50 protein-coding genes and 1 other RNA gene (1 of these 51 running past the window's edge) are annotated in these 57,671 nt (G+C 52.0%); 20 read left to right on the top strand and 31 right to left on the bottom strand.

Features of this window, described 5'->3' with window-relative positions; translation table 11 throughout:
• The 6 genes from NDA02_RS10750 to NDA02_RS10725 all read right to left on the bottom strand — a co-directional run.
• Positions 1-106, bottom strand: partial view of a hypothetical protein gene (locus NDA02_RS10750; RefSeq protein ID WP_190789886.1) — the beginning only. It extends 374 nt beyond the left edge of the window; 106 of the gene's 480 nt are visible here — the first part of the coding sequence; it begins with the start codon at positions 104-106; its stop codon lies beyond the left edge, outside the window.
• A gap of 44 nt (positions 107-150) precedes the next feature.
• Positions 151-546 (bottom strand): hypothetical protein, encoded by a 396-nt coding sequence (locus NDA02_RS10745; RefSeq protein ID WP_190789887.1) that lies wholly within the window; start codon positions 544-546, stop codon positions 151-153.
• Between the two features lie 170 nt (positions 547-716).
• An RNA gene (ffs, locus tag NDA02_RS10740) (signal recognition particle sRNA small type) lies at positions 717-813 on the bottom strand.
• 72 nt (positions 814-885) lie between these two features.
• Positions 886-2,469 carry an HlyD family type I secretion periplasmic adaptor subunit gene (locus NDA02_RS10735; protein WP_190789888.1) on the bottom strand — a complete coding sequence of 528 codons (1,584 nt, stop codon included), beginning with the start codon at positions 2,467-2,469 and terminating at the stop codon, positions 886-888.
• Positions 2,470-2,613: 144 nt separating this feature from the next.
• Positions 2,614-5,595 (bottom strand): peptidase domain-containing ABC transporter, encoded by a 2,982-nt coding sequence (locus NDA02_RS10730; RefSeq protein ID WP_190792069.1) that lies wholly within the window; start codon positions 5,593-5,595, stop codon positions 2,614-2,616.
• Positions 5,592-6,353: a peptidylprolyl isomerase gene (locus NDA02_RS10725; protein WP_190792070.1), complete on the bottom strand. Its 762-nt coding sequence runs from the start codon at positions 6,351-6,353 to the stop codon at positions 5,592-5,594. Before NDA02_RS10725 ends, NDA02_RS10730 begins: the two co-directional genes overlap by 4 nt.
• Positions 6,354-6,951: 598 nt before the next feature.
• On the opposite strand from NDA02_RS10725, the gene NDA02_RS10720 reads away from it, so the two are divergent.
• The gene (locus tag NDA02_RS10720) at positions 6,952-7,779 is read left to right on the top strand and encodes a metallophosphoesterase (RefSeq protein WP_190792071.1); all 828 of its coding nucleotides are present in this window, start codon (positions 6,952-6,954) and stop codon (positions 7,777-7,779) included.
• Between the two features lie 12 nt (positions 7,780-7,791).
• Here NDA02_RS10720 and NDA02_RS10715 read toward each other — a convergent pair whose 3' ends face one another.
• Positions 7,792-8,376 carry a pyridoxamine 5'-phosphate oxidase family protein gene (locus NDA02_RS10715; protein WP_348254939.1) on the bottom strand — a complete coding sequence of 195 codons (585 nt, stop codon included), beginning with the start codon at positions 8,374-8,376 and terminating at the stop codon, positions 7,792-7,794.
• A 136-nt stretch (positions 8,377-8,512) separates the two neighbouring features.
• On the opposite strand from NDA02_RS10715, the gene NDA02_RS10710 reads away from it, so the two are divergent.
• Positions 8,513-11,020, top strand: a complete 2,508-nt coding sequence (locus NDA02_RS10710; protein ID WP_348254937.1) for an exonuclease domain-containing protein — start codon at positions 8,513-8,515, stop codon at positions 11,018-11,020.
• 2 nt (positions 11,021-11,022) lie between these two features.
• Here the strand turns inward: NDA02_RS10710 and NDA02_RS10705 are convergent, their stop codons facing one another.
• The 8 genes from NDA02_RS10705 to rsmA all read right to left on the bottom strand — a co-directional run bounded on the left by NDA02_RS10705 (position 11,023) and on the right by rsmA (position 18,208).
• Entirely contained in the window at positions 11,023-11,766 is a 744-nt protein-coding gene (locus NDA02_RS10705; protein WP_190790895.1) for a phytochelatin synthase family protein, read from the bottom strand.
• 18 nt (positions 11,767-11,784) lie between these two features.
• Positions 11,785-12,417 carry a Vat family streptogramin A O-acetyltransferase gene (locus tag NDA02_RS10700; RefSeq protein ID WP_190790894.1) on the bottom strand — a complete coding sequence of 211 codons (633 nt, stop codon included), beginning with the start codon at positions 12,415-12,417 and terminating at the stop codon, positions 11,785-11,787.
• Between the two features lie 107 nt (positions 12,418-12,524).
• Positions 12,525-13,604, bottom strand: coding sequence for a class II fructose-bisphosphate aldolase (fba, locus tag NDA02_RS10695; RefSeq protein WP_190790893.1), 1,080 nt, complete (start codon positions 13,602-13,604; stop codon positions 12,525-12,527).
• 319 nt (positions 13,605-13,923) lie between these two features.
• Positions 13,924-14,130 carry a hypothetical protein gene (locus NDA02_RS10690; protein ID WP_190790892.1) on the bottom strand — a complete coding sequence of 69 codons (207 nt, stop codon included), beginning with the start codon at positions 14,128-14,130 and terminating at the stop codon, positions 13,924-13,926.
• Positions 14,118-14,312: a hypothetical protein gene (locus NDA02_RS10685; RefSeq protein WP_190790891.1), complete on the bottom strand. Its 195-nt coding sequence runs from the start codon at positions 14,310-14,312 to the stop codon at positions 14,118-14,120. The genes NDA02_RS10690 and NDA02_RS10685 overlap by 13 nt, the downstream gene beginning before the upstream one ends.
• A gap of 421 nt (positions 14,313-14,733) precedes the next feature.
• A complete protein-coding gene (locus NDA02_RS10680) occupies positions 14,734-16,653 on the bottom strand; it encodes a tetratricopeptide repeat protein (RefSeq protein WP_190790890.1) in 1,920 nt (639 codons plus the stop codon).
• 46 nt (positions 16,654-16,699) lie between these two features.
• Complete coding sequence (locus tag NDA02_RS10675) at positions 16,700-17,131, bottom strand: hypothetical protein (protein ID WP_190790889.1); 432 nt, start codon at positions 17,129-17,131, stop codon at positions 16,700-16,702.
• Positions 17,132-17,326: 195 nt separating this feature from the next.
• Positions 17,327-18,208 carry a 16S rRNA (adenine(1518)-N(6)/adenine(1519)-N(6))-dimethyltransferase RsmA gene (rsmA, locus tag NDA02_RS10670; RefSeq protein ID WP_190790888.1) on the bottom strand — a complete coding sequence of 294 codons (882 nt, stop codon included), beginning with the start codon at positions 18,206-18,208 and terminating at the stop codon, positions 17,327-17,329.
• 185 nt (positions 18,209-18,393) lie between these two features.
• Between rsmA and NDA02_RS10665 the strand changes: the two genes are divergently transcribed.
• Positions 18,394-19,137, top strand: coding sequence for an SIMPL domain-containing protein (locus NDA02_RS10665; RefSeq protein ID WP_190790887.1), 744 nt, complete (start codon positions 18,394-18,396; stop codon positions 19,135-19,137).
• Between the two features lie 53 nt (positions 19,138-19,190).
• On the opposite strand, the gene NDA02_RS10660 is transcribed toward NDA02_RS10665, so the two are convergent.
• The 4 genes from NDA02_RS10660 to NDA02_RS10645 form a co-directional block, all read right to left on the bottom strand.
• Positions 19,191-20,297: a Gfo/Idh/MocA family oxidoreductase gene (locus NDA02_RS10660; protein WP_190790886.1), complete on the bottom strand. Its 1,107-nt coding sequence runs from the start codon at positions 20,295-20,297 to the stop codon at positions 19,191-19,193.
• Between the two features lie 142 nt (positions 20,298-20,439).
• The gene (gene sds, locus NDA02_RS10655; protein ID WP_348246079.1) at positions 20,440-21,411 is read right to left on the bottom strand and encodes a solanesyl diphosphate synthase; all 972 of its coding nucleotides are present in this window, start codon (positions 21,409-21,411) and stop codon (positions 20,440-20,442) included.
• 107 nt (positions 21,412-21,518) lie between these two features.
• Positions 21,519-22,430 carry a pentapeptide repeat-containing protein gene (locus tag NDA02_RS10650; protein ID WP_348254935.1) on the bottom strand — a complete coding sequence of 304 codons (912 nt, stop codon included), beginning with the start codon at positions 22,428-22,430 and terminating at the stop codon, positions 21,519-21,521.
• 63 nt (positions 22,431-22,493) lie between these two features.
• Positions 22,494-23,135 carry a hypothetical protein gene (locus tag NDA02_RS10645; RefSeq protein ID WP_190792190.1) on the bottom strand — a complete coding sequence of 214 codons (642 nt, stop codon included), beginning with the start codon at positions 23,133-23,135 and terminating at the stop codon, positions 22,494-22,496.
• 352 nt (positions 23,136-23,487) lie between these two features.
• Between NDA02_RS10645 and NDA02_RS10640 the strand changes: the two genes are divergently transcribed.
• Both NDA02_RS10640 and NDA02_RS10635 read left to right on the top strand, forming a co-directional pair.
• Positions 23,488-23,862, top strand: coding sequence for a hypothetical protein (locus tag NDA02_RS10640; RefSeq protein WP_190792191.1), 375 nt, complete (start codon positions 23,488-23,490; stop codon positions 23,860-23,862).
• 73 nt (positions 23,863-23,935) lie between these two features.
• Positions 23,936-24,448 (top strand): Mov34/MPN/PAD-1 family protein, encoded by a 513-nt coding sequence (locus NDA02_RS10635; RefSeq protein WP_190792192.1) that lies wholly within the window; start codon positions 23,936-23,938, stop codon positions 24,446-24,448.
• Here the strand turns inward: NDA02_RS10635 and NDA02_RS10630 are convergent.
• Positions 24,417-25,445 carry a hypothetical protein gene (locus NDA02_RS10630; RefSeq protein WP_190792193.1) on the bottom strand — a complete coding sequence of 343 codons (1,029 nt, stop codon included), beginning with the start codon at positions 25,443-25,445 and terminating at the stop codon, positions 24,417-24,419. The genes NDA02_RS10635 and NDA02_RS10630 overlap by 32 nt on opposite strands.
• A gap of 246 nt (positions 25,446-25,691) precedes the next feature.
• Here NDA02_RS10630 and NDA02_RS10625 point away from each other — a divergent pair, with 246 nt between their 5' ends.
• Positions 25,692-25,838, top strand: a complete 147-nt coding sequence (locus NDA02_RS10625) for a hypothetical protein (RefSeq protein ID WP_190792194.1) — start codon at positions 25,692-25,694, stop codon at positions 25,836-25,838.
• Positions 25,839-26,057: 219 nt separating this feature from the next.
• Positions 26,058-27,230, top strand: a complete 1,173-nt coding sequence (moeB, locus tag NDA02_RS10620) for a molybdopterin-synthase adenylyltransferase MoeB (protein WP_190792195.1) — start codon at positions 26,058-26,060, stop codon at positions 27,228-27,230.
• 151 nt (positions 27,231-27,381) lie between these two features.
• Here the strand turns inward: moeB and NDA02_RS10615 are convergent, their stop codons facing one another.
• On the bottom strand, positions 27,382-29,064 hold the full coding sequence (locus tag NDA02_RS10615; protein ID WP_347277881.1) for an MBL fold metallo-hydrolase: 1,683 nt from the start codon (positions 29,062-29,064) through the stop codon (positions 27,382-27,384).
• 681 nt (positions 29,065-29,745) lie between these two features.
• On the opposite strand from NDA02_RS10615, the gene NDA02_RS10610 reads away from it, so the two are divergent.
• The 4 genes from NDA02_RS10610 (at position 29,746) to NDA02_RS10595 (ending at position 34,850) form a co-directional block, all read left to right on the top strand.
• Positions 29,746-30,372, top strand: a complete 627-nt coding sequence (locus NDA02_RS10610) for a DNA-3-methyladenine glycosylase (RefSeq protein ID WP_347277882.1) — start codon at positions 29,746-29,748, stop codon at positions 30,370-30,372.
• A 305-nt stretch (positions 30,373-30,677) separates the two neighbouring features.
• A complete protein-coding gene (gene sir, locus NDA02_RS10605; protein ID WP_348254934.1) occupies positions 30,678-32,606 on the top strand; it encodes a sulfite reductase, ferredoxin dependent in 1,929 nt (642 codons plus the stop codon).
• A 169-nt stretch (positions 32,607-32,775) separates the two neighbouring features.
• A complete protein-coding gene (locus tag NDA02_RS10600; RefSeq protein ID WP_348254932.1) occupies positions 32,776-33,624 on the top strand; it encodes an AraC family transcriptional regulator in 849 nt (282 codons plus the stop codon).
• Between the two features lie 50 nt (positions 33,625-33,674).
• Positions 33,675-34,850, top strand: coding sequence for a benzoate/H(+) symporter BenE family transporter (locus tag NDA02_RS10595; protein WP_190792197.1), 1,176 nt, complete (start codon positions 33,675-33,677; stop codon positions 34,848-34,850).
• Positions 34,851-34,872: 22 nt separating this feature from the next.
• Here the strand turns inward: NDA02_RS10595 and NDA02_RS10590 are convergent, their stop codons facing one another.
• The 3 genes from NDA02_RS10590 to NDA02_RS10580 all read right to left on the bottom strand — a co-directional run bounded on the left by NDA02_RS10590 (position 34,873) and on the right by NDA02_RS10580 (position 37,510).
• On the bottom strand, positions 34,873-35,868 hold the full coding sequence (locus NDA02_RS10590; protein WP_348255004.1) for an AAA family ATPase: 996 nt from the start codon (positions 35,866-35,868) through the stop codon (positions 34,873-34,875).
• A gap of 756 nt (positions 35,869-36,624) precedes the next feature.
• On the bottom strand, positions 36,625-36,882 hold the full coding sequence (locus NDA02_RS10585; RefSeq protein WP_190794520.1) for a hypothetical protein: 258 nt from the start codon (positions 36,880-36,882) through the stop codon (positions 36,625-36,627).
• Positions 36,869-37,510: a DUF1802 family protein gene (locus tag NDA02_RS10580; RefSeq protein WP_190794521.1), complete on the bottom strand. Its 642-nt coding sequence runs from the start codon at positions 37,508-37,510 to the stop codon at positions 36,869-36,871. The genes NDA02_RS10585 and NDA02_RS10580 overlap by 14 nt, the downstream gene beginning before the upstream one ends.
• Positions 37,511-37,770: 260 nt before the next feature.
• Here NDA02_RS10580 and NDA02_RS10575 point away from each other — a divergent pair, with 260 nt between their 5' ends.
• The 4 genes from NDA02_RS10575 to NDA02_RS10560 all read left to right on the top strand — a co-directional run bounded on the left by NDA02_RS10575 (position 37,771) and on the right by NDA02_RS10560 (position 42,469).
• Complete coding sequence (locus NDA02_RS10575) at positions 37,771-38,004, top strand: hypothetical protein (protein ID WP_190794522.1); 234 nt, start codon at positions 37,771-37,773, stop codon at positions 38,002-38,004.
• Between the two features lie 88 nt (positions 38,005-38,092).
• Positions 38,093-38,824, top strand: coding sequence for a COP23 domain-containing protein (locus NDA02_RS10570; RefSeq protein ID WP_190794523.1), 732 nt, complete (start codon positions 38,093-38,095; stop codon positions 38,822-38,824).
• 224 nt (positions 38,825-39,048) lie between these two features.
• A complete protein-coding gene (gene pyk / locus NDA02_RS10565) occupies positions 39,049-40,836 on the top strand; it encodes a pyruvate kinase (protein ID WP_190794524.1) in 1,788 nt (595 codons plus the stop codon).
• Between the two features lie 322 nt (positions 40,837-41,158).
• Complete coding sequence (locus NDA02_RS10560) at positions 41,159-42,469, top strand: hypothetical protein (protein ID WP_190794525.1); 1,311 nt, start codon at positions 41,159-41,161, stop codon at positions 42,467-42,469.
• 27 nt (positions 42,470-42,496) lie between these two features.
• Here NDA02_RS10560 and obgE read toward each other — a convergent pair whose 3' ends face one another.
• Complete coding sequence (gene obgE / locus NDA02_RS10555) at positions 42,497-43,564, bottom strand: GTPase ObgE (protein ID WP_190794526.1); 1,068 nt, start codon at positions 43,562-43,564, stop codon at positions 42,497-42,499.
• A gap of 119 nt (positions 43,565-43,683) precedes the next feature.
• Positions 43,684-46,974: a glycoside hydrolase family 15 protein gene (locus tag NDA02_RS10550; protein WP_348254931.1), complete on the bottom strand. Its 3,291-nt coding sequence runs from the start codon at positions 46,972-46,974 to the stop codon at positions 43,684-43,686.
• A 416-nt stretch (positions 46,975-47,390) separates the two neighbouring features.
• Here NDA02_RS10550 and NDA02_RS10545 point away from each other — a divergent pair, with 416 nt between their 5' ends.
• Positions 47,391-48,134 (top strand): WecB/TagA/CpsF family glycosyltransferase, encoded by a 744-nt coding sequence (locus NDA02_RS10545; protein ID WP_190790813.1) that lies wholly within the window; start codon positions 47,391-47,393, stop codon positions 48,132-48,134.
• 288 nt (positions 48,135-48,422) lie between these two features.
• Here NDA02_RS10545 and NDA02_RS10540 read toward each other — a convergent pair whose 3' ends face one another.
• The gene (locus tag NDA02_RS10540; RefSeq protein ID WP_190790814.1) at positions 48,423-50,006 is read right to left on the bottom strand and encodes a photosystem II high light acclimation radical SAM protein; all 1,584 of its coding nucleotides are present in this window, start codon (positions 50,004-50,006) and stop codon (positions 48,423-48,425) included.
• A gap of 277 nt (positions 50,007-50,283) precedes the next feature.
• Between NDA02_RS10540 and NDA02_RS10535 the strand changes: the two genes are divergently transcribed.
• From NDA02_RS10535 to rlmN, 4 genes are all read left to right on the top strand, one after another.
• Positions 50,284-50,637 carry a DUF1830 domain-containing protein gene (locus NDA02_RS10535; protein WP_190789605.1) on the top strand — a complete coding sequence of 118 codons (354 nt, stop codon included), beginning with the start codon at positions 50,284-50,286 and terminating at the stop codon, positions 50,635-50,637.
• A 259-nt stretch (positions 50,638-50,896) separates the two neighbouring features.
• Entirely contained in the window at positions 50,897-51,361 is a 465-nt protein-coding gene (locus tag NDA02_RS10530) for a tRNA (cytidine(34)-2'-O)-methyltransferase (RefSeq protein ID WP_190789604.1), read from the top strand.
• A gap of 82 nt (positions 51,362-51,443) precedes the next feature.
• Positions 51,444-52,394, top strand: a complete 951-nt coding sequence (locus NDA02_RS10525; protein ID WP_190789603.1) for an alpha/beta hydrolase — start codon at positions 51,444-51,446, stop codon at positions 52,392-52,394.
• A 382-nt stretch (positions 52,395-52,776) separates the two neighbouring features.
• Complete coding sequence (rlmN, locus tag NDA02_RS10520; protein ID WP_242067115.1) at positions 52,777-53,823, top strand: 23S rRNA (adenine(2503)-C(2))-methyltransferase RlmN; 1,047 nt, start codon at positions 52,777-52,779, stop codon at positions 53,821-53,823.
• A gap of 506 nt (positions 53,824-54,329) precedes the next feature.
• Here the strand turns inward: rlmN and NDA02_RS10515 are convergent.
• The 4 genes from NDA02_RS10515 to NDA02_RS10500 all read right to left on the bottom strand — a co-directional run.
• A complete protein-coding gene (locus NDA02_RS10515) occupies positions 54,330-55,370 on the bottom strand; it encodes an RsmB/NOP family class I SAM-dependent RNA methyltransferase (RefSeq protein ID WP_190789910.1) in 1,041 nt (346 codons plus the stop codon).
• 36 nt (positions 55,371-55,406) lie between these two features.
• Positions 55,407-56,543, bottom strand: a complete 1,137-nt coding sequence (gene mnmH, locus NDA02_RS10510; RefSeq protein WP_242067114.1) for a tRNA 2-selenouridine(34) synthase MnmH — start codon at positions 56,541-56,543, stop codon at positions 55,407-55,409.
• 90 nt (positions 56,544-56,633) lie between these two features.
• Complete coding sequence (locus NDA02_RS10505) at positions 56,634-57,131, bottom strand: hypothetical protein (RefSeq protein ID WP_348254929.1); 498 nt, start codon at positions 57,129-57,131, stop codon at positions 56,634-56,636.
• 344 nt (positions 57,132-57,475) lie between these two features.
• Positions 57,476-57,671, bottom strand: a 196-nt coding sequence (locus NDA02_RS10500) for a hypothetical protein (RefSeq protein ID WP_206755021.1), incomplete at its 5' end; no start/stop codon positions are given.

Raw genomic sequence — 57,671 nt, 5'->3', positions numbered from 1 at the left:
CATCTGCGAAATCATCTAATTCACGCCCAACGTTTTCAAAAAATTGCTCCACTTCTTTCGTCACCGAGTCTAAAGACCGGAGCCAATCCTGTTGCCAGCCATCCATAAACTGCGAAGGTAATGTTTAGTGAGTTGCCTATTGTGACTACTCTACTCTCGTTTGAGCCGCCGCAGTTCTTCTTGAAGTTTTGCAACTTGTGCTCGCAAGTCATCGACATTAGATTCCGGTCCAGCGGCTTTCGTCTCCGCGGCAGCGTCCGCGGCAGGCTCAGGTTCGTCGTCGGTTAAAATCTCAATCCGGCGCGGTTCGGTCGATCGCGGCTCATTCACAGACGGCTGCTCTTGCTGTGCCCGATTCATCATTTCATCGACTATCCGCTTCGCATCTTCGGCAGTAATCTCGCCGCGTGCCACCATCTCGTCTGCCAGCTTTTGCGCCTGAACCCGCAAACCTGCTAGTTTACCGCCTGCTTTTTCAGCCGCGTAGGAGGCAGCTCCCACACCTAAATAAAATGCTTTTTGAACGAAATCACCAAGACCTGCCATCGCTGAAGCTTCCTGTTTGCAAGGACTAGTTTTTCTCTAGCTTACAAAATGCGATCGGTTCCGTCGCTGCTCCTGAGCGGGAAATTACCCAACCACCTGAGGGGAAATTACCCAATAAAAATCAATGGAATTACTTAATTAAAACTATTCAACAAATAACCATCCAACAAAAAGACCCGGAGTTCACGCCGATTGCAAGCATCCCGTATTGCTGCTACCTTCCGGTCCTGACAAAGTTTGGGCGTTGTAATTGCATGAGTCCAGGTCTCTTTTAGAATAGCACATCGAGAAGCCGATCGCGAATTGTTGTTCCAAACGGCGATCGAACCGTTCTCGAAGTTATCGAACCGTTCTAACGCTATCCACTTTCCGCGAGAAGGAATCGGTAAAGATGCTCATCACCGAGCGCTTGCGGGTAATGATGTTCGCGCTGATCGACATCCCGGATTGGAGCGGAATCTTGTTGCCGTTCACTGCAAGATACTGCTGATCAAGCTGAATCTTTGCCGGAAAACGATAAAACTGATGGTTTTGATCCGGCGGTAGCGCATCCGAGCCAATGTTGATGATTTTGCCTTTGATATCGCCAAATTCACTAAATGGAAACGAGTCTACGCGCACATCGACCGGCAATCCTTCGGCAACAAAGCCAATGTCCTGATTGGTGATAAAGACCTCAGCCACCAGCGCATTGCTCGGCACAATTTTCAGAATCGGCTCGGTACTGTTCGCGACAAATCCGGATCCCTTAGCTTGCAGATCAAAGACAACGCCATCGATCGGCGCCCGAAGTTCCTGATAGCGCAGGGTTTGTTTCGCCTGGCTGAGCTGGCTGTCAATTTCAGAAATGCGGTTTTCGTTGTCTAGAATCGCCTTATTGATTTGGCTATCAATGTCCGCAATTCTTTTGTCGTTTTCAGCAATTTTGCTGAGCAGATCAGTGTTGGTAGTGGCAACAGTATTTTGCAGCTTTTGCTGAGCCTGGGCGATCGAAAAGCGCAGCCGTGCCGCTTCCTGAGCCAAACGATTGGCTTCTGACCGGGACTGAATCACCTGCTGCTCTTGCTTCACCACCTGAATTCGGGCAATGCCGCCGTCAACCAATAGCGGAGCCAGATCGCTATAAATTTTTTCGTCGATTGCTAGACTTTGCCGGGTCGAGGCAAGCTGCTGTTCGGTCTGGGTAAGCTGCTGTTGAAGCTGAGCCACTTCAAACTGAGCCGCCGCCGCTCTGGTGCTAGATTCCTGTTGGCTGGCTTGCAGACGAATCTGCTGCTCTGGCGAAAGACCTGCACCGCTGCCGCCGAACTGTGCCCGATAAAGCTGATTTTCAGCCAGCAGAGCTGAGCGGTTTTCGGTGAGCGACAGCACTTCGGGAGACAGATTAAGCTGCTGAGCGGTCGCTAAACTGGGAGCCACAGAACCCGCCAACTGAGAACGGTAAAACTGATTCTGGCGAGTCAGCGAGGCTTTGACCTGTTCGAGCGATTTTTCCTGGGCTGCCGCAGCCGTTGGGTCAAACCGAATCAGCAGATCGCCTTTGTTCACGCTCTGCCCATCTTTCACCAGGATTTCCTGCACCACACCGCCCACCGGAGCCTGAATGGGCTGCACGCTTTGTTCAGGCTGGAGCTGTCCGGCAGCAGGAACGGCTTCTTCGATTTGAGCAACCGCTGCCCAGACGATCACAAAGCCAGCCACGCCCATAATCCCCCAGAGAATACAGCGCGACCACAAACTAGTTTGCTGCAACAGAATTGGCTGATCGAAGGATTCTGCCCGAATCAGCTTATCTTCAGCAGCTCCGGTCTCTGCTAGCTCCGCCCGGCTCTGTTTGCCGTTGCCGTTTTGGTGAGCGGGCACTTTCAGGGGGGCAAGACTGCTCGATTTGCCGTTTTTTCCGGCTCCGTTCCTTCCGTTCATTGCAAGAAAGCTCCTTTGCGGATCGTGGATTAAGGGGGACTGAGTGAAGGAAAACTGCAAGACTCGGTGTATTCCAAAGCGGAAATGGCTCCCTCTGCATCCATCTTAGAGAATATCTGAGAAACCATCCGTGATAGATGCACACTACATTTCAGCTTCCTGCTGCTGATAGAGGGCATAGTAGCGTCCCCGCAGCGCCATGAGTTCATCATGCGTACCAATTTCAACAGGCGAACCTTTATCCATCATCAAAATAATATCGGCATTGCGAATTGTGCTAAGTCGGTGCGTGATGAAAAATACGGTTCGATCGCTAAACACCTCTGCCAAATTCAGGCAAACGCGCCGCTCCGAGTCATAGTCCAGTGCGCTGGTCGCTTCGTCCAGAATCAGCAGACGCGGGTTTTGCAGCACCGTGCGGGCGATCGCAATCCGCTGCCGCTGTCCACCCGAAAGGGAAGCTCCGCGTTCACCCACTCGCGTGTTGTAGCCGTTGGGCAGTTCCATGATGAAGTCGTGCGCCGCCGCCGCCTGAGCCGCCCGGATGATTTCTTCCGCCGAAGCATTGGGACAGGTGAGGGCAATATTCTCCTGCACACTACCTTCAAACAGCAGGGTATCTTGAGGCACGATGCCAATTTGCTGTCGCAGCGAGTAGAGTTCGACTTTGCTGATGTCGTAGCCGTCGATAATGATTCGCCCTTCTTCCAAATCATAGAGTCGGGGCAGCAGCTTCATCAGCGTACTCTTCCCGGAACCGCTCTGACCCACAATCCCGACAAACGCGCCTGCAGGAAACTCCAGACTGACGTTGGTGAGCTGCCACGGTCCACTCGTGCCAAACCGGAACGAAACGTCGTCAAACTTAACCTGACCCTGAATTGGAGGCATCGGGATATTTTGGCGATCGGTTTCATCCGCTTCGGGAGCCGAGTCTACAATGTCGCTGAGTCGTTCGATCGACAGACCCACTTCCTGGAAGTTTTGCCAAAGTTGCGCCAGACGCAGCAGCGGACTCGTCACATATCCGGCAATAATTCGGAAGGCGATGAGCTGACCGAGTGAGAGCTGACCTTGCAGCACCAAATAAGCTCCGACCCAGATCACCAGCAGACCCGAAAGCTGGTTCAGGAAGTTGCTGGCAGACCCGGCAGTCGTGGAAGTGAGAACGGTTTTAAAGCCTGCACTGACATATCGGGCATAGCGTTGCTGCCACTGCCAGCGTGCCCGTAGCTCCATATTCTGGGCTTTGACGGTCTGAATCCCTGAAACCACTTCCACCAGATAAGACTGGGTTTCAGCGTTTCGCTCCGCCTTAACGCGAAGCTGGTTACGAATCAGGGGTGAAGCGAACACTGCCAGCAGAATAAACAGGGGAATCGTCAGCAGCGACACCAGCGTCAGCAGCCAGCTATAAACAAACATCACCACAATGTAGATCACGGAGAATATCGCATCCAGCACCACGGTCAGAGCCGTCCCGGTGAGGAACTGCCGAATATTTTCCAGCTCATTGATCCGTGTTGCCAGTTCTCCAACCGGACGACGTTCAAAGTAGCGCAGCGGCAGCCGCAGCAGGTGATCGATAATCTCTGAGCCAAGCGACATATCGATCCGGTTCGTGGTGTCCACAAACAAATACGTTCGTACACTGGTGAGAAGCGCCTCAAAGAGTGCCAGTGCCAGCAGCAGAAACCCCAAAACATGCAGCGTGGCGATGCTTTTCTGCACAATCACCTTATCGATGATCACCTGCACCATCAGGGGATTCGCCAAGGCAAAGAGCTGCACAAAGAAAGAGGCAATGAAGACTTCGATCAGCACCCGCTTGTGTTTCTGGACGGCTGGCAAAAACCAGTTCAATCCAAATCGCTGCTGCGGCGTTTGCTTGGTCGATTTCAGCAGCAGGATCTCACCCTGCTGTCCCCAGGTTTCAGCAAAATCCGCAGGTTTGCGTCGCCGAATGCCGCTTTGGGGATCAGCAATCACCAGTTCACGTTCGCTCGCTTCATACAGCAGCACAATTCCATCCTGCCACTTCAGCAGAGCCGGACCCTCGATACGACCGATCGCATTGGCTGGAGCTACCACAAGCTGAGCATTCAAGCCCATCATTTCGGCAACCGCGCCACACAGCTCCAGGGAGACGGCGCCCATCCGCTGCGACTGACTCACCAAAACGCGCTTCACCACATCGCTGCGGAACGGCATATTGAAGTGCTTGCAGAGCATCTGCATACAAGCCATTGCTTCGTCCAGCTCACCCTTGCCGCGCACAAAGGGATAATTGGGCCGCCCAGAGGATTTTTTATCCGCCGTGAGACTGGGATCAGCTTCTCCGGGACGATCGGGCGCGTAGGGAATTTCAAGCTCTGGCTCGATCGCCGCTGATTCGATCGGCTCCGGGGTGGCATCAGCAATTTGTTCGGTCAGGATCTCTGGAAAGCCCACAATTCGCGCAGGCCGGCTGCCCGTCACTTCAACGCCGCTGAGCCGACCGTTTAGCGTCAGCCGACTTCCGACCGGGAAATTTTCAATTTCGCCGCCGCCGCTTACGAGCCAGATCCGATTTTGTTCAAGCTGGGCGATCGGAGTCCGTCCGGGGGGCAGGTTGCATACCACCGCTTCGGTTTCTGCCTGAAACGATAGCTCTTTCAAGTCAGCATCGCCATTTGCCTGACGGTGTAGCTCTGTGCCCAGCAGGTCAAAGACTTCCATCAGCGGCGCACGCTGGCGAAACGCACTGGCTAAGGTCGGTTCTCGCTCCAGCAACGCCAGAAAATCGGTGGCTGATAGGGTGAGGCAGATTGTTTCCGTCGAGGCGATCACCGTTTCACAAGGGACACCGCGCACCAGCCCCACCCAGCCAAAAATAGCTCCCGGCTGAAGCAGTTGCAGCGTCACAGGCTTTTGCGTCCGGGGATCATAGCCCAGTAGCCGCACCTGTCCCTGATAAACAATACAGACCTGATTGGGGAGTCGATCGCGCACCAGCACCGCCTGCCCCATCCGGTAACGCAAGAGCTGAAACCGCTCAGTCGCGTAGGACAAGGCACTGGGCGAAAGCTGGTCGAACGGCGGAACAGCCGCGACAAAGTCTTGAACAGTGGATTTGGTATAGGTCATGTGGCAAGGGGGGCAGCCGTAGAAGGATTAAAACTCAGGGAATCGACTTGTTCCAATTGTTCCTTGAGCCAGGTATTAAAACATTCGTTTAACAATCTCCGCCGCATCGATTCGTCAAGCTGGGCGGGAATAAATTTTTCCAGACGAACCAGGACGATCCATTCGCCCACACGGGTAGGAGGGCTAATATGACCGGGCTGGCTGAGCATCAGAAGCTGTGCCAGAGTCGGGTGGGGAACGCTCAGCTCTACCGGACCGATCAAGCCGTCGGTCTGCGCTTCTGGACCCTTTGAGTAGCTGCGTGCCAGTTCAGCAAAGCTCTGTTCGCCTTCCAACACCCGGAAATAAAGCTCTTGGGCAACGCCAATGTCCTGTTCCTGAACCCGAATTAGAGAGTAAATGACCTTATCGAGCCTGTCTTTGCGGCTGAGGAAGTAAGACTCTAGCTTGTTTCCCCAGGTTGCCTGTTTAAATTTCTCAATCCGCATTTCCCGGCTTGCCAGAGCATCGAGCTGCTCTTCAGTCATACCGTAGTAGGCTAGCCACGACTGCCGGGCTTCCGCTTCTTCGAGCTGGTTTTGACTGTAGAATTGCTGACGTGCTTCGGCAATTTCTGCTTCTGTACAGTCGATCGCTTGAATTGCCTGATCAATCAGGAGTTCCTGAACAAACTGCGGCATCATCTGATAACCCGCCATCAGCGGCAGCAGTTCCTCAGCCTTGATCGATCGATCCCCAATTTGTAGTACAACAGTCATCTCAGTAGGATCTCTGTGGATACACGCTATGCCCTTTGACTTTAACTTTGCCCTAATTTCTCTCGATCGACTCAGGGATACGGAGATTCAGGTAAAAACTTCGGGTCAATCCTGAAATCTTATTAGGGCCAGCTAAAACACTCAGTAGAATCTCTACCATTTTGCCTTTTGTTCCGTCTAGATGGCATCGACAACAGTTTGTCAAAACTCTTATCGCGTCACTGCACGAAATTCATTTGCAATTACTTTATACAGTAGGAGACTTGAATCCTCCTAAAAATACGTGGGAATGTGACATTTTGATAAGTATACTTGTTGATTTATCACAAAGCCTTTACACAACCTGTCCTGGATTCCTGCTCCTGCCAGTTTGCCTGCTCTTGTCCATACAATCCCCACTAAAAACCCCCACTAAAAACCCCCACTAAAAACCCGTCAGTTCTGAGAACTCGTCACTTCAGAACTTGTTACTTCAGAACTCGTTACTAGCATCAGGCAGCAAACCAGATTCGGATGCAGCTTGTGATACAGCAAACACCAGGCCGGATACCTCCATTTGGTAAGCTGAGATGACCGTTCAGAAGAACGTATATCACCCATGCACAAGCTGTTATCCGGCTCCCTTCGGACTGAAGCGATCACAATCGCCATTCCCCAGTTACCGCCCCAGCTCCAAAATATCCGGTTTGTACAGCTCTCCGACTTGCATTATGACGGACTCCGGCTTTCAGAGCAGATGCTCACTGAGGCGATCGAAACTAGCAATGCGCTTCGGCCAGATTTGGTGGTGCTCACGGGCGATTATGTCACCGATGACCCCACTCCGATTTATGCCTTAGCCGATCGACTTCAGCGGCTTGAGAGCCGGTTGGGGATTTATGCGGTGCTGGGAAACCACGACCTGGAACTGCCCCAATCCAGAACCGAGGTGACAACTGCCCTCACTCGCGCTGGAATTCGGGTGCTGTGGAATGAAATTGCTTACCCGCTAGGGCAACAGCTTCCGATCGTCGGACTGGCAGATTTCTGGTCGCGTGAGTTTAATCCTGCTTTAGTCTTAAGTCAGCTTCACCCCGAAACGCCCCGCATCGTTCTTTCTCACAATCCCGACTCTGCCGCTAAACTTCAGCCCTGGCGGGTCGATCTTCAGCTTTCCGGGCACACCCACGGCGGTCAGATTGCTTTACCCGGTTTCGGACCCTTTCCCACAGGCTATCAGCGGCTGCGTCGCTATGTTCCCAAAACCTGGCGCAAATGGATTCCTTATATGAAAGAAGACTGCTACAAAGTCTTGCAGCACTGGGAGTGGGCGCAGGGATTGCACCAGGTCGGCTCTAATCTGCTTTATGTGAATCGCGGACTGGGAACCTATCCACCGGGACGGCTCTTCTGCCCGCCTGAATTAACAGTAATCACGATCGTTTAGCCCCGATCGAGCCTAATTCCCGCCAATCTCCTGCTGGCTACGCTCCATCCATCCTGCAAGCGGGGTGGGTAGACCGTCTACGCTGATTTGATTTTTAAGCTGCCAGTAGTCCCACATGCCCCGATCGCCTTTCTTTTGCGCCCATTCCACCATGTCTGATCGCTGCCCCTCAAACTCATAGAGCGGAACGCCCGTACCGCAGGAAGTCTGAACGCGATCGATTTCGGCGATGATAATTTGTCGGGTTCCGGGAATCGTGGGAAACAAGTCAGCCTGGGTGTGCCAGTCGAGGGCATCCGGCGTCAGCACTCGTCCCTGACCATATAGCCGCAGGATTAAAGGCTTGCCTTGAAAAGCGCAGAACATAAACGTAATTCGCTGATTTTCTGCTAGATGAGCAGAAGTTTCGTTACCGCTTCCGGTGAGGTCAAGGTAGGCAACGCGATTGGGTGAAAGAATGCGAAAGCTATCCAGCCCCTTGGGTGAAAGATTGATGTGTCCAGCGGGGCTCAAGGGCGCAGTCGCCACGAAAAAGATTTGCTGCGCGTGAATAAATTTTTGTAAATCGTCAGTGATGCGATCGAAGACTTTAGCCATAAAGGGAAGTAGACAAATAACTGCTGAAATCTATTCCACCTTCTACAGTAAGTCTCTGAGTACGCGCTCTACAGAACTTTGCGTGTAAATGAATCTTCGATTGATTCGAGCTATTGCCAACCTGTGAAAGAAACCTGTGAAAGAGTTTATTGTCGTAGACACGGAGGGAAGCGAGATCGTTCGCGAAATTGCGATTTTGAACAGCGAAGGACAGCTCGTTTACGAAGCTTTTGACGCAGCCCATCCAGACTACACAGAAACCCAGCTTAAAAAACAGCCGCTTCAGGCAATACTGCCCTGCTTTTTTGATTTCGCAAAGCAAAAGCAGGTGATTTTTCACTCCGCAAATCACGATATTCAGGTTCTACGGCAAAGCTGTCGGAAAGCAGGACTAACCTGGAGGAAAATTCAGTTTAGCTGTACTTATGAACTGGCTCAGCATTATCTGCCCGATTTACCCAGCTACTCACTCGAATACTTAAGTAAGCGATTAAACTTAAAAGTTAACCAGAAATACTTCAATCCCCAACAAGCCCACTCTGCCCGCTACGATGCCGAATTTACCTATCAGCTCTATCTGAAACTTATGGAACTGAAGTCGCAGTCCTCCCTGAAAAAGGCGTTGAAAGATAAACCGAATCCCTTTAGCAGCAGCAAGGTTGATAATCCTTTTCAAGACCATCCTGACCTGAAGCAAATTTATCAGGATGAGTTTGAATTGCTAAAGGCAACGATCGATGATATCCGAGACGATCGCAATCATCAGAGCCAGGGAGCCGTAGTGATCGGGGAACCGGGAACGGGCAAAACGCACTTGATCATGCGATTGGCAAAAGAGCTGTTGCAGGTGAATCGTCTGCTGTTTATCGGTCAGCCGAATAATCCCGATAGTGTTCTCTATCACATCTACACGCGCATTCTCAAATCGTTTGTCGAAACTGTTCCAGGAAATGGCTTTACCCAGCTTGAGAATTTGTTAGCACACAGCTTTGTTAGAATTCTTCAGGCAACTTCCCAGCAAAGCAATAACGATGAAATCATTCTTTCGAGAATTGGAGAAAATCCGCTTGCGCTTTATAGTTTGGCGAAAGAAGGAACCGATTTGAAGCGCAAACTCTGGCAGCATATTGAGCGACGCACCAATGAATGGTGGACAAGCCAATATGGGTTATCGGGCTACTCGGCGCAGATTATTAAAGGCATCATCAAATTTTGCAGCTATACCGAACCACGACGCAAAGAATTAGCAACACGCTGGTTAGTTGCTCACGAGCTAGAGCGCGAAGATGCGGAATCAATCGGCTTAGAAAACTGGAGCGCAGACTTCAGCAAAGAGGATTTCTCATTAGAAGCAATCTCAGTATTTAGCAAGCTTTCTCTGCTCGATGAACCGCTAATCATTGTATTTGATCAGCTTGAGGGATTAGGACTGGAATGCAATCGAAATCTGCTGGAACGATTTGGCGAAGCCGTCAAAGAAATCTTTACCTACGTTCCGAATAGTTTGATTATTCTCAATCTGTTTCCCGATCGCTGGCAGCAGTTTCAAACCTTTTTCGATGGTTCAGTGATCGATCGCATTTCGCAGCACAAAGTCTTTCTAGAAGCTCCAACTAATCAGCAGATCAAGGAAATTTTGCAGCTTAAAGTGAGGGCGATCGGCATTGATTTAGAAAAGCTATTTACATCAGGAGAACTTCAGCAAATTCTCAGTCATCGTCCGATTCGAGCCGCCCTGAATCGAGCAGCAGACTACTATCGCTACAAGGCACGCGGAATTCCCCTACCGCGATCGGCTCAGGAATTTTCGGAATCCTATCCTTCCCCCGAATTCCCGATTTCTACGGAACAGCGACTCGATCGCTTGGAGCAGGAGCTCAGCAAATTTCGGCAAGCAATTCAGGCGATCGCAACCGGATTAGGCTCAATCTACAGCACAGAAACAAATGGAGAGACTCCCGTTTTTCAGCCGTTTCTGAATACTGAGTTCAACCCTCATCAAAACACTCATTATCAGAATGGAAATGCTCATCGCTCTGATGAAACTCTCATTGTCCGTCTTGATGCCACACGACAGGTTTTAGACTATCTGAAATCGCAGAGACCGGAACTTTTGCAGGACTATGACAAACTGCAAATTATTACGGACAGCGACGATATTGGCAAACTCACGACGATCGCCGAAGCTTTTCAGCTCATCCAGCCCTTTGAAATTGACTGTCTTCGATTAGGTAAGTCTAAATTGCCTGAAAATCGTGTTTTTCAGTCTGAGCTTAAGAAGGTGGCGATCGGATTTCTGCAAATCGACGGCAGCGGATTCACGAGCCGTTTGAAAAACTTCAACGAATTAGTTGTCAGCCACAAAGACACTCGGTTTCTTCTATGGCGTGATGGGCGACAGCCACCGATTACAGGCAAAGTAGGACGCGAAGAAATCGAGAAGTTGAACAATGCGGCGAATGGTGAATATCGACTGATGGAGGAAAACGATCGGATTGATTTTGAGCTGCTGTACAAGCTCGTGATCGATATTCAAAACCGAGATTTAGACGTTGATTTGCTTGCCGCACTGGAAGTCGTGACGGACGAGTTAAAAGATAACTGGCTGATTCAGCTTTTTCAGCCTGAGCGATCGCTGAACTGAAATTATTCTCGACCGACCAGACCTCGGCTGACCAGAACAAAGCCTCTGGTTTTTCCTGAAGTTGTATCCAGCGTGTCCATCGATCGCCAAAGCTCATCGGCTCTCACCCAAACGGGAGGATATTTGTAGCGGGCAACATCCAGAATCAAAAAGCGATCGGTTTCCGCATGATAGGCCGCGATCGGGGAAATGTGCCCACCTCGCTCCTGCCCAATTTCTCGACGCAAATAGTTAATCAGAATATAGTTCTGCGGCTGATTGAGGTTTTCGATCGCCAGCCTGCGAAACTCTTCCAGCGACGTATCGCCTGCATGGTGAACCTTGGCTTGCACCGAGTAGCTCTCGAGCAGTTTTCCCAGTTCTTCCAGGGTCAGCCCCTGCCGCTGCACCACTTCAGGCGCGATCACCTGTCGGGCGGCTTCACTGTCAAAAAAATTGTCCTGCGTGAAAACGCGATAGGGTTCATACTGAGGGGCGATCGGAGCGGGAATGCCCAGACTATTCAGGATCATCACCATACTGGCAACGCCACAATAGGCCTGATTCACCTGCGTCACAAACTGCGAGCTGAGATTCCAAAAATCCTGTCTGGCGGCACTCTCTATCAGCAGAGCTTCACCCTGCGGCGAGTTAAACGCAATCAGACGGTCGGGGAGGGCAAGGGTCTGGGCGATTGTCTGCCCAGCAGTAAGGCACAGCCCAGCAATGGCAAACTGAAGCAGCGCAAATCTTTTTTTGAGCATCATGAATTGACTCTCCTGAATTTATCGGCAGGCTGCGAGTGCTTCGATATCTGCATTCACGATCGCTTCCAGATTCCTCGTAATTTTCTCAATATCCCAGTTCCACCAGGCAATTTCTAGTAAATGCTGAATGATTTCATCTGAGAATCGCTGCCGAATTTGCTTCGCCGGATTGCCGCCGACAATCGTGTAAGGCAACACATCTTTCGTAACGATCGCTTTTGCTGCAACGATCGCGCCATCCCCAATTTGCACGCCCGGCATAATGACCGCCTCGTAGCCAATCCAAACGTCGTTACCAATTATCGTATCGCCCTTATAAGCAGAATCATCGGTCTTGGAAGCAACCCGTTCCCACCCCTGCCCAAAAATCTCAAACGGATAGGTCGAGAAGCCAGACATGCGATGGGTTCCCCCATTCATCACGAACTTTACTCCTCTCGCAATGGCGCAAAACTTACCGATCATCAGCTTATCCCCCACAAAAGGAAAGTGATATAGCACATTGCGCTCAAAGTTTTCGGAGTCTTCCGGGTCGTCGTAGTAAGTGTAATCGCCGATCGAAATATTGGGATTAGAGACTGTGTTTTGAATAAAACAAATCTGAGGAAATCCCGGCATTGGGTGCGGGTTCTTGGGATCAGGATAGTTCATTTGCTTTAGCACACCCCAAGCAAAAAACCGGATAGGACTAGCCTACCCGGAATCGAAGGAAAAGGATGATCAGATTGATTGATTAAACTAAACGGCAGAACGTTAGCTTACACGCCCACGGTCCGCTTGCTCACCTGAGCCAGTTCGCCTTTCACATACTTGGCAGCGTACTCTTCCAGGCTAATCTGCTTGATCTTAGACGCATTGCCTGCGGTTTCGAACTGCTGATAGCGATCGGCGCACACTTTCTGCATGTACTTGATCGAAGGCTTGAGGAAGTGGCGGGGGTCAAATTCCTTCGAATTTGCCGACAGAGCTTCACGGACTGCTGCCGTAATTGCCAAACGGTTATCCGTATCGATGTTCACCTTCCGTACACCGCTCTTGATACCCTTCTGGATTTCTTCAACGGGTACACCGTAGGTTTCAGGGATAGTACCACCGTGTTGGTTAATCAGCGCAATCAGATCTTCGGGAACCGAGGAAGAACCGTGCATTACCAGGTGGGTGTTGGGCAGGCGGCGGTGGATTTCTTCGATGCGGCTGATTGCCAAAATTTCACCGGTCGGCTTGCGGGTGAACTTGTATGCGCCGTGGCTGGTTCCGATTGCGACTGCCAGCGCGTCAACCTGAGTCCGCTCAACGAAGTCAACCGCTTCATCGGGGTCGGTCAGCAGCATGGAGTGATCGAGTTCACCTTCAAAGCCGTGTCCATCTTCTGCTTCGCCTTTGCCGGTTTCTAGCGAGCCGAGGCAACCCAGTTCACCTTCAACGCTAGCCCCGATCGCGTGAGCGACTTTCACGACTTCGCTGGTGACAGCAACGTTGTACTCGTAGCTTGCGGGGGTCTTGGCGTCAGCTTCCAGCGAACCGTCCATCATGACGCTGGTGAAGCCGTTCTTAATTGCGGAGTAGCAGGTTGCAGGCTCGTTACCGTGATCCTGGTGCATCACGATCGGAATATGAGGATAGGTCTCAACCGCAGCCAGAATCAGGTGACGGAGGAAATTTTCCCCAGCGTACTTGCGGGCACCACGAGAAGCTTGCAGAATCACAGGGCTATCTGTGGCATCAGCAGCCTGCATGATTGCCTGGATTTGCTCCATGTTGTTGACGTTGAACGCAGGAATGCCGTATCCATTCTCGGCGGCGTGATCCAGCAGTAGTCGCATTGGCACAAGTGCCATAGGTTTCCTCCTAGTTGGTGTGATCAGCTAATTTCGGCTTGAAATGAGAAATGCTTATGACAATCTTAAGATACTTTACACTCCCAGGTGAATTAATATCTTTCGGATTTCGGTCTAAGCGGCGAATGTGAACGCCAGCCTCGTTTTTAAGTATAAATGCTCAAGGTGATCTTTAGTCAAGCTTTGGTTTCAGGATGAATTGATTCTCCCTCAAGAGGTTATTTGAGGAGTCGCCACTGTCCTGCATTGCCCCCTAAATCCCCCATTGGTTACTGCCGCTCTAGAGGAGCGAGTGGGGGACTTTGAAGGCTGGGGGAGGTTAAGGTCGATCGCGTAACTCCCGCACAATTTCCTGCGCTAAGTTTTTGCTCCACACCTGCTCGAAGGGACAAGAGACGCGATCGTCTTCCCGCTCAAACCAACTCATCGCCTCTTCAAGCTGGCTCACTGAATAGGTATCGTTAATCAGCATTTTGGTGAGCAGGGTTTTGACGATGATCGCCTGAGCATCATTTAGAACGAGCATGGCTGATCCTCCTGCTGAGACGAGGCTTCGCCGTTCCCCCTCTGGGGTAATCGTGCATTAGCAAGACGTTCGGCTTTGCTGAGAATCACTAGGGCTTTGTCGATATCGCGCACTTTGATCGATCGAATGGAAGTCAGCAGAGAACGGACGAGGGCAACCTCATCATCGGAAAGGGTAATCATGTTTGAAACTCCATGAGAATCTAACTCAGATGCAGCAATGATTCTGGGCGTTTTTGGCTTAATTTCAATATAAATTAATTCGGCAATTCGTACAATATAGAAATTCCAAAAATAAAGAATAATCCTGAAACCCCGTTACGATCGTTGAGTTGCAGAGGCTAGGTGTGTATTAAGAATTTTCGATGGCTAGGAAAAAGAAAGCAGAGCTGCGCCTGTATATCTCGCCTAGTCTAGATAGGCTGTTAAAGACGTTAGCGGGTCTTAGTGATCAAACCGTGAGCAGTATTGTCGAGGACACTCTTAGGGAGAGCCTGCCTGAGCGATACAGCGAATTAATGAATACTCACAATCTGGGAAAGCTGCTAGAGGACGAGGATTAGGAGACGGTTAAAAACGCACATCCTGCTGACGACACCACCTTTCAGGACAGCCACCGTTTCAACCAGTTCCAGCCCCACGACGGCTCAGGCTTTGGCCTCAATGACTCGGAGAGTTTCTGCTGGAGCTGCTGCAAATTTCCTCGACATTTAACAGTGTTGGGATGATTGACTCCGAGCCGCTGTTCCAGGATAAAAATTGCTCGCTCGTAAAGCGGTTCTGCCTCCGAGTAGCGTCCCTGATTCTTGTAGAGTACTGCCAGATTGTTGAGGCTAGCGGCAACATCAGGGTGATCTTTGCCTAACTGCGCTTCACAAATCTCTAGCGATCGTTGAAGGAGGGGTTCTGCTTCCACGTAGCGTCCCTGATAGTTGTAGAGTACTGCCAGACCGTTGAGGCTAGCGGCAACAGCAGGATGGTCTTTGCCTAGCTGCGCTTCACAAATCTCTAGCGATCGTTGAAGGAGGGGTTCTGCCTCCGAGTAGCGTCCCTGATTCTTGTAGAGTACTGCCAGATTGCTGAGGCTTTCGGCAACATCAGGATGGTCTTTGCCTAACTGCGCTTCTCGAATCTCTAGCGATCGTTGGTAGAGCGGTTCTGCCTCCGCATACTGTCCTCGTTGCTTGAGATAATATCCTGCCTGGTTCAGCAATCGTGCTAATGCTTCAACCTGCTCTAGCTCATCGGGGAGATAGGGTTGAATCGACTCTACGTGAGGTAGCAAACGGGCACACTGTGTCCACTGGTCATAATCCACGAAAGGGAAGGCTGCATTCAGAGCGGCGACCGCCCGGTTCACCCACTGCTGCAACTGGTCATCAGTCATTCCTTGCCGCACAACTGCCTGTACCATGCGGTGAATGCTGTAGGACTGGGCAGTAGGCTCCAGTTTAATCAGCGAATAGCAAGCCAGGGGATTGAGGAGATTTGCCAGTTGCAGGGGATCTGTCTCCGCCTCTGCCAGGGCAGTTTGGACTCGGTCGCCCAGGTGTTTTGCTCCTTTCACCAACAGCTCATAGGGAATTGCATCGGCAGCCAGCAAAGCACTCCACTGAAGCACATCAGCGGCAGCAGGAGCCGTTTCCTGGATGGCTTGAAAGTTAATTGCCCAGGTCGTCGTCACCGAGGCGGGATAGTTGACTCCGGCAGGATGCTGTTCCAGCAGCTTGAATCGCTGTTGCTGATAGCTCGTCCAATAATCCTGAATGCGGATCTGCCGTTCGCGGATAAATGCGCCTGCCTGCTCCAATGCCAGGGGCAAATCGTCAAACTCTGCCGCCAATTGCGCTGCTGCGGTTCGTTCGGCATCGGTTCCCTGCTCCTGCCCGGTACGCTTCATCAGCAAGGCGATCGACTCCTGCCGAGACAGCTTCAAGACCTGCTTCACCTCAGCAATGCCCACAGCATCCAGGACGGGAGCGCGAGACGTGACCAGAATACAGCCCTGGGGATTTTGCGGACGGAATTTTTGCAGCAGTTCAGGGCGATCGGCGTTGTCAAAGATCAGCAGCCAGTCTTTATGATTCGCAAACCAACGCTTCACCGCCTCAATTTTTTTCTCGGTTTCCTGCGCCTCCTGCTGCGGCAATGCCAGGGCACGCGCCAGATTGCCAAAATCCGTACTCAGCTCCAGCTCGGTATCTGCCCTCACCCAAAACACCCACTGATACGGCTTCCCAAAATAGTGATAAGCATATTCCACCGCCATCTGCGTCTTGCCAATGCCGCCCAAACCTGACAGTGCCGTGGCGCGTCGCTGCTGTAGAGCCTCATGCAACTGCATCAGTAATGCATCGCGTCCAGTGAAGTACGGGTTCGGCGGAAAGGGAACGTTGAACGAAATCGGCTCCTCGATCGGTTGAGCGGCTTGCTGATAGTAAATGTTTTCAGCAATGAAGTTTGTATTATCTTCTGCCGTTCTAACCTGATTGTTCATTCCCCCGTAGTTGTTCTGCTGCGTCATTGTTTTGCTGCGTTTCGCTCATCGGGGTGAAGGCTAGAGAATGCGTTTATCCGTGATGGTGTTCTCCACCAATAAAGTTGGTGTTATATGCGCCTTTAATTACGTTCTGGTAATTCGTACCGCCGTAGTTGTTCTGCACGGTACTGCTGTTATCCTCTACCAGCATCAGCGTAATCTCATGGGCGATCGTCTGAACTTGTGTGGCAAACTCCGGGTCTTCATCCATCACCACGTCCAGATTTTTGGCGATCGTATTCAGAGCCGCTTTGTCGCCCTGTTCCACCTTCTCTAACGCAAAATCAATGTTGGGCGATCGACCCCGCAGCTTATTCCAGATCAGCTTTCGCAGCTCGTCCATTCTGGCAACGGCTCCTTCTGTCAGCTTCTCAGCCGCTTTGCCCGCACCCGCCTCAATAAATTTTTGAAACGCCAGATTTGCGATCACACTTGCCGTTATCGCGGTTACAGGTTCTACCATTGGTTTCTCCCAAAGATTGTCTCACCATGTCACGCAATACACCCAACGATAGCGAAATTCCAGGGAAAAACTCAAAGAGTTCAAAGTCTCCCACGAGTAGGGGATTTAGGGGGCTGCAAAGCCTGGAACACTAACAGAATCGCCTTATGAAAACACCGTAGCTCAGAATTGAGATCTAGGCAGGCAAAGCATCGTTTAATCAGAAGAACTATCGCGCGTTTCTTCTTCTATCGCTTCATCATTCACTTTCACATCACCCAAATCATCCCTTAGCGAATTACTTAGCGTTACCCAATTTGCGACGCTCAAATCTTCTGCACGTACCTGAGCATTAAGCTGCATTGATTCCAGAAGTTCAGTCAGCTTGTCGCGATCGATCACACTCTTCAGGTTATTTCGCAGCATTTTGCGCTTGGTGGCAAATCCTAGCTTTACCAGCGTATCGAGCTTGCGGGGGTCGGTTACAGGGGAGGCAATCGATCGGGGTGTGAGGCGAACCACTGCGGAATCAACTTTTGGCGGCGGTTGAAATGCTTTTGCTGGAACGTCTGCGATCCAGATGCAGTCCGCCAGATATTGCACGCGCACCGAAAGCGCACCAAAGGCTTTAGAACCCGGACTTGCCGTGATCCGCTCGGCAACTTCTTTTTGCATCAATAGGACGACCGACTCATAGGGTTCTGGGTTAGGGTGAGCGATCGTCCCCAGCAGCAGTTCCAGAATCGGTCCGGTGATGTTGTAGGGAATGTTGGCAACGACTTTGTTGGGATTTTGAAAGGCAGGAGCATTCGTCAGCAGTTCAGGCAGATTCAAGCTTAAAATATCGCCCTGAAGCAGCAGAAAATTCTCGGTTTGACCAAACTGTTTGACCAGCAGCTTGCACAAATCGCGATCGATTTCCACCGAAAGAACCGACTGCGCCAGGGGCAAAAGCCTGCGAGTAAGAATTCCCGTTCCGGGACCAATTTCCAGGACGCGATCGGTTGGCTGAAGGGCGGCAGCATTCACGATTTGCGCCAAAGCCTTTTCGCTCTGGAGCCAGTGCTGTCCAAATCGCTTTCGCGGTGAGTGAGTCATGTGTGAAGTCAAAATTTTGAGTCCGCCGTCCCGATTTTCATAACTCGCGGCACTTAACCGCAAACCTCTATCCTAGCGGGTTTCCAAAACTGTAACTAAAGTCACTCTGAGGCGATCGGCGTGGCAGAGTAGAAACATCCTGAATCCATCGTCATTCGATCAGGAACCCATGTGAGGAGATTACCATGTCGAAGATTACGTCTCGTCTTTCCCGCCGTACCCTGGGCATTGCTGTGCCGCTCTTGCTAGGGGTTGCTAGTATTTCGCTCACGCTACCTGTTCTCGCCCACGAAACCCAGCCAATGACACGAACCATTACCGTAACCGGACAAGGCACTGAGTCGATCGCCACGACCCTGACTCAGGTGCAGCTCGGTGTTGAAGTGCAAGGTAGAACGGCAGAAGAAGTGCAGCAAGAAGCCGCTCGGCGATCGTCGGCGGTGGTGGAGTTTTTACGGGGGCGCAATGTCAGCAAGCTGCAAACCACCGGAATCAATCTCAGTCCGCGCTACGACTACGACAACGGCAACCAGAGAATCGTAGGATACACGGCGACCAACACGGTGAGCTTCCGCATTCCCACAGAGCGGGCAGGCACTTTGTTAGACGAAGCAGTGCGGGCAGGCGCAACGCGGATCGATAGCGTATCGTTTATTGCAGAAGATGCGGCGATCGCAACCGCACGACAGCAGGCAATCCGGGAAGCAACGCAGGATGCCCAAACGCAGGCAGATGCTGCTTTATCTGCGCTGGGACTCAGCCGCGAAGAAGTCGTGAGCATTCAGATCAACAATGCCTTTATGCAACCGCCTCCAATGCCCCTGTACCGCCAGAATGTCGCGATGGGTGCCGCAGACTCTGCCCCTACGCCGGTTGTGGGAGGCGAGCAGGACATTCAGGCAACGGTGACTTTGCAGATTCGCTATTAGTTTAAGAGGGTGTTTGAGCAGGGTGGGGGTTTCTACATTGCCCCCTAAATCCCTCAAGGCTGGGGAACTAAATTAATTTCCTGCCCACCCTGCTTTAGCGATGCCGTGAGCGCGGTGAGAATTTCGACCAGTTCTGCTCCCAGTTCTCCGGGGGATATGGCAGAAGGGGTGTTGTGCTGCACGCAGTCGAGAAAATGGCGGCAGACCTGCTGAAGCGGCTCAAGCGACTCGATCGCAATGGGCTGAGATGGATGAGCGATCGGAGAAAATGGCATTCCTTCAGAAGAATTGGCAGACGCGAAACTGCCGGGCAGGAAGGTTAACGGCGATTCAGGATTTAGCTCGTCAAAAACCAGCGTACCGCGATCGCCTACTGCACAGAGTCGCCGCTGCTTATCAGGATTGCCCCAGCAAAGATGAATCATTGCCCGAAAGCCACTGGGATAGCTCAGGTTCACCCACACCAAATCAGAAATTCCCGGTTGCAGCCAGCTCATTCCCTGAGCCTGAACGGCGATCGGGCTTTCTCTCGTCCAGGCGTTGAAAATGGCAATGTCATGCACCACCAGATCCCACAAAGCATCGACATCCTGGCGCACCGGACCCAGGTGAGTTCGGCTGGCATAGCCATAGCGCAAATTACCCAGATCACCTGCCTGAATCCTGATCTGCCCCTGCTGCACTGCCGGATGAAATAAATAGGTGTGATCGACCACAAGCTGTCGCTGCTGCTGTATTGCCAGTTCACAAAGCTGCCTTGATTCCCGGGGGTCAAGCGTTAGCGGCTTTTCTGCTAGCACATGGCAGCCCTGTTGCAAAGCGGCTTTAATAATGGAGAAATGGCTGATCGCGGGCGTTGCCACAACGACGGCTTCGACTTCGGGTAACGCCAGGGCTTCTGTCCAATCGGTGAGCAAAGGGCGATCGTCTAATCGATGATGCTGTCCCAGGCGATCGGACAAAGACTGAAGCTGTTCTAGATTCGGGTCTACCACTGCCAGAAGTTCTGCTTGCGGCAGGGTGAGAAAATTGCGAACGAGGTGAGTTCCCCAGCGTCCCGCCCCGATGACAATCAGCTTAACAGGAGCGAGTTGGGCACGATCGCGCGAAAAATTGGGAGAGACAAAAGCAGCAGGAATCTGGGATAGACGAGCTGTCATAGCGGCTGGAGGCCAAATGCCTTTGGCGGCGAGTTTGTGAGCAAAGGGTTTGCTCCAGCGTGGCTCAATCGATCGCCCAACGTGACCCGCAATTCTGCGGAACTGTTTATGAGATTTGCTTAAAGTCGCTTAATGGAAGCAATTAATATAAACGGCTCAGAACGTAGTCACATAGCTCCAGCAGCGTTTGGCGCGAGTCTGAATCAGGCAGTTCGCTGAGGTTGGCGATCGCCTGCTGAGCGTGTTTGGTGGCGAGTTCCCGCGAGCGTTCGATGCCGTGACTGTCATAGACAAGTGCCAGTGCCTGCTCCAGATCCCCTTCCTGAGCAAACTCACGCTCGATCAGGGTTTCTAGATAAGGCTTTTCTTCCATTGCGAAGAGAACCGGAGCCGTTAAATTACCGCTTTTCAGGTCTGATCCAGCAGGTTTACCCAGGGCATCACTAGAGGCAGTGAAGTCAAGAATGTCATCCACGATTTGAAATGCCAAGCCCACATTACGCCCGTATTCATAAAGCTGCTGCGCCAGTGCATCTGAAACGCCACTTAGGAGAGCAGAGGCTTTTGCGCTGTTTGCCATTAGCGAAGCGGTCTTGTAATAGCTCTTTTCCAGATAGGCTGAGATCGACAAACTCGCATCAAAGCGATTGAGTCCCTGCTGAATCTCGCCCTCTGCAAAGTCGCGGATCACTTCAGAGAGCAGTTTCACGACTGCTAAATTATCCAGATTCGCCAGATACCAGGAGGACTGAGCAAACAGAAAATCGCCTGCCAGCACTGCAACCCGATTGCCAAAGCTGCTGTTAACCGTCGGCACGCCCCGCCGCAGCTCGGACTCATCAATTACATCGTCATGCACCAGACTCGCAGTGTGGATCATCTCAGTAATTTCTGCGAGGCGGCGATGCTTTTGCGTAATTTCTTCGTCTGACATCGTTGCCCTTGCCACCAGCAGGACGATCGCAGGTCTCAGCCGTTTTCCTCCTGCCCCAAAAAGGTATTCTGCTGCGGCGTAAAGAATGGGGTGTCTGGCTCCCACAAGTTGTTTCAGGTTCTCAGTCAGCAGCCGGAGATCTGCGTCTACTGGGGAAAAAAGGGAGGTCGCTGAGGTCATGGATGAGCCGCCGCTGTTAAGTTACGAAATATTACACATCTTACCTTTATTTTACTCATATCTATTTTTCCTGGGGTAGTCTGATCTGCCCCTTCTTAGTAATGACCTTAGTGATGACGAGAACCATCTGGCAAAATCGTATTCTGTAAACGAGTGAGCGTCAGGTTCGCGCCAGTGAGGTTGGCAGCTATTAAATTTGCCCCGCTCAGGTCTGCCTGGGTCAGGTTTGCGCCGCGCAAATTGGCTCCGCTGAGGTTCGCTTCCTTGAGGCAAGCACGACTTAGATCGGCTCCGCGCAAATTGGCTCCAGCGAATGTTGCCTGTGCCAGGTTTGCCTTACTCAATTTTGCCCAGCTTAAATCCGATCGATCGCCTGCCGCCTCAATCAGGGTTGCCCCGGTCAGAATTGCATTCACCAGACGAGCTTCGACCAGGATAGTTTTATAGAGCGTTGCTTTGCAGAGTAAAGCCGCATTAAGTTCTGCCTGATAAGCATTGGCGCGGCTCAGGGTGGCACTGGTGAGATTTGCCCCATTCAAATTCGCACGGCACAGCTCCGATCGCGTCAGGTTCGTATCGCTGAGGTCAGCCGATCGCAGATTTGCCTGTCGGAGGTCGGCTCCAATTAAATCCGTCAGGCTCAGATCTGCCTGGATCAAACTAGCTTCGCGCAGGTCGGCATTCCGCAAAATTGCCCCTTGAAGATCAGCTCCATCTACGGTTGTGCCAATCAGGTGAGCATCGCTCAGGTCTGCTTCGGTCAGGTCAGCGTGAATCAGAATTGCCTCATATAAATTGGCACGGGTGAGGTCAGCCGATCGCATCACAGCCTGGCTCAGATTTGCCGAAGCCAGGGACGTTCGACGCAGGTTTGCCCGACCCAAATCTAATCGGCTCAGATCAAAGCCGCGCAGATCCGCTTCGTTCAAGTCGGGGTCAATTTCAGGATGGTGCAGTCGCCAGTCTTGCCAGCCGATTGCTCCCCATTTCAGCAGTGCCAGATGTTCTGAATTTGCCATAATGCCCGCTGCGCCCCTGCCTGTGCCTCCTATAGATTCGCTGTAAGCTGACCTAAAAAAGAATTACTCTTTGCGTCCGCCCAGTTCAAGCTGCCGACCAGATATGCTTTCCAGCGAACCGAGCACTGCCCTGGATGCCGCAATAATGTCCTGCTCCTGGCCACCGAGATAAAGTCGCCCAAAGCTGCCCACCGCTGAAATGTGCAGAATGTTGATCAAAGCTGCTTTTTCCGCTTCGTTGGCAGCTAGAGCCGCATAAGCAGCAGGTTCGCATTCCATAATGTAGAGCGTTTGCCCAGCAAGCAGCATATTTCCCTTGCGGGTGCGGTTAATGAGCTGGGTATGGTGAGCGTCAATGTTGCGAATAATCTGGCTGGAAATAATCCGGGGCTTAAGGCTGTCTCGCGGACTCACCCCGATGTAATCTAAAATTGCACGTCCGGCAGCCAGGGTATCACTCTGACGACTGGAGTGAATTTCTAGCAGCCCATACAATCGCTCAATAAACAGCACCCCCGGGCGCACCGAAGCCGACTTCAGGGCGATGTCCATCAGGCGATTGATTTCAATTCCTGGCGCAATCTCCACCCAGAGCGAGGAATCCCCCGGCAGGGGCAAAAACCCTAATGCCTGCGTCCCAAGGTAAGCGGCGTGCTGGGGCTGAAGGTTGTCGAGATAAACGTAGCTGCGAAGATCAATTCCCAAAACAGTACCTTCCCAAAAAACACCCGAGACGAGACAGCTTTGCTGCAAGCTTAAACTGACCGCTAAGCGACAGCAACACCCACAGTGGTAGTTCTATTATCGCTGAAGTGTTAATGATTATTGCGGGGATTCTAGCGAAGCGGCTGAAGAAAGGTTGCAAATTGCTCATCCCTACCCAATCGGCAAGTGGCCGCTACTTGCTACACCGCTAGTTTAATCACGAAAGTGATTTAAATCACGCAGAATTCCATCAGAAAATCATAGAGTCACGACTGAAACTCCCGCATGCAGGCTTGGATCACTGTATTAACTAAACCATTCATCAACTAAACCATTCGCTTCACTGCCTTCTATGATTCAGCTCCAGCCGCAAATCACTCGCCTGCCCCTGGCTGACTTGATTCTCCCCATGAATCTGCTGCATTTTGATTCACAAAAACTGATTGCCCTCGGTGTCCCTCCCGAAGATGCAAAGTCGATCGCCCAAACCATCATCACAAAACACACGATGCTGCGCTACTGGCGCAAGTTGGCTCAAGCAGGCATCCCCAGCGATGATGCGCGTCGAATTGCCAGAGCCATTGCCAAATATGATGTGATTCAAACTTTGCCCAGCGCACGGCAGCAAAACCTGATTCGCTACTATTGCCCGATCGTCTGTCGCTGTGGTCTGTGGCGATCGGCTCTCTTGCTGTCTCAGCCCAGCAAATTAACTCCAGTTTCCTAATCCTTCAAATTTCTCCTGAGAGAACCCCGAAGCAGCCGATCTAGAATGGCAGGGAATAAAGGGAAAAGAACCCGTGACACTGCACCTGACCCCAACCCAGCTACACCAGATTCAAACCCAGGCAGAGCGCACCTATCCTGAAGAATGCTGCGGATTACTGCTGGGTCAACGCGATCGATCGGGCAACAAATTGGGCAACAAACAGGTTTGCGAAATCTACGAAACGCCAAACGCCTGGACAAAGGAAGCAACCGCCGAACTCGCCCTACAAATCCCGGCTGCCCAAATTGCACAAGGCGCAAAAGCCGATCGCTACTGGATCGATCCCAGAGATTTACTCAAAGCTCAGAGATATTGCCGCGATCGAGGCTGGACAGTACTGGGTATCTATCACTCTCACCCGGATCATCATGCAGTGCCTTCAGAATGCGATCGGGTTCTGGCTTGGGCGGAATATGTTTATGTGATTGTCTCTGTGCAGCAGGGTAAAGCACAGGACGTTCGCGGCTGGCAGCTTGATTCAGCCCATCAGTTTCAACCCGAGGAACTTCTGATTACCGAGATGGATTTGCCTGGGCACAAGTAATCGCCTGCTGAACTTGCTGACGTAATTCAAGGGGTTCGATCGCTTCTGTAATGCGTAAGGCATTCTCAGGTTGACCGAGTGCAAGATAGGTTGGGATGAGTGACACCGTGCTGACACTCTGCTGAGAAGCTTCACTGACAGCATCAGCAAGCTCCTGAGCCTGATATAAAACTTGCTGGGCGCGATCGTTCTCTTCCAAGGCTGTGTACACTCTGGCTACCCCAGATAAAATCATCGCTTTGACATACGATTCTTCCAGAGCTTCTGTACTCTGAAGAACGAACGTAAGAACAGAATTTGCTTGCTCCTTCTGGTTTACTGCTTCATAAACGTAGGCAGTACCCAGCAATATGTATAGGGTAAGCAAAGTCTGCCTTGTAAAGCTCTGAACGAGTGTTACCAGTTCGTTTGCTAATGCAGCAGCTTGTCTCGCTCCTCCTGCCACCGAATAAATTCCCATAAACCTAGCAAGAGTCGTAAAGCGAATGGCATTGGCGGCTTCAAGGGAGTATTTGGCGAGTTCTTCCGTTTTCTCTTCCTCTTCGCTGCGATAGTTAGCTAGAGCAAGATCCAGCACTGCTAAAGCCTTGGCTGGCTGACCCTGCACCTGATAATGCTCCGCAATGTCAAGCAAAAAAGGTAGCCTGTCCTCCTCATCTCGCTGATTAACCAATGCCAAAGCGGAGTCTAACTGTCCGGCATTGATGTAGGCGGTGATGACCGATGATATTGCCCAATCTCGCCCGAAAGGATACTCACCATCGTAGGGTTCGACATCGTGGAGTTCGCCCTCTGGCAAGGAAGGAGCCGGAATACCAAGCGCGATCGTCTCTGCCTGCTGCAATTGTCCGCGCTGAAGGTAAGCCTCGCTAATACTTGCTAGAGTTGCCTCACGCTCATACGGATTCTGAATTTTTGGTACTAACGCCAATGCCGCTTCAAGCTGCCCTGCGCGGATAAGCCTGACAATTTCCGGACTGATTCCTGCGGCTTCCAACGGCCATTGGTTTTCCGAACTCTCCCCCAGCAGGGAGCTTTGAACCTGCTCTGGCTCCGATGTGGCAGGTTTTACGAAGAGGGAAAAACTTATTATTTCGTCAGTCGATTCCGATAAGGGAATGGGTGGGAAAGGGCATGAGGGCGACAACGGGGCAAAAGTAAACTGTGCTGAAGATACGGTAGAAGCAGTATGCCCTCCAGTCAGAGACGAAATTGCCGCAGGATCAGGCTGAGCTAAGCCAGCATGACCCCCTCCAAATACTCCCGAAATGACAGCAATACTCAAGGTAAACGAGACTCTTGGCTTTGGTACGAGGGACATCAGGCAACCGATCGTTATCAGGGCGAATACGCGAATTATCTCCGAGCCATTTCTACCCAGCATCCGTGAAAACTGGCTCAATCCCACAAAACGCTCTAAACCTCCCCCTTTATCGCCCCTGCCCCTGCCCCCTATCCACCCATCTACTCCCCACTCCAACCCTAAAGAAATCCTGATTCTTAACATCATGCGATCGAGAATGCAGCAGACCTGCTGTAATAGAAAAAGGCAAGTCACGCCCAATCCCCTCAAAACCTTTGTATCTCTTCATGCAGTGTTACTCGTATCATGCTGAATCCGAATCTGGATGACATTCAATTAACCAAAGACGACTACGAACGCTATTCACGTCACCTGATCCTGCCGGAGGTTGGGCTAGAGGGGCAAAAACGCCTGAAAGCCGCGAGTGTTCTGTGCATCGGCACAGGCGGACTCGGCTCTCCACTGTTGCTCTACTTAGCGGCGGCAGGTATTGGGCGAATCGGCATCGTTGATTTTGACGTAGTCGATTTCTCGAACCTTCAACGGCAGGTGATCCACGGCACATCGTGGGTTGGCAAGCCCAAAATTCAGTCTGCAAAAGATCGCATTCTGGAAATCAATCCCTACTGTCAGGTTGACCTCTACGAAACTCGTCTCTCTGCCGAAAACGCGCTGGGCATTATCGAACCCTACGATGTGGTGGTAGACGGCACAGACAACTTCCCGACGCGCTATCTGGTGAACGATGCCTGTGTGCTGGCGGGTAAGCCCAACGTCTACGGCTCAATTTTCCGGTTTGAAGGGCAAGCAACGGTCTTTAACTATCAGGATGGACCGAACTATCGCGACCTCTATCCCGAACCGCCGCCACCCGGACTGGTTCCCTCTTGCGCTGAGGGTGGTGTGCTGGGCATTCTCCCCGGACTGATTGGGGTAGTTCAGGCGACGGAAACGGTGAAAATCATTATGGGCGTGGGGCAAACGCTGAGCGGTCGGCTGCTGCTCTACAATGCGCTAAACATGACCTTCCGTGAACTGAAACTGCGCCCGAATCCGGTTCGTCCCGTGATCGAGAAGCTGATTGACTACGAAGAGTTTTGCGGCATTCCTCAAGCAAAAGCAGCAGAAGCACAGCAACAGGCAGCCATGGAAGAAATTACCGTTCAGCAGCTCAAAGAAATCCTCGATAGCGGCGCATCGGATTATGTGCTGCTCGATGTTCGCAATCCGAACGAGTACGACATTGCCAAGATTCCCGGCTCGGTGCTGGTTCCTCTACCAGATATCGAAGAGGGTGGCGGCGTTGAAAAAGTGCGGGAACTCGTCAATGGGCACAAGCTGATTGTTCATTGTAAGATGGGCGGGCGATCGGCTAAAGCGATCGGTGTTTTGAAGCAGTCTGGCATTGACGGCATCAACGTTAAAGGCGGGATCAATGCTTGGAGTCAGGAAATCGATCCGTCTGTTCCGCAGTATTAAACAGAACTCAGGCGTTTAAGCCAATTGTGCATCGGGTAATCCGGCTGGGTTGCCCGATTTTTAGTGGTTTAGGGGCTACAGTTCGCCGATTTGAAGCTGATATTCGGTTGGGGTGAAGCGATAGATTCCTAAAGGCTTAACTCGATCGACCCTAGCGATCGTCCAGCCGCACGGGAACTGGCTCAAACGCCGGACAGTAGCCCTCAGGCGTTACCTTAAAGCCAAATAAAGGCGAGGCCTGATTCCAGCATCGCTGTCCCCGAAAGTGAAGGCAGTTTGCGCAGCATTCAACATCGGTGGGCAAGCTGGACTCACTGCTTTGATGCAATAGCTCACGCTGATGCAGTCCGCGTAGAATCAGTTCTTCGCCCTGCCAGCGTGCCTCGATCAGCCCGGTATCAGCAAAGTTTTGCCAGCGGGGATCGGAGGTAATGGCTGCGGGTACGACGATCGTGACTGCCGTTTCCTGAGCTGAAAGTTCACCTTCATAGCGGGCATCGGGGGCAGCAGGCTGAATAAAGGTTTCACCGATCGGCAGGTCGACTCGGATTCCGGCAGCAGGCGTGTGCAGATGATAGCGATTTTGCAGTTCTTCCAGACTGGTTAAATCACTAAGATACGCCGGAGAACCATGCACAAAGATAACGTGCTGCGGGCGCAGATTATGAATGAGCTGAGTGGTTCCGGTTCCGTCGCAGTGGTCGCCCAGAAAATAAGACTCGATCGATAATTGTCCGCTTTGCAGCAACCGATTTAGGGTCGGCGAATCTTCCAGCATTTGCAGCAGAGCCGGGTCGATCGCCGATCGCCCAAACTGTTGCGGAACCAGCAGCAGCCAGGGACCGCTATCGGGCAGGCAGTAATCGCTCAGATCTGCTTCCTGGTCGGTCAACACAATGCAGGGAAACCGATTCATGGCTGCACTGCCGTTGCCATTATTGCCCCCGTTTTTACCGTTCTGCTTCAGGTGCAAATGCCGCACGCGAGGACGAATACGCTCATCCCAAAATAGGGGCTGATGCCGGGCAAAATTTTGCACTGAACTGGGAAAGTGAGACAGCATTTCCAGATAGGCATTGCAGCCCAGTGCCACGCTTCCCGCCACCCAGATATCCACATCGCGTCCGGTGAAGTGATGATGGCTCCGCAGCAGCATCAAGATTTCCTGCCCCAGCCCCAGGGTTGGAGTCGGCAGCAGCACCGACTGACCCTCGCCGATCGCGTGATGAATCCGTTCAGCAAGCTGGTTTTCCTGCTGTCTGCGGTGGGGATAGCGGGCTGTGCCATAGCTGCCTTCCATAATCAGCACATCGGGCTTGAGTCCGCGCAGCTCTTCCAGCGGCAGGCCATCTACCAAACGAGAATTCGACAGTAAGCAATCCCCGGTGTAAAACAGCGTATACGATCGCTCTGGGGTGGTGTGGGTGAGCAAAATAGCAGCAGCCCCGGGCAGATGACCTGCTGGAACCAGCTCTGCACTGAGTCCTTCCCGAAACTCAACGGGCGATCGCCAGGGCAGGGCGTGGCAAAAAGCAGAAACTTCCGGCTGGTCGAGCCAGTTCAGCGGTAGGAGCTGTGTCGTTACCTCACTGGCATAAATCGGCATCTGAGGAAACGCCCGATGCAGTTCGAGTAGCCCTCTGGCATGATCAGGATGGGCATGGGTACAAATCACTAGATCAGCAGGCGGTTTTTGACCTGCATTACGGAGCAGCGGCGCGAGATTTGTTAACCCGCAATCCAGCAGAATCCGATGCGACCCCATTCGCACCAGCAGACCAACCCCTTCTTCCTGTTGACCCGCTCCATAAGGTAAGCATTCCAGTTCGACCACAGCAGCGATTCCGTGTAACCAGTAGCAGCATCAGCAAGAGATCAAAGCAGTTTCCCGAAGGGCAAACGAGAATAATGCTCTCAAACCGGATCTATCGCAATGCCGGAGAAGTGAAAGTTAGGAAAAACCCGATCGATCCCTGCTCTCCTTTCAAAGGGCTGTGAAGCCTCTGCAAACCGGAGCGGCATCGCCGATCGTGCCTGGATTAATCCTGACTTTATTCTAAATTTATTCTGAATTTAATTGTGCCTTAGCGGACAACTGAGGAGTTAGTGGGCAGAGCCATTTCCGTGGTAGTTATCGGTATCGTAAAAGCCGTTTCTCGTGCCGAAGAAGAGGCAAGCCACAATAAAAACCGGGGTCAGGGCCAATAAGATCAGTTTGACATCCATCGTTGCAATCACACTCCTTTAGTTTTTGACGTTGACGGGTTGACAATGCAGGTTGACATTGATCGAGATTCTACCGAATCCAATCCACGAAAGACGATCGGGCAAAGGAGGGATATTCTCGGCTTTCGGGATCAAACCAGGCTAAATGCAGCACTGCTGGATCAAAGCCAAATTAATTTATCCGATTGTGGAGCAAAAATCGATGGGGTAACGAGGATGAACTAATATTCTTTACGATCGTGCTTTGTTAGGCCTTTATTTTTTATTCTGCAACTTCTGGTTTTCCCCTGTGCTATCTGCTTCCCCATCCGCTGATGGTTTCCCGATCGCCCCCGAATGGCTTTCCCGTGATGCAACCGAGGTTGCTCCCGACCTGCTGGGCTGTACTGTCGTGCGCCAGTTTGTCGACGGACAGATTTATCGGGGATTAATTGTGGAAACCGAAGCCTACACGCCCAACGATCCAGCAATGCACGCCTACCGAAGGGAAACCGATCGCAACCGCGTCCTATTCGGCAAAGCTGGGATGAGCTATGTCTATCGCATCTACGGCATGTATCACTGTTTTAATGTCGTCACTGATCTAGAAGGCAGACCAAGCGCGGTTTTGTTCCGTGCCCTGGAGCTTGACACACTGCCGGAATGGATTACTCCCCCCGATGCCGCCAAACCTCACCGCGCCGCCGCTGGACCTGGAAAACTCTGCCGCCTCCTCAGGATTGACACCAGCCTCACCGCCCAGCCGCTTCAGCCAGGAAACCCGCTCTGGCTCGAACACCGCAGCCCCGCCTGGCAAACCCAGCTAGATTCCGGTCAGCTCGAATTCGTTCAAACGACCCGCATCGGCTTAACTCAAGGCATTGACCTGCCTTGGCGATGGTATCTCAAACACTCAAAAGCCGTTTCCCGCCGCTAAAGCCACCTACCCCTCACTCACCAAACTCAAACTTTTCCTAACACTGCAGACAAACTCACTCCAGCAATGCGATGCTAGAATCGTAATGATGTCAAAATTCACCTTATTTCCGATTGGGATACCGGGTATGAGGTCAGGACAATGAAGTCAAACAGAGCCTAGAATAAACGAACGCTGTCCGCCATCCTGCGAGTTCATCATCGCCAAGTTATAAATTACCAGGTTGCAAATTCTCAGGTTACAAATTCCCGATCGAGATTAATACTCTTTCTTGCCACTTGTTCTGTCTTTACTAGCTCATTGCAATGGTTACAACTCCGCCGCGATCGATTTCTCCTGCACCCAAAGTTTCCAAAGTCGAAGGAATTAAAGAGCGTAGCCATGCGCTGCGAGAACCTGTCGCTACAGAAATTCTTCAGGACACCACCCACTTTAGCGAAGACGGGATTCAAATCCTCAAGTTTCATGGCTCCTATCAGCAGGACAACCGCGACAAGCGGGTCAAAGGGCAGGAGAAAGACTATCAATTTATGCTGCGAACCCGCAGTCCGGGCGGTTTTATCCCTTCACAGCTTTACCTGACGCTCGATCGCCTCTCGGAGCAGTATGGCAATCACACCCTGAGAGTCACTACCCGCCAGGCCTTCCAGATCCACGGCATTCTGAAGCGCAACCTGAAAACGGTGCTGGCAGAGATGATTCGCAACATGGGATCAACGTTAGGAGCCTGCGGCGACATTAACCGCAATGTCATGGCTCCGCCTGCCACCTACAAGAATAAACCTGCCTACGTCTACGCCAAAGAATATGCCGATCGGATCGCCGATTTGCTGGCTCCCCACACAGGCGCGTACTACGAAATTTGGCTGGATGGCGAGAAGGCAATCACCGCAGAACCTCACCCAGACGTAATCGCAGCCCGTCAGCGCACCCGTGAAGGAGTGACAATTCCTAACAACGAGGAACCCCTGTACGGCACGTACTTTATGCCGCGCAAGTTCAAAATCGCCATCACGGTTCCGGGCGATAACTCGGTGGATCTGTTCTCGCAGGATGTGAGCCTGGTGGTCATCCTTAACGATCGCGATGAGCTGGAAGGCTTCAACGTTTATGCAGGCGGCGGACTGGGACGGACGCACAATAAAGAAGAAACGATCGTCCGTGCTGCAGACCCGATCGGCTATGTAGACAAAGACGATATCTATGACCTGATGCAGGCGATCCTGGCAACCCAGCGCGATAACGGTGATCGGGCAAACCGTAGACACGCCCGGATGAAATACCTGCTGCACGACTGGGGCGTAGACAAGTTCCGCGAAACGGTCGAAGGCTATTTTGGCAAACCGATTCAGCCCTTCAGACCGCTGCCTGAGTTCAAGTACGAAGACTACCTCGGCTGGCACGACCAGGGCGATGGCAAGCTGTTTTTGGGCATCTCGATCGAAAACGGGCGCGTGAAGGACGAAGGCTCCTTCCAGCTCAAGACGGCTCTGCGCGAGATCGAGGAGAAATTTGCGCTGCCGATACGCCTTACGCCCAATCACAACGTCATTCTGTCGGAAATCGATCCAGCAAACAAAGACGAGATCCAGGGCATTCTCGATCGCTGCGGCGTGAAAAAAGAGACGGAAATTGATCCGCTCGTTCGCTACTCAATGGCTTGTCCTGCGCTACCCACCTGCGGCCTGGCAGTGACGGAATCCGAGCGAATCATGCCTTCGATCCTCGATCGCATTCGCGCCCTGCTCAACAAAGTTGGACTACCGCAGGAATCCTTGGTTACCCGCATGACAGGCTGCCCGAACGGTTGTGCCCGTCCTTATCTGGCAGAGCTGGGCTTTGTGGGTCAGTCGCCGAATGCTTATCAAATCTGGCTAGGTGCTGAGCCAAACCAGACGCGCCTCTCGGCTCCCTATTTGGACAATATGGCGATCGATGATCTGGAGGTGACGCTGGAGCCGCTGTTTATTTACTTCAAGCAGTCGCGTCTGCCTGAGGAAAGCTTTGGTGATTTCTGCCATCGCGTCGGGTTTGAGGCGCTGCGTCAATTTGCGGCAACCTACGATCCCACCGTTCTGGAAGAGAAAATAGCCCCGACTAGCAAGCCTCGCCACCGAATTTCGGTTCGTCCTGAGCTGTATCAGCGATTCAAGGACATGGCAACCGAGCAGGGCAAACCAATGACGGAACTGGTCAATGCAGCGATCGAGGCATACCTGAACGGATTGCTTTAGTAGGATGAATTAGCGCAGCGTAACGGATCTTCTTCGATTGCCGGGGGTGATGCGCTCCTAATCCAATGAACGCTTGAGGATAATTCGCTAAAATTCAGCTTCCTCTCAGAATTGGGGGGAAGTTTGTTGTTGGGGTTTGTTGTTGGACAGTGCGAGCGGGGCAAGATGAATGATGAATTCTGACCAGCATCCAAACCGAGAATTCGCCAGACTCTGGGAATCAAGTATTCCTGGAATTGAGCTGTATCACGCTCACTTGTCTCGCCATCGCTTTGGCAAACACTTTCATGAGTCTTATACGATCGGCATGAACCTCAGCGGTCAGGGCTGCTTTCAGCATGGAGGCCAAACCTATATCGCCTCGCCCGGCAGTTTTCATTTGATCAATCCGGGCACTGTGCATACCGGAGCAGTGCTGCCCCAAACTCACTGGAGCTTTTGTGATCTGTACCTCAGCCTGTCGATCGTCGAAACGGTGCTGACACAGCTTGAATGGCAGGGACAAATGCCTGCATTTCGTGAACCGGTAGTGGCGGATCGATCGCTGCAAACCATATTTTACCAATTGTTTCATGCCCTGAGCCAACCTGCTTCTCTGCTTGAACAGCAGTCCCTTTTACTCAAAGCTTTGTCTCAGCTTTTTCTACGTTATGCGTCCTGCCGCGATCGAATTTCTCTGCCTCAGCCCGAATCAAAAGCCGTTGCTCAAGTCCGGGCATACCTGGAAGCGCATTATGCTGAATCCGTTTCGATCGACACTTTAGCTAATCTCGTCGGGTTAAGTCCCTATTACTTAATTCGCAGTTTTCAGCAGCAGGTGGGCTTGCCGCCCCACGCCTATCAGAAGCACTGGCAGCTCATGCAGGCAAAGCGATCGCTCCGCAGTGGGAAGCCTCTGGCTGAGATTGCGCTAGAAAGCGGTTTTTATGACCAGAGCCACCTGAACCGCAGTTTCAAACAAACCTTTGGCATCACGCCGGGACAGTACCGCAAGAGCAATTTTGTCCAAGAGAACTGAGCCGCAGCACTGGTAGCTTAAGGGCGGGATTAAGCGACGGGATTTGGGCAATGGTTTCTGCAAAAAGCTTTTTCAACGACCTCTCTTTTTCGGCGATCGTCGCTGGATTTGTGACGGTATTAGTCGGGTTTACGAGTTCTGCGGTGATTGTGTTTCAGGCAGCGCAAACCCTGGGTGCATCTGAGGCAGAGATTGGCTCCTGGATGCTGGCTCTAGGGTTAGGCATGGGCATCACCTCTATCGGGCTATCACTGCGCTACAAAGTGCCGATCGCGACCGCCTGGTCTACTCCGGGAGCCGCCATGTTAACGACCGCAGCCGCCGGAATTCCAATGGCAGAAGCAGTCGGAGCTTTTCTGATTTCGGCAGTGCTGATGACGCTCTGCGGCTTTAGCGGCTGGTTTGAACGTGCGATGAATCGGATTCCGGTGTCGATCGCCTCTGGAATGCTGGCAGGAATTCTGTTGCGCTTCGGGCTAGAGATCTTTACTGTGATGCAGACGCGATTTCTCATGAGCTTTGCCATGTTTTGCGCCTACCTCCTGGCTCGTCGCCTGCTGCCTCGCTATGCCGTGATTGTAGCTCTACTGGTCGGGACGGCGATCGCTAGCCTCCAGGGATTAATGCACTTTGAAACCATTCAGTTGCAGTTCGGTCAGCCAATTTTCACTTCGCCTCAATGGTCGATCGCCGCTTTGGTTGGGGTTGCCCTGCCTTTGTTTGTCATTACAATGGCATCGCAAAATGTTCCGGGTGTTGCCGTGATCCGTGCCTCTGGCTATCAGGTTCCCATTTCGCCGCTGATTGGCTGGACGGGAGCTGCAACGCTGGTTCTTGCGCCTTTTGGCGGCTATGCAATCAATCTGGCAGCCATTTCTGCCGCGATTTGCTTGGGACGCGAAGCGCACGAAGACTCCTCAAAACGATATATTGCCGCTGTTGCTGCCGGAGTCTTTTACGCACTGATTGGACTATTGGGTGGAACAGTAAGTGCGGTTTTTGCTGCCTTTCCCAAGGAGTTGGTTTTAGCGATCGCAGGGCTAGCTCTGCTGGGAACGATCGGCAATAGCTTAGCCGTCGCGCTGACTAATGAGAAACACCGAGAACCTGCCCTGATTACCTTTCTCGTGACCGCATCGGGCATTAGCTTACTTGGTGTTAGCTCCGCTTTCTGGGGACTTGCCGCAGGCGGACTCGCGATCGTCATTCTGCAAGCAAAACGCTAGTGCCAACTGTTCAAACAACCGCTTAAGCCTGATTTGTAATACTCATTCGATCGCTTTCAAACTGCGTCGGAATATCATCGGGTTCGATCGTCATTAGTATCTCGTTGGTAAAGTTAGACAACACTGCTAAGCGATTTGCCTGCCGCTCGATCGTCTTTTCAAATAAATTTCTGATCAGACGACCGTTTCCAAAGTTTCGATCGCGGTTAACGTACAGATTTTCTAATAGCTGATGCAGTTTTTCACGGGCAGTCGGAGTCAGTTTAAAGTGGCTTTTTTCGCCCATTTTCTCGTAGATTGCCAGCAGTTCTTCGGGCGTGTAGTCTTTGAAGTAAAAATAACGGTTAAACCGAGATTCTAAACCTGGATTTGATCCAATAAAGTGGGTCATTTCATCGGTGTATCCAGCAACAATCACAACCATTCGATCGCGGTAATCTTCCATTCGTTTGAGCAAAATATCGATCGCTTCTTGCCCAAAATCTCGTCCTGATTCTTCAGGAACCAACGCGTATGCTTCGTCAATAAATAGGACGCCATCCAGCGCAGAATTAATTAAATCATCCACTTTTTTTGCTGTTTGACCGACGTAGCCTGCCACCATTCCAGAGCGATCGGTTTCGATGAGCTCGCCTTTCTTCAAAAAACCCAAGCCGCGAAAAATCTTGCCCATTAATCGCGCCACCGTGGTTTTGCCCGTTCCCGGTGGACCGCAGAAAACACAGTGCAGCGAAACCGAGGTTTGTGCCAGTCCGCGTTCGGCTCGCACCTTTTGCACCTTCAGGAAATTTGTGAGCGTTTGAACTTCTTCTTTGATGTTGGCTAAACCGACTAATTCTTGCAGTTCTGTTAGCGTTTTCTCGAGAAGCCGGGCTGGATCTTCTGATGCAGATTCATCTGGCTTTACTCCATCTTCCCCGGCTGATTCAGCCGTTTTAGTTGCAGGAAAACCGTCCTGATAGCGATCGAGCTTCTGATAAGTATGAAGCATTTGCCAGACCTGCGAGAGGGCTTCCATTTCTGCTAACGAAATAGCGTCATCAGCTTTTACAATCGTCTGAGCAAATTTATAAATTGCGTTGGTAATTGAGTCGAGGTAATGGGTATTTTTTTCTTCGTCTAATCGGTTCAAAACAGAAGGCAGCATCAGGCGATCTTCGGGCTGTCCCTGCGTCAGGTTCAGCATGATTTGCAGCGTAATTTTTTGATATTTGATGCGATCGTCTGTCACATCCCATCGGTTTAAAGCCGCATATAGCTTTTCGCCATCTTCCTTCAGCAGCGCGTATAGCACCAGATAAGCAAGCAGTTCGGTCGATCGCAGTTCGCCATTGCTGCGCCCGCAAATTTGAATAATTTTGGCAATGTCAACCAGAATGAGCTCTGTGAATCCGGCATCGATCGATAGGAGGGGTATCAGGGCTTTGTGCAGCAGATTTGCCTCTTTTTTAACAAGACTAGAATTCACAGAAAACTCCTCTTCTCACTTCTTTTCCCATTCAGTTACCAAAACACCTTTCAGAGGCTGTTTGAGCAGTCGCAGAGGTGCCACATTGTCCCCTAAATCCCTAATTTTGGGAAACTTTGAGAGTCAGAATAACCTGGCGCGGTTTCCCCCAGGATTAGGAAACAAAGGGGCAGTTCGGAAGGATTACTGCTTTTCAAACAACCTTTCTAAGAGGCAAGCATTTGCACCAGGAACTTTTACTTCCTGCAAAAAACATTACCGCAAATACTTTGTCTCTACCGTCTATCGATCGACCCATCCCCCCGATTATCCCGGCTCCCCTGATTCCCCTTCTGCCCTTTTCCTCAAAGGTTGATTAGGAGGCTGAACTTCTTCACTTTTACCTTTAACAGGCGGCAAATGATCAACCAAGCCCAGCTCAAACGCGATATCAGGTAGTTGACCCGCAATGTATTTGCCGGGAGTGAAAACCCGAGCCGGAGTGAAACAGACCTGACGCAACTCGACAATTTCATCTGGAAAAAACGAACTTCTGCTAAAAATGCGCTGCTCAAACGATGACATTGCTTGCTCCTGTCTTTTCGTCTTGAGGGATTGCAGGCACAGCGATTTCCCCTTCCGGGAACTGCGAAGCCACCGCCCGAACCGCATCGACCTGCTGCTGATAATCGGCATTCGCGAGAACCGGACGAGCTCCATCAGGAGATAAGCTTTCTGCCAAATTAATCCACGATTTACAGCCGCCATATTCAGTCAAATAAGGAATTTCAACCGCTTGCGGCAATCTGTGAACGCGCAGCAACAGCACCGATAGGGGTAAACGCGGCTTCCATTTCAGGCGTTCCGTTACAAAGGCTTCATTCCAAATATGCAGGGGCAGCAGAGCTTCGACGATCGCAGCATCACTCACCTCGAAGCGATCAGTGATCTCAGCCCACGCAGAAATCCTAACCGTCTCCGGATGCCAACCCGAAGGGACGGGCGTGACTCGATTTGCGTACCCCGGCTTGAGTAAATGGGGCTTTTGATGTTCATAGGTGGGATACAGCCAGAAGGGGGAATCGGCGATCTTAAACTTGCCACCCGGTTCTCGAATCCCACCTTTGCGAAGCAGGACGATTGTTCTTCCAGCAGTGAGGGCATCAACAGCAACTGCCCATTCTTTAAGCGCAGCAGTAAAGGGAGAAATCATCGTTTCGGGGAGAGCGAGTTGAAAGAAATTAAAGTTGAAGCCAAAATGCAAAAAAGACTGGCTTTCCCTGCCAGTCTAAAATAAATGTCGTTTTCTCAGTGGAAGAAACCCCGTTCTGCGCGTTCCCAATGCGGCAGGCGGGTAAGAGCAACTACAACTTAAGGCTGCCCTTTTCCAGTAAACATCGTAACAAAATACGTCGAGGTTCCGTCATAAAGGTTTACCTAAATTCTATCGAACGACATAACTCTTGCTGATGAGTGCAAATCGAACCGGCTGTGATAGAAGGCTGGTTAGTAGGGTTGGCGATCGCCTGCTCACCCCCCTCATCCGCCAAAGCCGCTCAGATTCTATATTTTGTTGAAATTTGTTTCCAGCGATCGCCAAGTGTGGGCACTCTTAACAGCGAAAATACGTCGCACTCTACCATGAGCGATCTCAAGAACCTTAGCGACGCAAGCCGATCGCATCTGCATTATTCGCAGTCGCGGTGAGGCGACATCAGGAGTTAAAAAGGATTATCCCTGTCGCTCGATTCGCATTTCATTTACTTCTGACTGAATTACTAAAGAGGAGTTTCCTATGCCAGGAGTTTGGTTTAACCCGAAGCGTCGCCATTTTGTTCAAACGGTATGCATCAGTACGATCGCCGTGCTGTCTGGTTATGGATCTGTGCCTGCTCAGGCTGAGAGTGTGCAGCCCGATCGCTTGCTAGTGGCTCAAATTCAGTCGGCTCCCCCCACGACCTCGCCCTCCCCAACGACAACCCCCACCACTGATACCCGCTTCACCTGTCAGATGATGAACGGGCAATACACGGTCATGTATAACCCCCAGAGCCAGCCCGGAGAAGCCTATCCCTGGGCAGCACCAGGACAAATGGGCGGAGGCTGGAGTGCCGATCGTCGCTGTCAGGAAATCAGCCGTCGCCTGGAGTTTTACCGTCCCGATGGGCTGCTGGAACTGCAAACGGCAGTTGAAAACGGCTATAACACGGTTTGCGTTACGACTGAGCAGGTTCCGGGCTGCCGGATTGTGTTGACGGTTCCTGAAGGACAAGACCCGATCTCGACCCGCGATCGTGTGTTTGCCAACCTCAGCACAGCCGATGGCGGACAAAATACCGCTGCCGTGTCAACCTACAGGGGAGACGGTGCTGGGTCGCTGCTGAACCAGATTGGGCAGGCAGTGGGCTTAGACCTTTCTTCGCTGACCGGAACTGGAACCAGAACCCGAAGCAGCAGCCGCAGCGGGATAAATCTGCGTCCATTCCTTGATCCCGCCGATGGAGGCACGGGAACTCGCCTGCGTTAACTGCTGCGCCAGTCCCCCTCTTAATGAGAGGAAACTAATGTAAGGAAACCAATGTGAGGAAATCTTCAAAATTCGAGGATTTCCTCAAATTTGTGTTGCTTGTTGCTGCGAACCCGATAGACTGCTGTTAACGCATTCCCTAAACGTGATACTATCCCTTTTGCCGCTCCGAGAGGAGTGTCCTTCGTTTCACCGCCTAATTTTCATCGCCCAAATCAACGTTCATGCAACCACACCATTCGCTTCATCGCACCAAAATTGTGGCAACGATCGGTCCTGCCACAAGCAGTCCAGAGGTTTTACGCGAATTGATTCAGGCGGGAGCAACCACACTGCGGCTCAACTTCTCCCACGGGACGCACGAAGACCACCAGCGCAGCATTCGTCTGATTCGGCAAATTTCGTTTGAACTGAATCAGCCCGTTGGCATTTTGCAAGACCTTCAGGGACCGAAAATCCGTCTGGGTAAGTTTGAAAACGGCTCCATTACGCTTGAGAAAGGCGACCCCTTTATCCTGACGAGCCGCAAGCTGCCGGGAACCCAGGAAATTAGTTCTGTCACCTATGGGCCGCTGGCGGAAGAAGTCCCCGAAGGCGCAACGATTTTGCTGGACGATGGGCGCGTGGAGATGCGGGTGGAGAAGGTCGATCGCGTCAACAAGGAATTGCACTGTCGCGTTGTTGTCGGTGGACCGTTATCGAACAGCAAAGGAGTTAATTTCCCCGGCGTTTATCTGTCGATCCGGGCAATGACGGACAAAGACAGAGAAGATTTGATGTTTGGGCTGGATCAGGGTGTAGATTGGGTTGCGCTCAGCTTTGTGCGAAATCCGCAGGATGTGCTGGAGATCAAAGAGATGATTTCCAGTGCGGGTAAAAATGTTCCGGTGATCGCCAAGATCGAGAAGCATGAGGCGATCGAGCAAATGGAGGCAATTCTCTCGCTTTGCGATGGCGTGATGGTAGCACGGGGCGATCTGGGCGTGGAACTGCCTGCGGAAGAAGTGCCCCTGCTGCAAAAGCGGCTGATTGCAACTTCTAATCGGCTGGGCATTCCGGTGATTACAGCAACGCAAATGCTCGACAGCATGGTGAACAATCCGCGTCCGACTCGTGCCGAGATTTCCGACGTGGCAAACGCCATCCTTGATGGAACTGATGCGGTAATGCTGTCGAACGAAACTGCCGTGGGCAAATATCCGGTAATGGCAGTCGAAACGATGGCAAGAATCGCTATGCGAATCGAACAGGATCAGTCTCCAAACCGCAGCTTTGACATTATGGCGGGGCGATCGATCCCCAACGCAATTAGTCAGGCGGTCGGAAGAATTGCTGAGCAGCTTCAGGCAGCCGCGATTATGACTCTGACCAAGACCGGAGCCACTGCCCGCAACGTTTCTAAATTTCGCCCCAATAAGCCGATCCTGGCAGTAACGCCCCATGTCGATGTCGCACGACAGCTTCAGCTCGTATGGGGTGTGCGTCCGCTCCTGGTGCTGGATTTGCCTTCAACGGGTCAGACCTTCCAGGCAGCAATTAACGTAGCTCAGGAAAAGAATTTGCTGCGAGAGGGCGATCTGGTCGTGCTGACCGCAGGAACGCTGCAAGGTGTGGCAGGCTCGACAGACCTGATCAAGGTAGATGTTGTAACGGCAGTGCTGGGCAAAGGCGTGGGCATTGGTCAGGGATCAGTAAGCGGTTGTGCCAGAGTGGTGCAGAACGGTCGGGAGCTAAGCAGCTTTAATTCGGGCGAAATTCTGGTCGTTCCAAAGACCAATGCAGATTATGTCGAAGCGATTCGCAAAGCAGCGGGAATTGTGACCGAAGAAGATAGCCTGACTAGCCATGCAGCGGTGATTGGCTTGCGGCTGGGAATCCCGGTGATCGTCGGCATGAAAAATGCAACCGAGGTCATCCGAGACGGCACGATTCTCACCCTCGATTTGCAGCGCGGCTTGGTCTACTCTGGCATGATGAATTTTGCTCAAACCGATGTGGCAATGACCGTTTAAGCAAGGGGTGGCAATCAGGATATTTCGCCGATCGTCCCGCAGCGGGAACTGCTTCATGTCGCCATTTCCTGATCATTGGTCAGGCTGCTGAATAGCAGAGTAGGGAGGAGAGGTCGATTCGATCTCTCTTTGTTCATTGGAGGTCTCGGTTGTAATTTGCATCAGGTTGGCTGGAGTTTGAGTTACCGCAAATTCGCAGTTCAGCAAGGAAACGATACAGGCAAGGGAAATTGAGCGGCCTCAACTGGAACCTGATGTTTAAGCCAGCAGCACGGGCAAGTTAAACCTGGGCAAGTTAAACCTAAGCACAATCCTCGATGCCATGAAGAATCCGCTGAAAAGGCTGCGCTTTTCGAAACAGAAAAAACCTACTTCCTCTGGTCAAACCGCTTCCTCGACTTCCCCCACTTCTAGCAGCAAGCCTAAGACATTAGCAGATTTAGAAAAAGAAATCGAAGCGGAAATGGCAGCAGAAGCAAAGCGGCTCAAAGCCGAACAGCAAAAGCCAAATCAGCCACTCCGCAAGGCTTCCCAATTGCCTCGTTACGCACTCATGCTGGCTCTGCTAGCGAGCATTCCAGTGGGGTTGGTGTGGCTAGTGAATTTGCCTTATCCTCCAATTCGTCGTCCGATCGCACGATCGGCTCCTTTGCTGCTGCTGCCAAGCTACATCCGGTTCGACAATCAGTTTAAAGGCGCGATCAATCAGGTTGAGCAAGCAAGACAACTAATAGACCAATCGACTTCTCTTGCCGATTTGAGCCGGGGATCGGAAAAGCTGGAGCAGGCAAACAAAAACCTTGATGGACTACCCATCTGGTTAGAAAGCGAGTGGCGAGAGGTCGCGGGTGCAAACTCTTGGTATGTCTTTGCCTATAGTGCCGCCGGATTTAACCTTGCTAGAGCAGAAGTCGGACGCCTTCAGGCAAAAATGTTTCAAGAAAAGAACGCTGAAACTAGATTGCTGGAAGCCGAAAAACAAATCGCTGCCGCGAAACAACAATATGCCGCTGCTCAAAACTTGCTGGTTCAGCAAACCGCGATCGGACAATGGGAAAAAGCGATCGAGCAGTTCGCTCAAATTCCGCCCGAAACGTTAGCAGGCAGACTTGCTCCGCAAAAGCTTGATGCTGCTCAGAATGAGTTTATTGCCGTGATTGGGCAGTCCAGCACATTGCAGAGCCAGGGTGAAATTGGGGCAGCAGCGCAGTTTGCTCGGAGAGCTGCCGAAGCCAGTCAAAACCCACCTCATCCGGTTGAAGAATGGCAGCGGGTGGAATCTTTGTGGCAGGAGGCGATCGATCGCTTGTCCAAAATCTCGTCAGAAGATTCAGCAGGCTATCAGCAGGCGCAAACAAAACTTGCCCAGTATCGGGATAATCTGGAGCAGATTCAGATTCGCAAGCAGCAAGAAGCGGACTCAGTGAAGGCTCTGGAGCAGGCAGAGGCATTAATCGAGATTCTGGTGGCGAACCCACCCCCAAATAATCGATCGCTCAGTGTCAGCCTTCAGCGGATTATTCGCGAACTTGAGAAAGTGAAGAACGGCACGACAGTCTACCAGAAAGCGCAGAACCGGCTTCAAAACGCCCAAAGCAAGCTAGACCAAATTTCTCCCAAAGCTAAAAGCTAACGGCAATTTCCTCCAGCGAGCCCAGGTTTAAAGCTCCTGACAGACAAATTCGGTTTCGATTCCCGCCTCGTCCTCGGTTTGACTCGGTTCAGAAGCTTTGATTTCGTCAAGCATTTGCCACACTGTTGGCAGCAGCTCATCCAGTCCGCTTCCCGAAACGGCAGAAATGATGAAGACCGGACAGCCGCTTCGATCGTGTAATTCGGCTGCGAGGTCGTTGGGTAGCGTGCTATCGGGCGGCAGAGCGTCGATTTTGTTAACGGCAAGAATCTGGGGACGATCGGGTAACCCGCGATCGTATGCCTCAAGCTCAGCTTGGATCGTTTCGTAGGCAGCGATCGGGTCTTCAGAAGTCACATCGATCAGGTGCAGCAGCAGCCGGGTTCGTTCAATGTGGCGCAGAAAGTCGTGTCCCAGTCCGGCTCCCTGGTGTGCCCCTTCGATCAGTCCGGGAATGTCGGCAAAAACAGTTCCGTCTCCGGTGGGCTTTCGCACCACGCCGAGGTTAGGGATCAGGGTGGTAAACGGATAATCGGCGATTTTGGGACGGGCAGCAGACAGGGCAGAAATCAGGGTCGATTTGCCTGCATTGGGTAAGCCAATAATTCCTACTTCTGCCAGCAGTTTCAGCTCCAGCCGAATGGCGCGTTCTTCTCCGGGAAGTCCGGGCAGAGCATTTTCGGGGGCGCGGTTGCGGTTGCTGAGAAAGTGACGGTTGCCGAGCCCGCCTTTGCCGCCTTGCGCGACGAGCAGGGTTTGTCCGGGCGTGACCAGATCTCCAACAATCTCATCGGTTTCGATGTCGTAAACAACTGTGCCGCAAGGCACTTCAATGTAAAGATCGTCTGCTGAAGCTCCGGTCATGTTTTTGGGACCGCCGCGCTGACCGTTTTTTGCCTTAAAAATGCGGGCGTACTGAAAGTCCAGCAGGGTTTGCAGATGCTCAACTGCTTTCAGATAAACCGATCCACCTGCACCGCCATTGCCGCCCGCAGGACCGCCCGCAGGCACATATTTTTCGCGCCGGAAGGCAACCATGCCATCTCCGCCTGAGCCTGACTGAACTTCAATTTCTGCCTGATCGATAAACTGCATGATCTGATTTGCTGGCAATAGTGATGACAATGGAATGATGCGATCGAATGCCGCGCTCCTTCTTTAGATCGTAGGCGATCGATTTTCAGTCGGGGAGGATTTGGCAAAATTCGATTCTCTCAGGCTGAGATCGGAGCGCGAGGCATCGGGGCTTGTCCCAGTTCGGTCAGGAAGCGCAGTGCTTTCGCAATATATTTCGCGCAAACATAGGGCGAGGTTTCATAGAACGATCGCCAAGCAACTCCTTTTTGCTGATCGTAGGTATCCGCAGCATCAGGGTGATGATCCAGCCAGGCGAGTCGGACGGCGTGACCGATCAGCACATCCAGCACAATGTATTCCTCGATCTGGAGGTCTGGATTGCGATCGGCGATGGCAGCTAGCTCCATCAGTGCCTCGATGTTGACCTGACGATATTCGGAAGCCTGAATGTTGTTCAGCAGATGCTCGACCCGCAGCGCAAAGTTTTTCTCGCCTGGAGTCATTTCTGCCAGCAGCACTTCACTATCGAGCCGATTGCGGCGATCGAGCTTGTCGCCAATCACTACGCCTTTGCAGTGCCGCATCACCTGCCACACGCTGGGATAAAACCCAGTGGGAACGCGATTCAGGGCCCCGTCTCGCTGCCGCTGCTTCCACCAGTCGATCGACTGTGCCGGAGCTTCTACATTTGCCTCAGCGGAAATGACCCATTCGATTTCCTGGGTTTGGCGAACGTGCAGCGATTCTTGCTGAAATAGCGACTGGTTCAGCGTGTTGTAGCCTGCGAGAACCTGCATCAGACGCAGCTTAATCTCAAACGGACTGAGGCGCATCAGCCGCTCGTATGCTTCGTCTTGCGTGATTTGCTGCTCGCGTGCCAGTTCGGTGGTAATCAGCAGAATCAGATAGCTCACCCGCAGTGTCAGTAATCCTTTAAAAAGCTGGGGATCGGTCTTGATCAGCACACTGAGGTAGATTAGGATTTCCTGGGTGAGCGGACGCTCGCGCACGTCGCTGCTGCAAAAGTGCTGAATCTTGTCCATGATGTCCGTCGCAGGGAGGGGACTGGTGATTAGCGAAGCTTCGGTATAGGCCTTGCCCACCGAGATTTGCTTGCCCCGTACCAGGATATCGGTGACCGCATCCGAGAGGCTGACATCAACTTTGTGCAGCAGCCCGGCAACGCGCCGAATGACTGCCCAGAGCTGAATCTGACTGGCTTTGCTGTAAACCTCATCCAACAGCATCGCGATCGTCACAGGCTGACCCGAACCCCCCAATCCTGTGTCAAAGGTGAGATCACACAAATTGCTGAGATTTTCCAGCAAATCAATCTGCTCATACAGGTTCACCGACTGCTGCAGCAAATCAAGCAATCGTGGAATATTGGTTTCATAAGCCAGCAAAAATTCCTGCGTATTGCTCAGGGGCGCATTGCGATCGGGATAGAACGTTAGGTAATACTGTGCCGGAGCTGCATTTTGCACTGATGCCTCAGCAAACTCAAAGTCGTGCAGAAAATCAACCCGCTCCATGCCTGCGGTCAGCATCATTTGTTTTAAGTCGCTGAGCTTGACCGGAACGCCGTTGCAGCTTCCTTCCTGTAATTCCCGCAGCAGCTTGAGTAGGGGAGAAGATTCAGCAACCCCGTCGGGCGATCCCTGCGCTCCCTCGGTCTGGAACATGGCGTGGGTCAGCAGCAGTGTCATCGTCGGTCTACCGAGCTGGTGCCAGTGTCGCTGAATGTAAGCCAGTTCGCCTTTGATCTGCGCCACCAGAAAGTGATAGTCCAGCGTTAAGTAAAACTGCTGCGGATCGAGGAAGGCAGGCAGGAAGACGATCGTTTCCCCTCGAACCTTGAAAATCCGCGAAGTCGTCATGCTGCGAAGCCGCCGAACCGGGCGACCCGTGAGCTTCAGCTTGTCATTGCGTCCGATCTGGGAATAGACACGAGACAGTTCCTCTGCCCGTCTGACTTGAATGGGGGCAACTTGTGCTGGAGTTTGGGTGGCGATCCCATAGGTGGCTAGCTCTGCCTGAAGCGTTTCGTCTTCGGTCAGCAGCGCAATTTGCACCAGGGGTTTCTGACGCTTGCCCGACTGCCGATGCCGTCCGAGGGGGTCAATATCGCCGATCGCAAGCAGCCCTTCCCGAATCATCTGCCCCAGCAAATAGAGGCTTTGTGCCCAGACCAGCGGCACGTTTTCATTCGGCAAACGAGTTTGACTGTGGGGAGTCGATCGCTCTGCTTCGATTTTGTCCGCAGGCACGTAATAAAGCTCTGGCAACAGCTTAAAACCGTTTTGCTCGATCAGCAGCGGCTGAAGTTTCTGGTCATAGCGTTCCGCCTGTTCCCGATCGTCGCGAAACAGCGCGTCCAGCAGGAGATAGGTGAAAAAGAGGGGCCACTCGCACTCTATATGCTCAAACTGCTTCAGCTCTTTCGGCTCGTAGTGCAGCCGAGTCACATCTTCAATAACAGTTTGGTGTCCATCGCGCAGGAACCGTTTACAGCCATAGTTGCCTTGCAGCTTAGAAATCACGTTGTCGCGGGTGCGATCGACCAGAGTTCTGTCTTCGATCGCAAATGCTGGAAAGCCGATCACGCTCAGCAGTGCCCCATCCACTTCCTTGGAAGCCGATTCTCTGGGCAGCAGTGAGTCCAGCGTAATTCGTGCCCTGGCGATCTCATCCGGCAAGACGTGAATCACCGAAGCCTGACTGCCACGCACACCAAACAGATCGAGTCCATTAATGGCTTCCAGGGCTGCCTTTGCCATGCCGATTGAGCTGGCGTTGAGTTCGGGCTTGCCGTGGTTCATTTTGTTGCCGCGTTCCCAGATGCCATAGTCCGGGGTACGGTAGGTGCGACCGATGTAATACACCAGATTTTGAATGAAATTTACTTCATCAATCGTGAAGACAATTTGCAGCCCGGAAACCGTCATTTGCGCCAGCATCAGCAAATAGAGCGACGTGGCATCCAACTGAAGATGTCCCCAGCCGTCATCCACCACCACCACATCTGCAGTCTGGGTGTCGTATTTGGCGTGCAGCGCGTCAAGCAACCCCTGCGATACTTTGAATTTTTCGACTTTGTGCGCCTGCCGCATCATGGCAAACAGCAAGCCGCGCATCAGTTTCACGACGCTGTATTCTAGCTCATACGCCCTGCCACGATCGTCATTCACCTTGCGGTATGCCAGTCCCAGCCCCCAGACCGCCAGAATGCTGTAAACGTTGTCGCGCACCCAGGCATCGGTATAGTTGCCATGAGCAGTAATGGCAGTGCTAGCAGGCAAAAGTCCAGTCACCGGATGCTGGCGATCGAGAATAACGGCGCAAATCTCTTGATAATAGGCATCCAGGCGACTTTGGAGCGCAAGATCATCAGTCAGATGAGCAGAGGTAGTCAGATGAGCAGCCATAGATCCTCACAGGTTTCCGGGAGAACAATTCTGAAGGGCGTAGAAGACAGCAGCGGAGATAACCAAAGCAGGTAGCTTCAATCACAGGCATTCTTCAATCACACGCATTACGGAACAAGAGCCAGGCAAGGGGGAAAGATAAATTCTCCTTACTTTGCTGAGTTGCCCTCAAAAAAGTGCTTGCAGTGTTTCTCTACTCATGAGGAGAAGTACTGATGCAGTTAATAAATTCTTAATGATCATACTCTGTGCAGATGCCAGAGTGAAACCGTGCTGGCTATCGCCTCATTCAATCCTTAACCTTAATTCTGCCGAGAGGATAGCAAAGCCGATACGAAATCTGAGTAATTTCTCAGAATCTTCACGGAAACAAAGCCCCCTATAATTGGAAGGCATTAAATTCTGTCGTCTTCCCCATGCCTGACCTGCTCCAAGCTCCCAGACGATCGACCGTGTTAGGGTTACCAATCCACTTGGTTTCCGACTATCCGGGCTGGCTACTGTCCCATGCAAAACATCATTGCGGCGTTCATGTCGTGACGCTGAATGCAGAAATGGCAATGCAGGCAGAGAAAACGCCCGACCTGGCAGCGGTGATCCGCAAAGCAGAACTTGTGATTCCCGATGGCTCTGGAGTCGTCCTTTATCTGCGGCTACGGGGTATGAAAGTGCAGCGATGTCCTGGCATCGAGCTAGCAGAAAAATTGATCAATCAAATGCCGCTGCTAGGGTCAGAAGGCACAGTTTTCTTTTACGGCGGTGCGCCCGGAGTGGCCCAAGCCGCAGCCGATCGCCTTCAACAGCGCATTCCCGAACTTAAGGTCGTCGGCGTTCAGCACGGATATTTATCGGCAGAAGAACGATCGCAGCTCAACGAAACCCTCCAACAGCTTCAGCCGCGCCTGATTCTTGTGGGCTTGGGCGTCCCCCGGCAGGAACTCTGGATCGCTGAGCATCGCTATCTTTGCCCTGATTCGATCTGGATCGGCGTCGGTGGCAGTTTTGATATCTGGTCTGGCAAAAAGACCCGCGCTCCAAGATGGCTGGCAAATAACCATTTGGAGTGGGTCTATCGGCTATATCAGGAACCCTGGCGATGGCGACGGATGCTGGCTCTGCCAAAATTTGCCCTGCGTGCCCTGCTCGATCCGCAACGGTAATTGGAACAAGTCGCTTTTCAATTCGGGGCTGTCGTCTTACCTTGAACCTGGAATTGCCTCTGGTTTGGGTCTGAGGCTTCGTAGCCCCCTAAATCCCCAGTCCTGGGGAACTTTGAGATTCGGAGCAAGGGAAGTTCGCCCCTAATGCCTTCATCCAATTCACGATTCTTGAATCTCGCTCCCAAGCTTTTTGAGCGGTTCGGAAGTCCCCCAAAGTTGGCCTATTTAGGGGACATAGGAGATTTGCAGCTGAGTCGAGAGTGTGATTGGAGATTGTTTAACACAAGCTTAAACCGCAGTCAGTTCCTTGGGTTCCTTCGGTTCTTTAGAGTCGATCGGGGCAGTGAGAGCTTCCTCTAATGGAGCCGCGCCCAAACGCTGTTCCAGAATATTCATTACTTCCCGGCCAAAGTCGTTTGGGTTTTGTTGCCATGCCTGGAGGCAGACCTCGCCAAAGAAAGAGCCGAGCGGTTCTGGATTCCAAAGCAGCTTTTTAGCAACCCAGGGGAAGTAGATGGCAAGCGGATTGTAGCCTCGCTTCAAAATATTGTTCTTGAAGGCATACTCTTCCAGGTGCGTGTGGGGCTGGAGTCCGATGAAGAAGATAGCAGGCTCCACCTTATCTGCACCAAAGATGCGCTCCATCTCCCGGTGATAAGCGATCGTCTGACGAATGGTGTCAAACGTCTCATCAATGACATTAAACGAATAGTTAATCGAGACCAGGTCATTAAATCCGGCAGCTTTGAGATCGCGGCAGTTTTGCAGCACCGTCCGCAGGTTATAGCCCATCCGCATTTTGCGAACCAGCTCTTGGGAACCGCTCGTGATGCCGATCTCAAAATAATTCATCCCGGTTTTCACCATCAGGTCGCAGAGTTCCGGGGTTAGGTTGTCTGCCCGAATGTACGCCGCCCAGTGAATATCCGTCATGCCTGCGTCGAGGATTTTTTGCAGGAGCTCGATCGCATCATTCATAAACCGCCGTGCCGGAATAAACTGAGCATCGGTAAACCAGAAATTGCGAACGCCGCGATCGTAGAGCTGGCGCATTTCCTTCACGACTTCGTCTGCCGGATTGATTCGCACCTGCTTACCTTCGACCACGGTGTAAACGCAGTAGCAGCAGTTGTGGGGACAGCCGCGCTTGGTCTGCACCCCAATATAAAAGTCGCCTTCTTGCAGATAGTAGTCAAAATCCGACCAGATTTCCGCAATGTAGTCGTAGTTGCAGGCAGTTTTCTCTAGGGGGGCAGGCTGTTCGTGAATGAGGCGATCGCGAGGCTGGGTTTCACCCACAATGTAGCAGCGTTCGTCTGCAATATCCTGTCCATGCAGCAGCTTTTCGAGCAGAGCTTCTCCCTCCCCAACCGAGATGATCGTCCCTTTCGGCAGCACTTTGCCCAACTGCTCATAAAATACGCTGACCGCACCGCCCCCAACGACCGATCGTGCTTCCGGGCAATACTGACGGGCGCGCTTCAGCCCTCGCTGAATCAGATTCTGGTTGCGCCACAGCTCAGTCAGGTAGGATGACACCATCCGCAGTCCACCAATCGCCCCTCTCAGTTTGGTGAATGGATTGCGGGCGTAGTAGAACTCAAACGCGTTTTGCAGCGGGTTACCGCCTCGTCCGCCGACCGGAGCGTAAATCTGAATATCGCGCCAGGAGAATACCAGCAGCGTTGGCTTGAACTCGTCAATGCAGCGATCGAGCGCAGCTCCAAAATCTAGCGGCGGAATTGTTCCCAGATCGAAAATGCGCTGAGAAACGTCTGGAAATAGCTTGTGAACATGATCTGCCAGATAAACAACTCCGATCGGGAAGATGGGGTTGCAGGGCAGGCGCACGTAGAGAATGCGATCGTTCATGTGCGGGCAGTAGAAATCTGAACGGGAGGTTTATATAACTTCACGATACCACTGACTTTCTTGGGCTGCATGGATTTCCCCTAGACTGCTACTAACCGACCAACCTGAGTCAGGAAGAAGGTAAATATTAAATGTTCAGAAAGAGCGGATTAACAAAACGGATCGCTCTTTCCCAAGGCAGAGATAGGGGGATGGTAGTCGGGTTTACAGCTAGCGGGGATCAGACAGTGTTAGGGTCTAAATACTAGAAAACCTCGCTCCAACGCAGCTCAATCCTATGGCGCAAATTTTTGATCCCCTTCCTCCAGGTGCATCCGATCCGATCGTCTGCTGCTACGTAAATGCCACGAGCAGAATTCAGATTGGCAGAATTACCAATATTCCAAACTGGTATTTTGAGCGCGTCATTTTTCCCGGACAGCGGCTCGTGTTTGAGGCATTGCCACAGGCACAGCTCGAAATTCACTCTGGCGCGATGGCAAGTGCAATCTTGGCGGATATCATCTCCTGCAATCAATTGAGGATCGAAGCTGCGCTAGAGGAAGATTTGGGCATGAGCCTCAATCCTGAGGAGTCTGGATCGCATCCGAGTGAGCAAGCTCCCCTGGCAACGGCGGCAACGGCAGACTAAGTATCGACACCTGCTTTTTTCTAAACCGTCGATCGTTACAGGATGGTTGATACACAGGATGGTTAATACAAATTGATTTAGAAATCTTTGAAATCCAGGTATCTGCAAGTTCTTGTTAGGGCTGCTCAACTTTATCTTCTCCTTCGGGTCAATCACCTGGAGGAGTTTTTATTACCTGGGCACAGTGTCCAACCGCAACGCGCCCAAATCGCCTATAACTAGAGGACAGAAAACTCGAAACTGTGAAACGATCGATTCTATGCCGCAGGTTGTTCTGGTTCATCCTCAAATTCCGCCTAACACGGGCAACATCGCTCGTACCTGTGCTGCAACCAAAACCCCGCTTCATCTGGTTGGACCGTTGGGCTTTGAAATCAGCGATCGATATTTGAAACGAGCCGGACTCGACTACTGGGACTATGTGGATCTGCACTACCACGCCTCGCTAGAAGACTTTGTTGCCGAAACCCAGCAGCACCCCGGACGCTGGATTGGCTTTAGCACCTCAGGACGCTGTAGCCACCTTGAGTTTCAGTATGAGCCGAGTGATTGGCTCCTGTTTGGCTGCGAAACAACAGGACTACCGCCTCATGTGCTGGAAGCCTGCCATACAGTGGTGAGAATTCCGATGGCACATCCCAAAGTTCGCAGTCTCAATCTTTCGGTGAGTGTAGCGATCGGCTTATTTGAGGCGCGTCGGCAATTGGGCGATCTAGCGGAATAGGGCGATGTGGCACAGCGATAGATCCCAACCTTTGCTTAACAATGCCAAAATCTGTAGCAACATTTGAGCAAAGGAGGAGTGAATGGGCGGTTCTACGATCGATCCGGGGGCGGTCGAACCTGAGTTTTTGCTGTTTGTGCAGCATGGGTGGGCAGACGATAATCAGGCTGTACTGAGTCTGGCGAAGCGGCTAGTGACCGATATTACGCCGGTCGTTGCGCCTGATCTAGGGTTTATTCAAACCTGGCTTAAAATTGACCCGCTGATTGATGCAGTCGAAACGATCGCCGCCGCTCACCTTACGCCCTATCCCCAGACTCCGATCCGGATCGTCGGTCACTCAATGGGCGGGTTGATCTGGCTGGAGGTGCTGCATCGTCACCCAGAATGGTGGTCGCGGGTTCACTCGCTGGTACTGATTGGTTCTCCGGTTGGGGGTTCGGATCTGAGTCGGCTGATCGACCCCTGGCAGTTGGGAATTGGGATTGCAGCCGATCTGGGCGTGTCGCGGGTGCATTTGGCAGAGTCGATCGCCCAAAAGATTCCCACCCTGATCATTGCCGGAGATGTGGGGCAGGGAACAGACGGAACAGTGCCGATCGCCTGTATGCGGTTTGCCAATGCTCAATATGTTTGCCTACCGGGCGTCTCCCATTCTGCGCTGCGAAACCATCTAGACGTGGCAGCCACGATTCGCGACTTCTGGGTAGATACGACGATCGGCGAAACCATTCTGGATAACGACATCATCCGGCGACTGCGCGCAACTCCGGGTATGACCGATGGACACTGCGGCGACTTCGATCAGGCAGCGATCGCCATGACGCTGGCAAACGGCGGTACGATTCGCACCTGGCGAAACTGGTTTGGCATGGATTATGCCTTCCTCACTTCCCCTGAGGGAGAATGCCTCTACGCCGGATATGTCGGCTGGTTTCACGCTCAGGATCTCCGCGAAGCTCTGGAGGATATTAAAGGGGCGTATGCGATTACGCCTTCAGAGAACTGTGGAGCAACCAGGCTAGGAGGGTGAAAGTTCTGATTGTGACCCGAACTGCCCCCGCACCCCCCTATTCTGGCGGTCGGTCGGTACGATGAGAAACCTAGTTGCCTTCAAGGAGTTCAAAATCCCCCAGAATTGGGGAATTGAGGGGCAACGCAGGACTCTAAGACTCCTCAAACATCCTCCAGGAGAAATTCGGGCAAAAAGTCGAGTCTCAGGGAATCTCGTATCATGGAAAGAGTGACCTCCTGTGCGAATTCCTATGTCTGCTGTAACGCCGCTTGATGCTGATTCGATCGATTCTCCCCAAGGGAAAGCTGTAACCAAGCGCACAGGGGAAGCTGCAATCGATAGCCTCGCTGTTCCCCAAAGGGATGATAATCACCCGACCTCAACTCGCCCTTTATTAGGAATGACTCAGGCGGAACTCACAGAATGGGTTCAGCAGCAGGGTCAGCCCGCCTATCGTGGCAAGCAGCTTTATCAGTGGATTTATCAGCAAGGGGCACGATCGCTTGCGGACATCTCGGTGTTTCCCAAGCAGTGGCGAGCGACAGTTGTGGATGGGGCGATCGGGCGGTCAACGGTTCACTATCGATCGGAAGCGGCAGACGGCACGGTGAAATATTTGCTGCGGCTAGCAGACGGGCACATCATCGAAACGGTGGGAATGCCCACGTACAAATACACGGACTTACCTGGAAATTCGGCAGTGCGACGCGGCGCCAGTGAGCGGCTGACCGTGTGTGTCTCTTCTCAGGTGGGCTGTCCGATGGCGTGTGACTTTTGCGCGACCGGAAAAGGCGGACTGCTTCGCAACTTAGAAACACACGAAATTATCGATCAGGTGTTGACTGTGCAGGAAGACCTAGGGCAGCGCGTCAGCCATATTGTGTTTATGGGCATGGGCGAACCGCTGCTGAACATGAACAACGTGCTGGCTGCCATTCGATCGCTTAATCAAGACGTAGGCATCGGGCAGCGCAACATAACCGTTTCCACCGTTGGCATTCCCGGACGCATTCGTCGCTTTGCCGAACATCAGCTTCAGGTAACGCTGGCAGTAAGCCTCCATGCTTCTAATCAAGCAACGCGAGAAAGACTCATCCCCAGTGCCCGTGCTTACCCGCTTCAGGCATTACTGGACGAATGCCGCGAATATGTCAGCCTCACGGGGCGGCGCGTCTCGTTTGAATATATTCTACTGGCAGGACTGAATGACGGTCAGCAGCAGGCGATCGAGCTGGCCCACCATCTGCGTGGCTTCCAGAGCCATGTGAACCTGATTCCCTATAACCCGATTAGCGAAGCAGACTACCAGCGTCCCAGCGAACAGCGCATTCAGGCATTTGTTAAAGCCTTGCAGGACAAACACATCGCCGTCAGCATTCGCTATTCCAGAGGCTTAGATACCGATGCCGCCTGCGGTCAACTTCGTGCTTCCAAGGCAACGCTGTAGAAACCAGGGCAACGATCGCCACTACCCAAAGCGCTTGTGCGGCTACTGATTCACCTACTGATCCATCAGCAACCGCAGAAAACAAGTAGAGCAAAAATTTATAAGGAATTGAAGTCTAGTCAGGCATGATGGAAACAAAGAATATCTAGCTAACGAATTTATTTTTAAAAGCAACTCACAAACAAAATTGACCTATTCAGGAACGATCGTTCAATCTTTTCAAGGTTAAACGTGTGAATAATAAGTTTGAAGGAAAGGCTCAACGATCGCAAATCGTTTTGCAAGAACCAAACTTTATTGGATCCTGAATTGATCCTGAAATCGATCGATGAAGAAATCTTGAGAATAAGCAAAATCTTGAGAATAAACATAAGAGAAAAACAAATCTCGACCAGGAGGTAGAAAACTTGCTGACAACAGCACGCCCGGCGTAAACTTTGCTTGTACTGTTGCTCATGGACTCACTGAACCATGCAGGATATCTCAAAGGAAGATAATGCAGCGGTTTAAGAGCGCGATGTAGAAATCAATCTCGGACGCTGTAGAAATTCCTTGAGCCGCTGTGCGGCAGCTTCCTCGATCGCGTTATTGTCAGCAGACTCCCTATCAATAGCCTCCCCGTTAATCGTAAAGCCAGCCGTATTTTGAAACAGGGCACTGAAGGCGCCTGCACCCAGCCCCAACTGAGGAAACATTCGATAGCAGGGAAACTGCGCCAGATGCGATCGATAAGCTGACAGGGCATCAACGGCGATTGGTTGAAACTGCGAAAACTTTTCTAAAAACCATTCACAAACCTGTTCATTTTCTTCTGGAGAATAGGCGCAGGTCATATAAAGCAAATATCCGCCGGGAGCAACCACCCGCGCTGAATTGGCAATAATTCGCTTTTGTCGATTTGCATTTTTGTTGATGCTGACCGGATGAAAGCAGCCCGGAGCCTTGCCGCCTTTTGCTAGCAACGATTGTCCAGTACAGGGCGCATCCACGAGCACCACCTCTGCCGTTTGCGGAATTGCCTCTGCCAGCACTTCAGGGTCTAAATTTGACACAACAGCAGGTTCAATCTGACACCGCTTCAGGTTCGACAGCAGGGCACCAATTCGCTTGCCGATCACTTCATTGGACAGCAGATAATCCGGTTGCAGAGCAGCCCAAGCAAAAATACTTTTTCCGCCGGGAGAAGCACACATATCGACCACGAGGCGAACAGGAGCATTAATTACCCCCCCCTGGGAACTGCTTCGTATCGCCAGCAGCGGTGTGGCCGCAAACACTGAAGAAAAATCCAGACAGTAAAAATAGCCCGCTTTATGCAGCGAATGCTGTCCTGGTCTTTCTCCAAGCGTCAATCGATCGACAAAGGCTGCCTGCCAGAGAAGAGCAGGTTCGACGGCAAAGGGAAATGGCTCAGGACGAGGCTTTGTCCAGAGAATACAGGGCGAAAACGATCGCGGCTGAGTCAGCGCATGGATAAACTGCTGCTGTTGTTCGGCATCCGTCCAGAGTTTCTGGCTAAATTTAATCAGTAACTTAGAAGCTTCCATTTCACTTTTCGACTTCACCTTTCGATCGCTTTCGCGCTAAACATTAGCTTTCACTTTTGCACTAAGCATTGGCTCTGATTTCGCTTGCAGTTGCTGAACCGCGACCAACAGCTTTGCAGCACTTTCTTCGGCGGACAGCCCTGCAACGTCAGTCGGATGAATCACCACATCTCGCCGCTGCAGATCGTAGGTGTAGGTCTTGTCGTAGTATTCCAGGACAATGCTCACGCCTTCACTGATTTGTCCCTGACGAATAAAATCTACTGCCTGCTGAGTTCGCAGCCCACCCAACCGTTTGCGGATGCGCTCTGTTGCAGTTACGACTGCTTCGCGATCGGCTGAGCCATACACATTCGCTAGCAATGCCAATCGCTCCGATCGAGGACGAACAACTTCCAATACCTCAGCCTGATCCATCTGCTGAAACAAAGGCTCCGGAATGCAGCAGGTTCCAATTCGCTTGCTTTCTGCCTCGATCCAGATTGGGGAATCGGCCTGAAACTTTGCCCACTGCACGGCAGCCTCGTTTTCAAACTGCTCGTTTGTCGGTTGAGGAGGTAGCCCCAGCGAGCCATAGCTGCTGCCGCGATGACTGGCGATCGCCTCTAGATCAAGCACCTGAGCGCCTTGATTTTTCAGAGCCAGCAAAATGTCGGTTTTTCCAGTTCCAGTCATGCCGCCCAGAATCACGATCGGTTTAGGCTGCTCAAACGTTTTTAACGCCCAATTGCGAAATGCTTTGTAGCCGCCATGCAGGGTCGCAACCTCAAAACCCCCCATTTTGAGCACCCAGGCAACCGATCCACTTCGCATTCCACCCCGCCAGCAGTGAACTCGCACTCGGCGATCAGGGGCAAGCTGTTTGGCAGTCGCAAGAAACTGAGCGGATTTCGGTCCAACCAACTGAAAGCCTAGCTCAACGGCAGCGTCACGTCCCTCATGCTTATAGCAAGTCCCAACCTGCGCCCGTTCCTGGTCGGTAAACAGAGGAAAGCTAATTGCCCCAGGAATATGACCCTGTCTGTACTCGGCTGGACTCCGAACATCCAGCATTACCCCAGGGTGTGCTAAAAAATCGATCGCGTTTAAGCCTTGCATCAAAAGCCAAACCAGAACTCGAAGCGTGCATTTTCCAGTGTAGCGAGTTTGACTCAGCGGTCGAAAATGGGGCAATAAAAAACTCAGTAGCTGCCATATCTGCAAGACTACTGAGCCATCGACAGGATAAGTGAGAAAATGAAATGCCTTGAGGCTTAGCTGCCGTTAGTCGATAAAGCCCATCAGGGTTTCGCTATCGTCGATTTCATTTGAAGCGATCGGACGACCACCAGGCAGAAGGGTTGCAGCCAGCAGATCCGGGTTACTTGCCATGACCGGGCGACCGCCGGGCAGCGTCAGGTCATCACATACCACCATATCGCTAGCGAAAATAGGACGATTGCCTGGAAGAGCATATTCCATCACTTGCAGATGGCTTGCCATGATCGGACGACCGTTCAGAATCGTGCTAAAAACATCCATGTGGCTTGCAGCGATCGGGCGAACCCCTGCAGCAGTGAACTCTTCTACAACCTCGATCGCACCATGTATAATCGGACGATCGCCCAGGTAGCCCGTAAACCCTTGCAGATCTCCCTTAGAGTCCTCGGTTCGCACTGCCAGCTTTGAATCCCCACCATTGGTTTCCGGTTTCTTCGCCAGATCCAGCTTGCCTGCTTTTGACTCAGTCACTTCGCCGTTGCCCGCGCTCTTCTCTGCCATCGTTTCCTCCTGTACCAGTGCTTTATCTGATGGGTTACTTGGTGCGTTACTTGGTGCATTATCTGACGGATTTACCACCGCCGTTGCCTTTGCTCTGCTTCTGCGGCTTCTTCCCCCGGTCGAACCCCCCGCTGAACTTGTGCCCATTGCCTACACTCCAACCTGCGCTAAATCAGTTTGCTGAAGCTCAATCAACTAGCTTCAAGTCAACTAGTTTAAAGGGATGATGCCGATCGTGAATAAAACGATATATAAGTGCAACTTAGGCTACATTATAGGCGGAAACCATCCCTTTTCCATCGGCAGAATTTTGGCAGAACGATAGGGATTGCTAAAGCGTCCGATTACTTTTCGTTTAGACACTCGCTGAAAAGCGGACGGCGATCGTCAGCATATTGCCAGTGCATGATCAGCACCGTGTCAATAGACTTGTCGGGAAATAAGCAAGAATAGAAGGCAGAAATGGGATAAGCAAATGCTGGATATTGAACGGGTGCTGACACAAGACCGCTTGCTGCGCGCTTTAACTGGCTTGAATCG

The sequence above is a fragment of the Leptolyngbya sp. ST-U4 genome, assembly GCF_039962215.1.
In the GTDB taxonomy this organism is placed as follows: domain Bacteria; phylum Cyanobacteriota; class Cyanobacteriia; order Elainellales; family Elainellaceae; genus Leptolyngbya_A.
The sequence above is the reverse complement of the archived record's forward strand: the minus strand, read 5'-3'. Positions and strand labels throughout refer to the sequence as shown.

What these genes read in the sequence shown, in the direction of transcription:
- NDA02_RS10745 (WP_190789887.1), bottom strand. Translation starts at nt 546, where the DNA reads ATGGCAGGTCTTGGTGATTTCGTTCAAAAAGCATTTTATTTAGGTGTG.
- NDA02_RS10735 (WP_190789888.1), bottom strand. Translation starts at nt 2,469, where the DNA reads ATGAACGGAAGGAACGGAGCCGGAAAAAACGGCAAATCGAGCAGTCTT.
- NDA02_RS10730 (WP_190792069.1), bottom strand. Translation starts at nt 5,595, where the DNA reads ATGACCTATACCAAATCCACTGTTCAAGACTTTGTCGCGGCTGTTCCG.
- NDA02_RS10725 (WP_190792070.1), bottom strand. Translation starts at nt 6,353, where the DNA reads ATGACTGTTGTACTACAAATTGGGGATCGATCGATCAAGGCTGAGGAA.
- NDA02_RS10720 (WP_190792071.1), top strand. Translation starts at nt 6,952, where the DNA reads ATGCACAAGCTGTTATCCGGCTCCCTTCGGACTGAAGCGATCACAATC.
- NDA02_RS10715 (WP_348254939.1), bottom strand. Translation starts at nt 8,376, where the DNA reads ATGGCTAAAGTCTTCGATCGCATCACTGACGATTTACAAAAATTTATT.
- NDA02_RS10705 (WP_190790895.1), bottom strand. Translation starts at nt 11,766, where the DNA reads ATGATGCTCAAAAAAAGATTTGCGCTGCTTCAGTTTGCCATTGCTGGG.
- NDA02_RS10700 (WP_190790894.1), bottom strand. Translation starts at nt 12,417, where the DNA reads ATGAACTATCCTGATCCCAAGAACCCGCACCCAATGCCGGGATTTCCT.
- fba (WP_190790893.1), bottom strand. Translation starts at nt 13,604, where the DNA reads ATGGCACTTGTGCCAATGCGACTACTGCTGGATCACGCCGCCGAGAAT.
- NDA02_RS10690 (WP_190790892.1), bottom strand. Translation starts at nt 14,130, where the DNA reads ATGCTCGTTCTAAATGATGCTCAGGCGATCATCGTCAAAACCCTGCTC.
- NDA02_RS10685 (WP_190790891.1), bottom strand. Translation starts at nt 14,312, where the DNA reads ATGATTACCCTTTCCGATGATGAGGTTGCCCTCGTCCGTTCTCTGCTG.
- NDA02_RS10680 (WP_190790890.1), bottom strand. Translation starts at nt 16,653, where the DNA reads ATGACGCAGCAGAACAACTACGGGGGAATGAACAATCAGGTTAGAACG.
- NDA02_RS10675 (WP_190790889.1), bottom strand. Translation starts at nt 17,131, where the DNA reads ATGGTAGAACCTGTAACCGCGATAACGGCAAGTGTGATCGCAAATCTG.
- rsmA (WP_190790888.1), bottom strand. Translation starts at nt 18,208, where the DNA reads ATGACTCACTCACCGCGAAAGCGATTTGGACAGCACTGGCTCCAGAGC.
- NDA02_RS10665 (WP_190790887.1), top strand. Translation starts at nt 18,394, where the DNA reads ATGTCGAAGATTACGTCTCGTCTTTCCCGCCGTACCCTGGGCATTGCT.
- NDA02_RS10660 (WP_190790886.1), bottom strand. Translation starts at nt 20,297, where the DNA reads ATGACAGCTCGTCTATCCCAGATTCCTGCTGCTTTTGTCTCTCCCAAT.
- sds (WP_348246079.1), bottom strand. Translation starts at nt 21,411, where the DNA reads ATGACCTCAGCGACCTCCCTTTTTTCCCCAGTAGACGCAGATCTCCGG.
- NDA02_RS10650 (WP_348254935.1), bottom strand. Translation starts at nt 22,430, where the DNA reads ATGGCAAATTCAGAACATCTGGCACTGCTGAAATGGGGAGCAATCGGC.
- NDA02_RS10640 (WP_190792191.1), top strand. Translation starts at nt 23,488, where the DNA reads ATGATTCAGCTCCAGCCGCAAATCACTCGCCTGCCCCTGGCTGACTTG.
- NDA02_RS10625 (WP_190792194.1), top strand. Translation starts at nt 25,692, where the DNA reads ATGACCCCCTCCAAATACTCCCGAAATGACAGCAATACTCAAGGTAAA.
- moeB (WP_190792195.1), top strand. Translation starts at nt 26,058, where the DNA reads ATGCTGAATCCGAATCTGGATGACATTCAATTAACCAAAGACGACTAC.
- sir (WP_348254934.1), top strand. Translation starts at nt 30,678, where the DNA reads ATGGTTACAACTCCGCCGCGATCGATTTCTCCTGCACCCAAAGTTTCC.
- NDA02_RS10600 (WP_348254932.1), top strand. Translation starts at nt 32,776, where the DNA reads ATGATGAATTCTGACCAGCATCCAAACCGAGAATTCGCCAGACTCTGG.
- NDA02_RS10595 (WP_190792197.1), top strand. Translation starts at nt 33,675, where the DNA reads ATGGTTTCTGCAAAAAGCTTTTTCAACGACCTCTCTTTTTCGGCGATC.
- NDA02_RS10590 (WP_348255004.1), bottom strand. Translation starts at nt 35,868, where the DNA reads ATGGAAGCCCTCTCGCAGGTCTGGCAAATGCTTCATACTTATCAGAAG.
- NDA02_RS10585 (WP_190794520.1), bottom strand. Translation starts at nt 36,882, where the DNA reads ATGTCATCGTTTGAGCAGCGCATTTTTAGCAGAAGTTCGTTTTTTCCA.
- NDA02_RS10580 (WP_190794521.1), bottom strand. Translation starts at nt 37,510, where the DNA reads ATGATTTCTCCCTTTACTGCTGCGCTTAAAGAATGGGCAGTTGCTGTT.
- NDA02_RS10570 (WP_190794523.1), top strand. Translation starts at nt 38,093, where the DNA reads ATGCCAGGAGTTTGGTTTAACCCGAAGCGTCGCCATTTTGTTCAAACG.
- pyk (WP_190794524.1), top strand. Translation starts at nt 39,049, where the DNA reads ATGCAACCACACCATTCGCTTCATCGCACCAAAATTGTGGCAACGATC.
- NDA02_RS10560 (WP_190794525.1), top strand. Translation starts at nt 41,159, where the DNA reads ATGAAGAATCCGCTGAAAAGGCTGCGCTTTTCGAAACAGAAAAAACCT.
- obgE (WP_190794526.1), bottom strand. Translation starts at nt 43,564, where the DNA reads ATGCAGTTTATCGATCAGGCAGAAATTGAAGTTCAGTCAGGCTCAGGC.
- NDA02_RS10550 (WP_348254931.1), bottom strand. Translation starts at nt 46,974, where the DNA reads ATGGCTGCTCATCTGACTACCTCTGCTCATCTGACTGATGATCTTGCG.
- NDA02_RS10545 (WP_190790813.1), top strand. Translation starts at nt 47,391, where the DNA reads ATGCCTGACCTGCTCCAAGCTCCCAGACGATCGACCGTGTTAGGGTTA.
- NDA02_RS10540 (WP_190790814.1), bottom strand. Translation starts at nt 50,006, where the DNA reads ATGAACGATCGCATTCTCTACGTGCGCCTGCCCTGCAACCCCATCTTC.
- NDA02_RS10535 (WP_190789605.1), top strand. Translation starts at nt 50,284, where the DNA reads ATGGCGCAAATTTTTGATCCCCTTCCTCCAGGTGCATCCGATCCGATC.
- NDA02_RS10530 (WP_190789604.1), top strand. Translation starts at nt 50,897, where the DNA reads ATGCCGCAGGTTGTTCTGGTTCATCCTCAAATTCCGCCTAACACGGGC.
- NDA02_RS10525 (WP_190789603.1), top strand. Translation starts at nt 51,444, where the DNA reads ATGGGCGGTTCTACGATCGATCCGGGGGCGGTCGAACCTGAGTTTTTG.
- rlmN (WP_242067115.1), top strand. Translation starts at nt 52,777, where the DNA reads ATGACTCAGGCGGAACTCACAGAATGGGTTCAGCAGCAGGGTCAGCCC.
- NDA02_RS10515 (WP_190789910.1), bottom strand. Translation starts at nt 55,370, where the DNA reads ATGGAAGCTTCTAAGTTACTGATTAAATTTAGCCAGAAACTCTGGACG.
- NDA02_RS10505 (WP_348254929.1), bottom strand. Translation starts at nt 57,131, where the DNA reads ATGGCAGAGAAGAGCGCGGGCAACGGCGAAGTGACTGAGTCAAAAGCA.